Source organism: Parabacteroides sp. AF19-14 (assembly GCF_003635485.1).
Classification (GTDB): Bacteria; Bacteroidota; Bacteroidia; order Bacteroidales; family Tannerellaceae; genus Parabacteroides; species Parabacteroides distasonis.
This window is the reverse complement of record NZ_QTMJ01000003.1, coordinates 1-57,671: the sequence shown is the minus strand read 5'-3', so window position 1 is coordinate 57,671 and position 57,671 is coordinate 1. Positions and strand designations below refer to the sequence as shown.

The following is a 57,671-nucleotide window of genomic DNA, read 5'->3' as shown; positions in this document are numbered from 1 at the left end:
CTTGCAGCGCGCCAACTCCTCGTTGCACAAATCCACCGTTCGCGCAGCAAACCAATAGGCCACCACACTCTTCTCTTGCTCCAATTCAGCTATGCGCGTGTCTATCGCCATCAGTTCCTTTGCCAATGTATTGATAGGTTCCAGTTGGGCAATCTGCTCCTTCACCTTATCGATATTGGTTTTCGCCTCCATCAGATTTTGGAAGTTGTCCTTTAGTTCCTGGTACTTTTCCTCAGCCGGCATTTCCTCGAGCATATTCGTACGGATGAAACTGTCTAGATCGTCCAACACTTTCACGCCCACTATCTGATTGAAGAGTGTAAGCGCCTTGTCCGAACGCATTCCGAAGAGGGCTATCATCTTCTCGCCATACGCAACCGGGCCGTCAAAAAACTCTATCTTGCGTCTTGTGTCGTTCGTATTGTATTTCTTCGTCAGTCGCTTGCGCCAGTCGCCATGCAGGTCAAACTCCGAAAAGTCGCGCTTTATAGTCAGCGGTTCGCGAGCTATGCCAAACAACACCTTCAGTTCCTCGCCAGTGTAGTAGCGCACCTGAAACAGCGTCACCACACGTTTGTCCACATTGCAGAACGATGCAAGAAGTACCGAACGTGCCCCTTTGTCTCGCAATCTAAGCGTGGTAGTGCTCGCTGCACCCTCCTGCTGCTGATTGCCATAGTTGCCAAAGAAGTACGACTCCTCTGTACGGTTGCCCTTCTTCTCCACACCCGATGATTGGTTGTAGAATCGTTGGCGCTTCAGTGGCACTAGCAGCGTGAGCAGAGCATCTACCAGCGTACTCTTGCCCGATGCGTTGGCACCGGTCAGCAGCGAGTTATTGCCCTGCGTATTCATGCAGTACACCTTTTGGTCGAATGTACCCCAGTTCCACACTTCCAAATAGTCAAGCTTGAAGCCTGCCACTTCCGGACTGGTATTAAAGAGATTCATCTGCTGCATCATAGTCGTTCAGTTTGTTTTTGAATTCCAATAGATCGTCCAGTGTCACCTTCTCCTTGATGATGCGATGTATTTTATAGCGTTTCTCGCCCTCAGCATGCTTTGCTTCCACAAGGAAACCAAAGCTGACGATGCTGTCGATATAGCGGTCAAGGTCTTTCTCAAACTTGGCACGATTGAAGGTGGTGGGCAGGAACAGTTCCGCCTCTTCCTTTATTTCAGTGGCGGTTACATACTTGTACGAAGCCTGCGACTCTGTTGGATTGCTGTCGAAGTCTTCGAGTATCTGCCTCAACACGATGAGTATCACCGACACCTCAAAACCATACAACCTTCTCGACGTCATGTTCAACGTTTTGTCATCGTCCAATTTCAGTTGCTTGACAAAGGCAAAACCCTCATCCTTTTTCACGATGAGTTCCAGCCCCATCACGCTGATATAGTCCAGTATCTCGCTCTGGTAGTCGAGTACATCATTCCACACTACATCGTCTTTCTCTACGATGCCTTTCAGAAGTTTCACCACAGCCCTGCTGTATGGTTGTATATTTGTTGCGTTCATCGTGTTATTATGATTTCGGGAATTGATATCGTTTTGTTTTCTGCAAAAACAATATATTGCTGGCGCTCTTCGTTTACCACAGTCTTATATTCCTTCAGCACGCCAATGTATCCAAACACTTCCGACAGACCTTTCTCCACACCCTCGTTCCGTTCTATCACCTCTGCTAGTGTCGTCTGCTGCCTGTCGTACAGCACCTCGTTAATGCGGTCTCTCAGCACCTGACGATCGATGTGAAACGGATTGTAGAGTTTGCCTATGCGCTCCAAGTCGTCCAGACTCAGTTCAGCTATATCAGGCTTATCCTTATACACAGTCTCTTTTATAGGAGTCAGAGTCAGAGGGCGCTCGACTGGCAGATTGATATCGATAGTTTCATATTCAAGCGAAGCTTCTGGTTTCTCTTTCTGTTTGGTGGCTTCGATGAGCAGTTTCTTTATATCGTTAATCACCTGCTTTGTCACCTCTGCATTCATCTGTCCGTTCTGCCGAATGATGCGACTCAGTTTCTCGCTCATGCGATCGTTGGTTTTCGCCACCTTCTCGCCTGCGTCAAACAGATGCTTTTTCATTTCCCTAAGAAACATGTCATGCGCATCAATGCCTCTATTCTCCAGTGTTTCATAGAGTGCACCAGTCAACTCGTCCCATTCTTTCTGCAGATCGGCCGAGAGCAGGAATTCCCAGAATGCATAGAAACTCTTGCCTTGTTGCGATTGTTTCAGTTCGCCATACGCATCAAAGATGTAGTTCAGCAATACTTTCTTCTCCGCATTGTCTGTCTGGCGCTCGTATATCTCTTTGATAATCCCCTTGAAGTTGTCATCCACCTCCTTGAAATCGCTAAGCAGCTCCTTAGCCAGTTTATTCAAGCTATTGTATCGTGGTTCTATCTGGTAGTCCTCATACACATCGACCTCTTCGCCCATCTCCAGTCGCTGAATCTGATGCTCTATCTCCATCTTTTTGGCTCGGAGCAGTTCCAGTCGCTTCTCGCGGTCCTCGTTCGAGTATTCCACCAATTCCTTCAGTTGGGCAAACAGCGTCTTGAACTTCGATTCCGTACCGATGTAATCCTCTTTTTTCAAGCTCACCACCCAATCCATCAGTTTGCTTGTGTGCGACGAAATCTCGTATATCACCTCTCCCTCTTCGTTCTGATAGTTGGTCAAGAATCCCTTGTCTGTCCAGTCTTTGATGAGTCGTTTTGCTTTCTGTTCGTTCGACTCCCCTAGTCTTGTCATTTCAAGATTATCCTCCACCAACGCATTTTCCTGCTCATCCAGTCGGTTCTCCAGTAGCATGTGCAAGCGTTCCTGCATTATAGCCGACTGTCCCTCAAACGCCTCAATGACAAAAGACAAGAAGAAATCCACACTTCTTGATTTTATGAGTCGTATGCTTGGTGACTCTCGTAATATTTGTGTTATTTCTTCTACTTGCATAAATGTTATTCGAAGTTATTTTGTTTGAAATCCATCAGTATATTTCTTATATGTTATTGTCACATCTTTGAAGGATAAACGAGCACCTCTTCTTCCCCTACTTCTAGCACCTTTGCTATCTGAAGTAGAGTCTCGAGGCTGGATTATGCTGCATTCGTGCACCATTTTAATGCTGTAGCAGGATCCTTTCCTAATTGTTCTACAAGCCACTTGTTTGTGCGCTTCTTCTCTGCCAACATTACTTTGATACGATTTATGTCCTTATCCATGACTATACATTATATATTATTTAGGGCAAAAATATTAAGTGACTATATACTATCTTACAGCAAAACCCTCTATACACGATTATACGATTTATAGAAGGTTTATATTTTCTATATCCTACTGCTTAACAAGGATCACACTTTAAGGCAATATATAGTTAACATATTTTATATATTTCTCAATTGTGTGGCAAAATTACAGAATATTAATGAAAAACGATAAGTTCAGTGATAAAAAGAAAAGATCATACGCTAAATTCTATGACTTTATTCTTCAGCCTTCTCTATTTACAAGCTTTATTTATTATGTGTTTAACAGCAAGCCTTCCTCAACTACCGGAAAATCTGTATAGACATATTTGATTAGGAGGAAACGCCAGTATTAGGAAAACTTCTTCATAAACCTTACCACTTCCGATATCGTAAAAAAGTCAAACTTACCGGTTCTTATCATATAGAATTGCAGAAATATAAATATAGCGTGCCTTATTTAGTATGTAGACTAGTAAAGTACATACAAAGTACTACAAATATTGAGCATCTCATTGACGGATAAAACTCAACTGAGAGACTCCTTTGATAAAACTAAATTTCAAAATGACAAAGAACGATTCGGACCAAATGGGCCAAGTTTATTTAAATTTTAATTTGGACCAATTTTAATGGAACACTAGTGATCCTAAAACTTAATATATATACTAAACCCTTATTTTTCTAATTTTAATTGAGCCTCTTTCTCTTTAATAAGCAATAAAGAAATATCAAATAAGACTTTTATAGTACTATTTAATTCAAGCGAAAAATCTTTAATCAAAGTGGTCATCTTATCAACATCATCATAGTATGAAATAATTTTTCTATCTAATCGTTCCAGTTCCATGTTAACATCCTTAATCTCTTGCAGAAATAACTTTCTCTTTTCTATATCTACCGCTTGTTTACCTAATTCCAATAAGATATTTTTTCGATGCATATTATTCTCTTTTATTTGAATATCATATCTGTTTTGATTAACACGTTCTATAAAAGAGAGTTCTTGATCCAATAAATCCGATAGTCCAATACGTGCTTTAATCCAGCATTCTTCATAAGTCTTTTCTAAATTTGTTTTCTGGCGTTGTACATCAACTTCAAACACATATCTATACTGCAAATCTGTTGCATAGATTCAACCTTTCATTTGACATATTTCTGATTTAGATAATGATATATTCTGATGGTCAAGACCAACTGTAATTCCCATAACATCTACTATATTAAGTAAAGCCAAATTATTTTTTAGACAGTTATTATACTCATCCAACTTTTTAATATTTTGTTGATGAATTAACAGTTTATCTTGTTGCATATTACTATAAATAATAGCAAGATAACCTACTACAACAGCAAAAATTCCACTACTATAACTTCCCCAAAAATTTAACCAAGAATCATTCGAAAGGTTTGTTTTAATAACATTACCATATGTCAACATCGTATTAATGATAAATGCGATAGCAATTCCACTAATTATGATTCCCAAAACAACATATAAATCTTTTTTCATCAATTCATATTTATTGCAACGATTCACTAACTTTTTTAATCGCCTTATAAATCTCGCTATAAGAATCTCTACCTTTATATTTTTCGGCCAATTCACATGCTTTATCCATTTTTGAGCCTGCAAGCATTTCTTTAACCCATTTATCCTTCTCAAGGTATTTCCGAGTTTTATCATATGTTGGCAGATATTGCTTTAATGCTCTTTCTGTTGCTGCTGAATCTTGGAAATGTCGACATGTATCTTCAAAATGTAGTAAAAACCAATATTCTATTGACTGTAAGCTATCACAAAGAATCACATTAACATTATTTTCATATTTCTTTTTGAGCGATACCATTTTTTTATTCTCTGCATCAGAACGCCTGCTAACATCAGCATCAAAAACACATATTATAAAGACATCTTCATCCAGAAGTTCCTTTATTTTCTTTTCTATTTTCTCAATACTATTGTTTTCAAATAAACGAGGAGAAATAGAGTATCTATAACCAAGTATTTTTTTCAAATGACTGAAATAGAATAATTCAGTCAAACCCTCACCGACGATATGAATAACCTGTCTGGTCACTGTATTTTTTCTTGCTTTTCTCATAAAAGTACACGATTATAGATTAGGAACCGCACCGAATTTACCGAACTTATATGCCTTTTGGAGAGAACTGATCCTATTCAATCCCTTGAAATCTGTCAGAGGATACAGTACACTTGATCCATCCGGATTCTTTTCAGTAAACCAAACATTATCTTTTCTAAGCAAATCTTCCTCTCCTAACAGTCCATCATAATGCGTAGTGAGCAACAACTGTGCCTGTTCTGATTCTTTTAGAAAACGTTCAATGATGTATTCTATCAATTTCGGATGAAGAGAAGATTCAATCTCGTCAACTGCGAGAAAAGCATCTCTTTCAAGAATCTTTTGTACTTGAGCAGCCAAGCCAAATGTACGAATAGTACCGTCCGATTCAAACAGTTCCAAGAACTCATAATAATCATTGTTACCATAATCAGATGAAACTTTATGCTGATACATAGTATAATTAATCGGCCCCTTATGCGTTTCTTGTTCTTTGGAAGTAATATTTGAAATATTAAAATCTGCTTCCTGCAGATATCTCAAAATATAATCTTTTGCTGACTCATTCTTGATTGATTCTTCGGCATAACGACTTAAAGATGATGCAGGTACAATAGCCGGCATAACCTGATTGGTTAGATACTGAAGAACCGTCTCTAGTTCTACAATATGTGTATTCACCTGCATATAGGCAGCAAAAACTGACATATTATGCAAACACTTCAATGTTATTTCCTCTTTGACAGCTTGCGACATCTTGATTTTCTGTCCAAATTTAATAACAGATACGTTATTCTCAGTATTTCTTTCAAATATAGTAGCAGGCTGTTGACTTGGATAATAAATTAAACTTTCCTTTGCTACGTGCCATCTATCTAAAGCTACTGAATAGACATAACAAACAGCTTTCTCCTCATTCTTCAAATAGAACGAAATCGAATATTCAGATAACTGCCTTGAACTTGTTTTATTCAGGAGAAACGGGACTACTTGAATTTGTTCTGCCTTATTAAGTGGAGTATAAGTAATGAATGACTTGATAAAATCACAAACCTTAATAATATTACTCTTACCCGAAGCATTTGCTCCATAAATAACAGCCACTTTCAATAGTCTCACACCGCCACCCAATTCAACAACATGATATGATTCCATATCCTTACTTCTATCAGCTTCAAAACTTAATATAGCCTCGTCTCTAAATGAGAACATGTTCTTAAATCTAATTTCTGCTATCATACAATTTGTTTTTCCACAAATATATAACTAAATATCCATATCCACAAATAAGATTCATCTATTTGCATCATTTCTACAAATATCACAAACTAATATCTATTCTATTAAATTTATTATAACCTTAGGCAATATCAATCATTTAAAAATCTTGGATCACAACAAGGAAAAGGTAAGTATACCTACAGAAGAAACCATGAAGATGACTATCTATGTACAGAAGCAGAAATAAGACGTATGTTTGCTGATGCTAATCACTACAGGGATTCTAATGTAAGGTGGACACACCGTATCTATCCGGACAGAATGTGGGAAGCAAACCTCTATCATTTCTATATAAAAGTATATAATAGATTGATACAGGTTTTACCACGTCCTATTATGATAAAAGATGGTATACGACAAGAAGAAACACCTGCTCATGTGCTATACGAGAAGCACTAATAAATTGTATAATTCGGCACTATAGAATATTTTGTGTAAATGGAAAATACGGGATTCAAATTATGAACCAATTTATGCTTATATTTGAAAACAGAATCCAGATATAAGAGAACTTACAAGTGAATCCTGTTTCCATTTACACAAAATTCCAGACAGTGTTTATTTCCGTGATAAAAGTGGGTATCAGATGTAAAGAACACCTTGCTGCCATCAAATTTATAATTCATTTCTTCTCAATTTATGTGCATCACTGCACGTTAATAATCAAGTTATCAATCACCCATCAAACGGAAATGACAGAGAAGTATCACAAAAGTAACTGCCATAAATGGGTATAAAACAAAATAGTTGAAAAGTTTGCTAAAGACTCTCCAGCCATTCAGTCTCTATTCTAAATCAAAGTATAGTAAAATGTACTTTATTATGTTCGCTGGAAAGTATTTACAATACGAGGTTCAATACCGGAGACATGAACATTCAACACACATTCCGAGCGATTACCCTGAATTGTGGTGATTGATAGTATGTCCATCCAAATTCTCTGCATTGTTAGTTTTATGTTATTTCAAAATCAGTGCAAAATTAGTAAATAAATTCCATATACCGCATGACAGAACAAGAAACCGAGTCTATATGAATATAGATATTATATCAGTGAAGATATAATTTAGCAGGGTTCATTACTATAAACTATGTAACTCAAGAAGGATGTTCTTACTCTTCCTTTTCAAATTCTTCCGAAGCATTTGCTATCAACGCCTTTCCTATTTCCATCTGTATGAATTTAGGCAATCGAAACAATTTTGCCATAAGCTGGTTATAAGTAAACTCGACTTTGGTATACAGTATAGATTCTTCTTTAATGTGCACATCGATTTTCTCAACAACCTCAGAGTCTTCCATAAAGTCAGAAAAGTCCGGTTCTTCAAACCAATTTATCATGTCATCCTCATTGATTCTAAGACGAATATAATCGCCACAACCATCTACCTCTGGAATTAAACCATTAGGAACATAATCTGCAATTTTACATATTGTCTTTTTGTCTTTGTCAAGTAAGAAATAGGTCCCACTATCACATACCTTGGCTTGCAAATACAAACTACCATATTCGGGCTTCGAATTCAGAAGTTTATGAGTTTTCAAATTGATTATTCCTGATCATACCCCTTTAGAAACCAATGGATACTCGTTTTCATATAGTTCACCCATCCATGTATCAGTATAACTACACATTTCCTCATTATATGGAAAGTAGATCATAAGGCTCCGCTTATCTAAATCTTTTAATTAGGAGTGCTAAAAAATCAAATCCCTGTGATAATCACCAAATTATTGCAAGGATTTTTTATGTTTTTCAGCCTATTGTCGGAAATCTTTGTGGACGTAAAATCGACTTTTGCGGCCCTAGACAAACGATGGAAAATCCGGTGCTTTTACATAACGGGTATATTTGCCTGCACCATCTTTCTGTATAATCCCTGTATTTTCCATCTTTGAAATCAAGCCTCTAATTTATTTTTCGGACAACATGTCTTGAAATACCTTTTTGAGAAGAGAACGATTTATATAACCATTTTTATGAAAACAGTCTGAAACCAACTTGAGATAATTCATATTCATTCCTTTCAATCTTTCAGCAGACTCATTCCGATACTCCTCGGACAAGCGATGAGAGCCGTTTTCGTAACCGATAAGGTTTTCTTCCAACAATTTTCATAAAATCTTTTCATCAAGCCCCTCGTAATCCCTCATTGCCATTTTGTACAAAGCCAGCAATTCAAAGACATTCAGTTGCTCGGCGGCAGCTCTATTATCCTGTACCTTCCTGACAAAAATAACAAAGGCCGTATCAAGTATAGGAGCTTTGAACGTGAGACTTACCTGATACGAGTCTGTTCCCGAATAGTCAGGCAGTGCTTTCCCTTCCATAATACAGTTGTAGAACATTTTATCCACTCCCTGACCGGAACGCTCCACCAATCCTGCCTTCTGCAATATCTCGCTCATCAGTTTACTGCGCGGAACGCTGTTCACTGTCAAAATGTTGTTCATATCCACTCCGGACCGAAAACCACCAGCATTGGTAATGGTTATACTATCGGGATATTGCTTGATGACGACATCGCTCTGAATCAACATTGAGCGGTGGCAGCAAGCATTCAATATCGCCTCTCTGATTGCCTCCTTGTTGAAAGATGGTATATCGAATATATAAGAGCCGTCATTGTAATGCAGAAGCGGATTGCTGGCAGGCTGGTTGATGTAATCCCATACCTTGTCAATCGCTATGAATAACGGCAACTGAAATTCTTTGCAAGCGGTATATTGTATCATCGAGTGATACATCCTGAACCCTACAACGATATTGTTCTGAGGGAGATATTTCCGTATGGCTTCGGATTTCCCAAGCAAAATAAGTGCCGCATAATTCAATTTCCCGTCCTTCAACAAATCCAAATCAGATAGCACTTGTTCGTCGGGATAGTTTTGAAACAACGGATTTTCCTGCTTTCGCGCATATTGGGTTTTCATTTCTGCTATGGCCTCCTTATCCAAATCCTCTATAGTAAGCCCCTCGCATATCTTGGCTGAAAAATCCGGTTCCTATTCAGACAATATCCTGAAAATCTCGGCATCGGACATTGCCCGCAGGCTTTCCCCTGTACGCATAAGAGGTACGCCCTCAAATCTCAACAACCTACCTACGGGACGAGATGGAACAGATAGTACAAGTACAAGCACACGCTTACCGTCTTCGTAAAGTTCGGTAGCTTCTATCCTTATTCCTAATCTTTCGTAGATTTCATCTGTGAGTTCTCCCACTTCTTTTTCTGCAAAATCCGAACCGACAACCGCATGGGGCATATGATCTACCATTCCTAATACCAATCGTCCACCCTTTTCATTCGCCAAGGCAACAATACACCCCAATACACACCGCCGCCTGTCTTTTAGATCAACGCGTTTTCCTCCGGCAAACGGGTAATTATGCTTTGCCTCTTTAAATTCTATATGGTCTTCGCTTTCGCGTAGCTTCTGTAATTCTGCAATCGTAATCTCCAACAAGGTAAATCCAACCCCAAAAGATACAAATGGCTATTCCGATAGAAACGAAAATTGTGCAACACAATTTTATGTCAGTAACACATGACAATGTAAAATAAAAAGGGAATCCGCGCTAATAAAAAGGGATCTGCACGGAAGAGAACCCGACCGAAGCCGGCTCCTACACTCCTACGCTTAATCCGTTACATCAAAGAAATAACTTAGCTCTTCATCTTTCAGATTCTCCATCGCATATTGGTCGGCCTGTTCCCAAAGGGTATTGTAGAGTTCCGCAAACTCCGATCTTTTTTCGTGGTATTGCCATATCTTATGGTTAAGCACCAATACCAGTTCGGTTAGAAATTCGTAATCTTCTTTCCACTCTTTGAAAGCACGATTGAACGTGTCCTGAATAGCTGAAAGGCCAAATCGCTCTGCTATCGAAAAATCTTCCCAAAACGTTGTTTTTACTTCGTAACCGTTTTCTTTCATAAATTCTCTGAATGTCATAATGCTTAAATTTTAAGATTGTTTTTTTGTTTTTCCCTCTTGTAGCATCTACTACTTTCGGGCTTGATTTAATTATGTCGTCTCAAAAGGTGTCATGGCTCCTTATGCAAGGTTTCACGGCTAAATACGACCTCTGTGAAGCAGAAGGTGGAGATTTGGCTGTGAACCCAAGGCTATGACCTTGCAGACAAGAGAGACATGACAAGCACCTTTGCGACACAATTCACATCAGGTAGCCCGAAAGGGATATGCGGAATAATGGAGGAAGTAAGAAGAAGGCTAAAACAGGGAAAGGTAAAACCGAGGATATGCCGCCAAAGCACATAGCCCAAACAACGACTGGTGAAAAGAGACAGAGCTGAAAGGACAAAGTAATGTCTCCTTTAACAATTTTGCTGGCCAAAAGAAAAATAGGTATGGCTTTGGGAGCTTATAAAAGCCGTTTAGTTTAGAATTTGAAGAGATATACAAAAAACAGACTAAACTTTATTATATTTGCAGTGTGCTTCGAATATCATCGTATGATGAGAACGGGATTGTTTTTCTTTCCGAGGGACAAAAAAATTGGCCTAAAAAACATCAAGGGATAGACCTTATATTTGCTCTTTTTATCTTTTAGACAGCAAATTTTTGTCCCCTGTTTGTCCCCCGAAGCATTTCATAAAAACATAATATATTAAATATCAATTTATTACAAGTCAAAAATGATACAAAACATTTTCTGCATCGGCAAATAGTATCACACAATTAACTGATTATCAATATATTACAAAACAAATAATAGAAAACAAAAGAAGAAACAATCCAACTTCAATAATATTGATAATCAACATTTTAAACATTCAGGAATAACAAAGTATTGTATCAATTCTTCATGATTTTGTCCCCCGTTTGTCCCCTAAACGGATACAAGGGACAAAATTCTGTCCCCCGATGTATTTGGAACACTTATACCTACCAAATCAGGTAAAAACATAAATAATTATCATTTCGCAGAGTTCTTTGGATCTCTTATTAGCAATGTGCATAAACATGTTACAAAATTGATATACAATCAAATACAAGTCAGACACATTGTAGCAGAAGTTACAACAAAAGATATTCAGTTTGAAATATTCAGGAAATATTCTCGTCATTATCTCTGCATTTCCAGAAGTTAAGTCTATCGAAATTATGCTCATGTACTAATGAAGACTTGTACCATTATCCAATAACTTATTGTTTCGTTGTGGAGCATATCCTGCCTTTTATTGATGAAACTGATTGAAGAACATTTAATTCAATCCCTTAATTAGAAAGGATCTTTCCTTTTATATATCGTGGATAATTCTATTGTATCAAAAATGTATGCCGCTTAGAATTTGATTAAGCCATATGAAATATCAGAATTGAGCAAATTATCAGCACTATTTCGAATCAGTGCCGATAATTTGCATATTATCGATTTCCAATTTCCAAATGGATTGCCGAATAAACGTCAACCGATGAAGAATAAGAATTAGGGAACCTTAACCTTCTCCACTTCCTGCCATTCTGCAAGAGAGACAATCTCCTTGTATTGCCCGGCAGTCAGAGAGGATTTACCATTATCGCTGCATTCATATTCCCAGGGCAGTTCGTAGACGGTACCCTCTTCCTGATAACCCATATAGTTATGGTATGAATCAGGAACCAACCTTACATAATCTTCTTCCCGAATAATCTTCAGGAACTTGTCTGCATCGTTGATTATTAACGGGGTACCAGACTTATACAGGGCAGTAGCGACTTCAATGGCAAGGCCGGCATTGGCTGAATAACTGTTGAAAACGGCAATTAGCCATCCGAGACGTTCTGCATCTTCCGCTACAACATTCAGACGTGAAAGACCCAGTTCACCATAATGATCCTTTGCAAACCGCATGAAATCCGCCGGGCTGTCAATGTCGTACAATTTTTCCACATCCAAGAATTTCACCTGATTGTAATAAACCACATCCCGTAACTCTTCCGGGACATCCTGCAGGTCTTCATAGATACAGTCTCTGACACCCCGTTTCCGATAATACGCCGAATATACCTCGTGCGCAATACGGAAATATTTGCAATATTGTCGTATGGTCATAGTCCCTAAAGGAGGCACAGAACATCCGCACAGGGAATCTTCCAAAGCCTTTAAGGAAGTTTCCCTGTCGTTCAACTCAATCCTGAGTCTCGGCACGATCCTGTTAAAATCCTTCCGTGCGATTCTTCCAGTCCGCTGCTGATACGGAAGATTGCCGGCCACGTATTCATTGAAGCCACCAACATTCGCAATCATGGCATCCACCAGTCTGTACAGATAGGCAAAAATACGGGCAATGGTTTCCCGGAACCATTCATCATCATAGTATTCATCATTATCTAAAACATACGAAGAATAGTTTGAAATACTGAAACGTATATATTTCCGGTCAGTAAACAGAATTGTCCTCCGTTCCATATACTTGGTGGATGCGACATGCAGCCAGAGCGTTTCCATCGGATTGGATGATTGCCAGTCCTGAAGGAATTCTTCTTTACTTCTGTACTCTTCGGAAGCAATCAGATCGTCGGAATCTCCCCATTCTTCAGGCGTAGGGCGTGGAACTTCAATATAGAAGCCCCGGTATTCGTCATCGCCCATCACATGCAATCTTTCAAGCCGGGACTGGAATTTAACCAGCCTGTCCAGCAAAACATTGTCGACAACAATCTCTGAATGGCGTACTTGTCCCAACCATTTGAAATGGGATGCATTCAGGAAATGCTCTTTGGCTAAATCAGTGAAGAATTTTCTGTCCATAATATGATTCTTGATCTTTTTTTATTCTCATTAAATCTCAATATACTTACCCGGATCAAACCCGTTCATCAGATGCTCATTTTCAAAAACATATCCCATCTGATTGCAGATTACCCGGGTATTTCCTATTTCTGCGTCGATATTGGTATGTGAGTGGCCATATATCCAGGCATCAATCCTACTGTCAGCAATCAGGTCCCCGTATTCGCTGGCAAATGCACTGTTCAACACTGAGCCTCTATGATGCGGAGCCACTACCTAGAGTGTCGGCAGATGGTGGGTAACCACAACTATATGGAGTGCCGTACTTTCCTCTGTGCTTCTCCGGATAAAGTTAATACAGGTCTCATGCATCCGATTGAACTCCTCCACCTGCAACAGCTTTCCGTCGAACTTGATCTGACGGAAATCGTTCATACCTTTCCATACAAAATATTCGTCATTCGGGTTGATCCGCGACCATAGCGTACTCAGAACGAAGTCGGTGTCATCGATGCGGACAACCTGATTCTGATAATATCCCACATTCTCACGGAACATCCACCTCCATTGCAGGCCCTACTCCATCACGTCCGAATAGTTATAATATTCGTGGTTGCCGGGGACAATAAGCACCTGGCAGTAGGCCTCCGAAGCCCATTTCCAAAACTTCGTCAGTGGAACTATCTTGTCTTTCAGGTAGAATATGTCTCCGGCCAACACCAGCACATCGCCTGTTACGGGTAATTCATTATGTTTCAAATACCTGCTGTTTTCCTAGAACTCCAGGTGCAGATCGCTCATGTATTGTATCCTCATCTTATTCTCCTTTCTTTGATTGCTCTATCTGTTTCTCTATGATTACCTTTACCCGTGCGAATGAAACCGGAGTAAAATCGTTGTTGTCAACTCCCACATCATATTGTGTAGGGAAAAGCATTTGAAGGCGTGGTTTATCCTTTTCAGTGCTGCTCCTGCTTGTATGCACATGTCCGAAAAGCTGCCACGTATCATCGTATGAACCACCATAGCAAAGGAACGGACAATGATTCAGATAAATCTTCTGTTTATCCACCTCAATATACATCTGCATCGTTATCTGTTCGAAGTATTTCGTATAATTCTGCCTCAGATTCTTTATGTCATGATTGCCAGCAATAAGATAGATTTTTCCGTTCAGTCTGCTTAGTATATTCATCCATTCGGCAGAACCGCCTAGACAGAAATCGCCCAAGTGAAATACGATATCATTTGGACCGACCACACGGTTCCAGTTGGAAATAATCGTTTCATTCATGTGGGCCACATCCTTGAAGGGCCGGCTGCAGAAACTAATGATATTTCCGTGATAAAAGTGAGTATCAGATGTAAAGAACACCTTGCTGCCATCAAATTTATAATTCATTTCTTCTCAATTTATGTGCATCACTGTACGTTAATAATCAAGTTATCAATCACCCATCAGACGGAAATGACAGAGAAGCATCATAAAAGTAACTGCCACAAATGGGTATAAAACAAAATAGTTGAAAAGTTTGGTAAAGACTCTCCAACTATTCAGTTTCTATTCTAAATCAAAGTACAGTAAAATGTACTTTATTATGTTCGTTGGAAAGTATTTACAATACGAGGTTCAATGCCGAAGACATGAACATTCGACACACATTCCGGGCGTTTATTACCCTGAATTGTGGTGATTGATAATATGTCCATCCAAATTCTCTGCATTGTTAGTTTTTATATTATTTCAAAATCAGTGCAAAATTAGCAAATAAATTCCATATACCACATGACAGAACAAGAAACAGAGTCTATATGAACATAGATATTATATCAGTGAAGGTATAATCTTTTGTTTTATTACTAAATTATACTCTATCAGGTATAATCATTACTATAAACTACGCAACTCGAAAAGGATGTTCTCACTCTTCCTTTTCAAATTCTTCCGAAGCATTCGCTATCAACGCCTTTCCTATTTCCATCTGTATGAATTTAGGCAATCGAAACAATTTTGCCATAAGCTGGCTATAAGTAAACTCGACTTTGGTATCCAATATAGGTTCTTCTTCAACGCTCGTATCAATTTTCTCAACAACCTCAGAGTCTTCCATAAAATCAGAAAAGTCCGGTTCTTCAAACCAATTCTCTATCGTGCCATCCTCATTGATTCTTAGACGGATATAATCGCCACAATCATCTACCTCCGGAATTAAACCGTTAGGAACATTATCTGCAATTTTGCATATTGTCTTTTTGTCTTTGTCAAGCAAGAAATAGGTCCCACTATCACATACCTTGGCTTGCAAATACAAACTGCCATATTCAGGCTTCCAATTCAGGAGTTTGTGAGTTTTCAAATTGATTATTCCTGACCATATCCCTTTAGAAACTAATGGATACTCGTTTTCGTATAGTTCATCCATCCATGTATCAGTATAACTACACATTTCCTCATTGTATGGAAAGTAGATCATAAGGTAGTGAGCCACCTCATTCAAATTCTGTTCCTCGATACCAATCAATATCTGTTTTGCCATAATGATTAATTTATAGATTCAAATTTTAATTTTCACTTCATTCAGCTATTCTTAAGTCGTAGTCAATAAACTTAGATCAATATCGGGAATGATAACGTCTGCAAGCTTGTCTTCGACAAGGAATCCCATGTAAAGAGGAATTGTAAGTACCTCTCCCTCGCGTCCTACATTGTATTGGCCGAGCTTGATTGCGTTGTTGACATGATATACATCCTTATTCTTAAGAACCGTAGTCATGCTTTTTGCCTTACCGGTCTTTGCCTTAACTTCAAGTATAACACATTCACCCTTGAATCTTACCAAGAAGTCCAACTCAAGGCCGCTATCCTTATGGAAATAATATAGCTTTTGCCCGGACTTACATAAAAAATCAGCCATGAGATTCTCGAAGATAGCTCCCTTGTATCCAAGAAGATTACCCTTTAAGATATCTGCCTGAGTACCATAATCCAACATTGCCATAAGGATACCAATATCAGTAGTATACACCTTGAAGCAGTCTTTAATAGAATTACCCTCTAACGGCAGTTCTGTTATCTGTGTGTTATAGCATCTCCGTACTATCCCTGCATCCTCCAACCATTGGATACTACCAATGTATTGTGAAGCCCGTCCTCCCTTCTTAACTATGGAGTACTGAAATTTCTTATTCTCCTTAGCCAATTGTTTCGGGATGGACTCAAAACACTCACGAATATTAGGTTTGTCTGCATCATCCGCATATTTAACCATATCCTCTTCGTATTCAACTATAAGGTTGCGTTGCACCTTATATATAAGCTCGATATTCTTAGTTTCAAGGAAACAGTTCACTACTTCCGGGAGACCTCCGACAATGACATATCTGTACAACAGTTCCATCATTGCCTTATGAATCCCATCAGGAACAGCACTTTCGTTCTCAAAACATGATTTAACGGAATCAATAACCATATCACTAATTCCGTTTGCCCATAAAAATTCCTCAAAGTCCAATGGATACATATCAATCACGGTCTCATACCCTACGGGAACAGAATCTTGTCCTTCCTCCCCTTCCTTTTTCTTCTTACTTTTACCGTATCCTTTCACGCCTAAAAGAGAGCCTGTGGCACAAAAAACATAATGATACCAAAGAAATTCCAAGAAAGCCACAATCTTTGGATTCAACAAACATTCTGTAACATCCATGCGGAAACGCCCTATCACTCAGTGCGTTGTATCTGATAGCAGATATTTTGCAAAAAGGCTGGAAAGATGCAGTACAACACGTATATGCAAAACAATGAGATACAACAACTTGCATTTATCCCTACATTCTGTGTACTTGTAAAAACAGAGGTTGTACATAAGCATCTACGCGATTCTATATTACCAGCTGTTTTATTTGCATAGCAGAAGGTGAAGATTTGGTTGTGAACTCAAAGGCTATGACTTTGCAGGCAAAAAAGGCGTGACAAATACCTTTGCCACACAATTCACATCAGGTAGCCCGAAAGGGATATGCGGAATAATGGAGGAAGTAAGAAGAAGGCCAAAACAGGAAAAGGCAAAACAAAGGATATGCCGCCAAAGCACATAGCTCAAACAACGACTGGCAAAAAGAGATAGAGCTAGAAAGACAAAGTGATGTCCCCCTTTAACAATTTTACTGGCCAAAAGAAAAATAGGTATGGCTTTGGGAGCTTATAAAAGCCGTTTAGTTTAGAATTTGAAGAGATATACAAAAAACAGACTAAACTTTATTATATTTGCAGTGTGCTTCGAATATCATCGTATGATGAGAACGGGATTGTTTTTCTTTCCGAGGGACAAAAAAATTGGCCTAAAAAACATCAAGGGATAGACCTTATATTTGCTCTTTTTATCTTTTGGACAGCAAATTTTTGTCCCCACTTTGTCCCCGAAGTATTTCATAAAAACATAATATATTAAATATTAATTTATTACAAGTCAAAAATGATACAAAACATTTCCCCGCATAGACAAATAACGCAATCGCATGATTATCAATTAGTTATATTAATAATAAAACTAAAATGCTGACGAAAAACCACTTAAATAGGGATAAAATAGGATGTTCTAGAAGTCATATTTTCTCTTGTTTGCTTATTATTACCGTATTTTTGTCCCCCAGTTGTTCCCAAGTGAGGCTTCGAGGGACAAAATTCTGTCCCCTGACATATTTTGGACACATACAACTTAAAAAACTGGTAAAAAGTTAATTATTCGAAACAATTGGGATTTCATATTGGCAAAATACATAAACACATTACAGCATTGATATATAATACACTACAATTCAAACATATTGTAGCAGAAGTTACAGCAAATGGTATTCAGTTGGGAATGTCCAAGAAATATTATCATCACTATCTACTCAGGTAACGCCATGGACAATTATAATTCTCTAAAACTATCCAACATATAGATATACAAGCATATATTATAATATTGACATACAAATGTGATGCATCATAAATGAAGTTATAACAAATGATATTCTGATTGGAATATTATAAAAACATCCTCATCACTTAAACGTCTGCCGTCTGTCACTACATGTATATTCACATGATAGCCCATTAACAGCTTCTTCCTCCTGATAAACCATATGGTTGTGGACAATTCTGTCGAATAGGATAATGCCTGGCTGTTGAAAGTTATCAAGAATCATATTATCAAATATCAGAATCAAGCAAATTATCAGCACTATTTCGAATCAGTGCCGATAATTTGCATACTACCGATTTTCAAATAGATTGCCGATGTACGTCAGCCGATGAAAAATAAGAGTTAAGTAGCCCTAATCTTCTCCACTTCCTGCCATTCTGCAAGAGAGACAATCGCTTGGTATTGCTCCTTAGTCAAAACCGAATTAGTATCGTCCGAGCATTCATATTCCCACAGCAGTTCATAGACAGTGCCCTCTTCCTGGTAACCCATATAGTTGTGAAAGGAGTCGGGAACCAGCCGCACATAATCTTCTTCAAGCAGAATTCTTAGGAGCTTTTTTGCATCGTATATCAGCAGCGGTGCCCCGGCCTTATACAGAGCCGTAGCCACCTCAATGGCCAGCCCGACATTGGACGAGTAACTGTTGGAAACAACAATTTTCCATCCCTGCTGCCGGTCATTCGAGGCGAAGATATTCAGGCGTGAAAGGCCCAGTTCTCCGTAATGGTCAGTTGCAAATCGCATGAAATCCTCCGGATTGTCAATGTCGTATATTTCCGTCACATCCACGAACTTCTTCCGCTTGTAGTAGACCACATCACGCAGTTCTTCAGGAACATCCTGCGGATTTGTATAGATGTGTCCTCTGAATCCCCGCTTCCGGTGATAAGCCTCATATACCTCATTGGCAATGCGGAAATAGGTGCAATACTTTCGTATAGTCATGGTTTCCAAAAGAGGGGAAGAATGCCCGTGCACCGAGTTCTCCAATGCCTTGATGGCCGTTTCCCGATCTTCCACCTCAATTTTGAATTTCGGCACAATGCGGTTAAACTCCCTTTGTGCAATCCGTCCTGTACGCTGCTGGTACGGCAGGTGGTGCGCCACATAGTCGTTGAACCCGTCTGGATTCGCGACAACGACATCAATCACCCGTTGCAGATAGTCGAAGAGGCGGGTCAAGTTCTCTCTGCACCACGTATCATCTGGCTCTACATCCGCACACTTGGAGTCATTCGTAATGATAAAGCGGGTCCGCTTCCGGTCCGTAACACGGATTGACCGGGAATCCCCGTATCGGCTCGAAGCAACATGGAACCACCTGGTCTTCATCGGGTTGAATGCAAGCCAGTCAGCTAAGAATGCTTCCTGACAGTCATATTCTCCAGATGCAATCAATTCCTCTGCATCGCCCCACTCTTCCGGCGTAGATCGTGGTACCTCGATATAGAAACCCCGATACTCATCGTCACCCATTGCGGCCAACCGCTCGAACCGATGTTGAATCTCAACCAGCCGTTCCAACATATCGCCATCAATAACAATCTCCCAATGGCGACTTTCGCCCAACGCCTCCAAATGCGAGGCGTTCAGGCCAACCTCCTTCGCCAAATCGGTAAGGAGCTTTCTATCTATGATTTTTATTTCGTTCATTTCTGTATGTCCATTAAATTTCAATAAACTTGGTCGGATCAAATCCATTCATCAGGTGTTCATCTTCAAAAACATATCCCATCTGGTTACAGATTATGCGGGTACCGCTAATCACAGTGTCGATGTTAGTATGCGAATGCCCATAAATCCAGGCATCAATCCGGCTACCGGCAATCAGGTCTCCGTATTCACTGGCAAAGGCGCTATTCAGCACGGAACCCTTATGATGCAAAGCCACTACCTGAAGTGTCGGCAAATGGTGTGTAACCACAACAATATGGGCCGCCGTACTTTCCTTGATACTTTTCCGAATAAAGTCAATACAGGTCTCGTGCATCCAGTTGAATTCCTCCACCTGCAGCAGTTTCCCTTCGAACTTGATCTGGCGGAAGTCATTCATGCCTTTCCATACGAAATACTCATCGTTCGGATTGATCCGTGACCACAGCGTGCTCAGAACAAAGTCGATGTCATCGATACGGACAACTTGATTTTGATAGTAGCCGACATTTGCCCGGAACATCCACCGCCATTGCAGACCTCGTTCCACCACGTCCGAATAGTTGTAATATTCATGGTTGCCGGGGACAATCAGCACCTGTCGGTAGTTCTCTGAAGCCCATTTCCAGAACTTCGTCAACGGAGCAACCTTATCCCTGAGATAGAAAATATCCCCGGCCAGCACCAGTACATCGCCGGTAATAGGCAGTTCATTATGTTTCAAATATCTGCTGTTTTCCTGGAACTCCAGGTGCAAATCGCTCATGTATTGTATCCTCATCTTATTGCTCTCCTCTCTCTGATTGTTCTATCTGCTTCTCTATGATTGCCTTTACCCGTGCAAATGAGACAGGGGTGAAATCGTTGTTATCTACTCCAACATCATACTGCGTGGGAAAAAGCATCTTCAGCCTCGGAGCGTCCTTTCCGGTGTTGTGCCTGCTGGTATGTACATGTCCGAAAAGCTGCCAGGTGCCATTGTATGACCCGCCATAGCAAAGGAACGGACAGTGATTCAGATAGATCTTCTGCTTATCTACCTCAATATACATCTGCATCACAACCTGTTCAAAGTATTTCCTATAGTCTTGTCTCAGGTTCTTTATGTCATGATTGCCAGTAATAAGATAGATTTTTCCGTTCAGCCAGCTCAGTACATTTATCCATTCGGCAGAACCGCCCAGACAAAAATCGCCCAGGTGAAACACGATATCATCCGGAGCAACTACTCTGTTCCAGTTGGAAATAATCGTTTCATTCATATGGGCCACATCTTTGAAAGGCCTGTTGCAAAACCTGATGATGTTGGTATGGTTGAAGTGGGTGTCGGATGTAAAGAACACCCTGCTCCCGTCAAATTTATAATTCATAATCTCCTTTAGTTTTGTGCGCATCACTGCGCGGTTCATATAAAATCTAATGCCCATGGACGGAAATGACGGAGAAGGTCGTCGCATGATGCGAACGTCACCAGTGGGCAAAATAAAACCGTTGAAAAGTTTGGTAAGGACTTTCCAACGGCTTCAATTAATTCTGGAGGGATATCTGCATCTAATATATCCCAGCCTGTTTATAATATGTTCGTCGGAAAGTTCTCTTGAACTTATCGAAGGATTCAATGCTTGAAGTTTGAACATATAGCGTACGCTCAAAGCATGATGTGCTTCGATATGATATATTTGATAATATGTTCATTCTATTTTGTTGCATCGTGTCTTTATAAATTTCCAATTACGTGGCAAAATTAAGGAATATTTCAGGAAATGCACCTAACTAGAGTCAGAAAATTGTTCTTTTCCTTAGGTCCAATATTGATTTTCCTCCGAACCTTGGTAAGATTTCCCTCCGTGATGGTCTGCCATCGGTTCATTTTGGGATATATGGCAAAATCTGTTTGTTCCCGTTTTCTATGACCTCTTTCTGTCATGCACAAAGCCTATAAGAAATATTCTCACCTGATTCTATACCGAATTTTGTAAAAAAAACGATATTAAAATAGGAATATATTAGAAATAAGCTACTTATGAACTTCTCTCAAAGGATGAGGTAATGACTTGGAAACAATCGCAAATTCTGCGATATGCAATGTATTTCTGTCAAACAACTCTTATTCTATTTGCAAAATTAGAAAATAAATAAGAATGAGCAATATTATAGCCATTTTATGTTTGCTAAAAATAAAATCAAGTTCATTTGTAATGAAATTTGTTTTTGATAAACTTCAATGATAATAGCGAATGAAAATAGAGCAAATATCAGCCATCTATAAAATGGCAAAAGCAATATACAACAAAGAGGAGCGTTTAGTCCATGGAAAGGAAAAACTGTTTCTTAGCCATGGCATTAATAAAAATTCTTTTGCGGATTTTTATAGAGCATTTCAAAAAATGCTTGATGGCGAATTGCATACGAGAGGAATAAGCACAAACCTGAGAGATTATTATTTATCTCAAATTTATAAAGATTATGGTGCAGACAAATTAAGAGTCGCCTTAAAAGCGTATATGAACTTTATCATTTATTATGAATCGAGTCATAATAACACGACAAGGAAAATTGAACGAGATATTCACCAAAAGTATTGTAATGTTCTAAATGAAGCCTACTCAAATAAAACTATTAAGGATGAAATAAATACATATTGGGAAGGTGAATTAGGACAAGTGGCTATAACCACTCATGAGAGAAATGTTGATGCACGCAATAAATATATTCAAAGTAAGGGAATTAAATGTTTTGTCTGCGGTTTTGATTTTGAAAAGACATATGGAGAATTAGGGAAAGGATTCATACATGTACATCATGTAAATCCTATTTCAAACAAGGATGGGCGATACGAAATAAACATTGAAAAAGACCTGTTTCCAGTGTGTCCTAATTGTCATGCAATGCTACACAGAAGAAAAGAATCAATATTATCCATTGAAGAACTTAAACAAATAATACAACAGAATCGTGATAAAGAAAAAAACTTATCGTTGTGATGATAACTTAAGAAGTCATTTTCTGCACTTTGACTTATATCAAGCTAAATTGTCTTTAGATTTACCCATGTATATATACATGTATTTTTAAACTCAATTGACTTGATTGATTCAAGCATACAACAGGATAAGCCTTGATAATGCCCTATAAGCAAACTTAATGTGGGCTGTCAAATAACCTTCAAAACTCAATCGCCTCCATATCATGCAAGTAATGAATGTCAATAATTGATTTCACATACTCTTGGGCATCTGGTTTAAACATTCTCACCAACCGACCATCATCATAATTAAAATACAGCGTTACAGGTAGCTTCGAAGAAGCAGAAATAATTCTTGCTATAGTTCCTTTGTTTGGTAGACAATGGCGATTTATTCCATCAGCGCTAATAATATACTTTCCACATTGTATCATCTTAAATAGAGCTAAGCTATTATTTGCTACACTTCCATGATGCGAAAGCAAAACAGCATCGCAATGCAGTTTGTTCGCTTCACTATATCCTAGTTTAAACAATGAGTGCATTATAACTGATGGTACTGAGTCTGAAAGCCATAAAACTCTTTTCCCCACATACTCAAACAATGCGGCTATACTACTGGCGTTCTCAACACTCGTATCTTCTTGAAAACATTCTATATTAAAATCATTAAGTAATGTTGCATAATCATCAACAACATTACCCGCTTCAACACTAACCTCATTTGTTTCAGACTTACACAGTGGACGATTGTTTGAATATTTTTCCCTAAGCAGGTTCAGTTTGCCCTCATCAGGAGAAAGGATTGTTATCCTCATTCCATCAATACTGAAAGACATCCCTTCTATAACATCACCCAAATCTAATGGGCTATGTAACTGGATGTATTCATAGACCTTATCCCCTGAGACTATGCCACATAGCACTCCGTTCTTATTATCAGAGGCTTGTTCAACATCATACTTTCTTGGCGGATTATATATCCACCGACAAACAACATTCCCCAAAGCACAATCTTTTTGAATATCTTTTATGAATCTACTAGCTCCGCCAATGTGGTCATCATGAATGTGGGACAAGAACAAAGCATCTATCTGTTCTGAACTCCTAATAAGATTTGAAATAACACCTTTCAACACTTGGGTATAAGTCTTAGGGTATCCCATGTCAAGAAATATGTTACGACACCTACCGCTTTCACCCTCATACTGTAGATGAAACGCATCTCCACACTTTGCCTTGTAACAGAATAGTCTCACATCACACTCTCTTATATGTTCTGAGAACACCTTCCGGAACATTGTTATTATCCAAATAATATACTCCACATGGGGCATATACGCACTGACATCCCATTCCTCCACTTATATATACCCGCTTTTCCCCTCGCACAATCCACAAAATAGCCAGCCCACTTTGCTTCAGGAATCGTAAAAGAGGCTCTTTTTTAACCAAAATCTGGTTGTACCCGTATGTTAACGCCACAAGGTTGCCATCTTTATCCAGATATTGACCGTCATGTGAATCATACTCCATGCCCATACCCTCGAATAATAACCTACACGGAATGCTATATTTGTTGATAGTGCCTGACTGATCATCTTCAATATGCCCGCAGGCCTGCTCACAAGAATAATAATAGGGTACATCTAGCCCATCTATTGAATTTGCCCAACCTTGTCGGTCCCTATAAACGTCTTTATATGCTGGTGACCAGTATTTTTCCCTGTTCACCAGATATTGCCAGTCGTTGGTAGGTAATTCCACACCATCCCATAAATTCCTACCATCTAAAGACTGTATTGCCTTCTCTTTGTCTTGTTGCTTTACGAGGATGGCATCTGTAGCCCAATACACATCATGCTTTAAGAGTTTATACTCATATTTTTCCTTACCAATGTCTTTGGGTTCATCCCAACTCTTGGAGTTATTCAGGGTCAACCATTCTATGCCGTCATCGTCCAACTTTTGGATTAATGAAACTGGATCTGGCAAATCCCTAGTCATGGATGCCCATGATTCATTTGTACCAGAGTACTGCCAGTTATCAAACTGTTCTTCCTTATACCATTCGTGTTCTTCTGCCACCCTGCTATCATCCGCATCCTCACTTTCGACGCTTTTTACTCTTGCAATCATTGATGGATTGATATTCCTCAGAAAAGATTGCCACGTTCCGTGAAACAGCTCATATCCCCCAGAGCCCTCGTTTGCATAATCATCCTCATATTTGTAATTGTCAGCCAATATCCCCATAATCTCATAGAAGGCTATCCACTGATATTTCTTTCCTATGCGGTCTATTCTATTATCGGAATTATGGAATGTCCAGTCCTTTGCAAAACGATCGTAAACACCATGCAAATTCACATCAAATCCTAATTCATAGGCTCTCTTAACAACCCAATTTCTAACCCCTTCAGTTGGGAATCTGCCATAATGATGTTGCTTCAAAGGTAATTCCCTTACTTTAAAAGGAATCATGACATCGTATAAAGCCTTTTTTTGCTCTTCCGACATTAACTTTTCAGTCTCATTACAAACAAATTCAAATATAGTATCGTTTATGCTAGCATCCTTTGGCTCTTTTTGCCTATTTAAGATTAGAACAGCTTTCCCTTCACATATATATTTGGCCAGTTTTTTCATAGTTCCCTTAAACAGACGTAATGCTTTATCAAATTCTTTTTCATCAGAAATTAGTATTGGATAAAAGTGTTCGATTGTTGGCATAGCAATCTTATTCCAAAAATCCGCTAACAGACCTTTCACCGATTCCCAAATCAGGTTTTGCTCCGAACCTTTTCTTTCCTTGAAGTTTGGTGCATCATAATCAATATGAAGGTGATTAACCTCATCATCTGTAGGCCATGTGGGGAGTGTGCTCGTATATGGTGGACGAACCTTTTTCATATCAACAGCAGTTATAACCCCCTTATATTTAGCGTATTCAACAATATTTCTTGCATGGTCTCGCAGTAAAATATTTTTTGGTGGATCATTACGTTTGAAGATGGTCTCATATACATATCTTACAAGTTTCATTAGCCCATCGCGTGATGAAGTCCGCAATGCGACCCCGTAAGCCACAGCATACAACCGTTCATAGATATACATATCATCCACATTCTCAAACTGGCGTAGTGTTTCAATCAATACTTCTACCTGCTCAGAAAGAAGGTTGACAAGAGCTTTTGTAGCCTCATCTCTGTGTTTGATATATGTTGATGACAGCAGCCAACAAAGCATAACGGCTGCTAATCTGGTCGATTCGGGATCTGCTTTTACAGATACATTTTCAGACCATGCCCAGTCTATCAAACGCCGCAGAGGATTGGCACATCTGTTATCATCATATCCTGCGCAACCATTGAAAAAGAATTGGAATCTGCCATCACGCTTTGGCATGGTAAACCTCATCATTAGTGCATGAAAATAATCAGCATTAAAAGGGTGATTAGGGATAGTTGAAAGCTCTACCAGTTTATTATACCAATAATCAGGATCTATATTACAATATTTGGAGCCTAGAAACTGCCTTATAGTTTTCTTGTCAATGGATTCTATCGCGCGCCAACACAAACTATTTATCTCGGCCTCAGAAATTGTGTCAAGACAAGTACAATATCCTCTTTCATACTCATCTTCTGGAATGAGACGAATGACATCTGTCATCTCATGAGCAAATCTCTCGGGGATTAAGATAGCTATGGCTTCAAGAATTCCTTTGAACGACCAATGCTTGTCTACAAAAATGGAATGTAAAGTTTTGTCTGTATTTATGTTTTCTGCAAACGATTTCCAGTCTTGAAACTTATTGACAATTTCACGTGCAATTATAAAATCACTGATTCTCTGATAAGAGAAAACAACACTGTCGATATTTTCTTCATCAAAAGAATACTTCGTTTTAAGCAGCAAATTGTTGTCTATTAGATCTGCAAGCAAATTGTGACAAGAAGGAAATTGTTGTTGCAATAATGAATCTGCATCTTTTATCTTCAGAAGATTATATTTAGCCTCAAATATAGGGAATGCCAGCAGCTTAACCGCTGCACTGACAACATCCCTATATTTATATTCGGGTTTCTTTTCAGCAAACTTCTTATCCAAATTCTTGAAGTACTGATTAAACAGTGATGAAACGCCATTGAATCCTTTAGGAAAATCTTTCTCTCCAGAGGCTTCAAGTGTATCGCAAATTATCTTCAAGAATAAAGGGTTACAAAACTCAGGTGTCAGGATGGGAACATTGGGTAAGTTCAACTCATACGCCAAACAGAACTGTCTTACCGCCTCATATTCCAGACCTTTAAATCCTTTATGCTCAATAACTGTAGCTTTCGAATTATTTTCTATCCCATCGGGAATAACATCATCAAAGTATGTATCACGCACTGATACCACTAAACCTATCGCAGGGTAGTCTTTAAGAGACTTGATAAGTCCAGAAAGTCTGTCTTTCCATAATAAGGCCTGAGGTCCTTCATTCAGCGCATCAATCATCAGAAGTGCCCTCGAACCTACTTGGGTTCCTATCTGATTGAAACTGGATAGGAATTCCGGGAAAGTTCCAACAAAACCTATTTTTGAAGTAATATTTTTTTCATAAGTTCCCTCAGCAAAGTCTGTTCCTAAGAACAACAAAGTGGGCAGACCATCATCGATTCTCTTACTGGCAATATCACCCAACAAATGCGACTTTCCACAACCTGCTTCACCCTTAATTATCAAATAGGCATTGTTTGCTAGATTAATCTTTAAATCTTCAAAGTTTTCAGTGAATGAATACAAATCTTGAGATATTTCTAATAATCTGGATTCATCAGCCTCGAACTCTTTCCTTACATTATCATCTTTGTTTGTCAAGGAATAATCAGAATAAAATCTATGTCTAACTTCCTCTAATTCATTTTGGAGAGATTCAACGCGCTTCATCAAACCAGAAAAATCAATGATAGCATCTACACGTTGATCCAAATTTGACAATGCCACAATAAAATCGTCTCGAATCACTTTTAGATGAGATTCCAACTGACCTATTCTATTGGAATCTTTTCTTGTTCTATAGCTTTTCTCGGTTAACCAGGAATCTATATTCCTGTACAACTGTTCAAAAAATGCCGGTGTTTTTGCCACGCAGTCAAAATACTTAGCGGTTCCTGTCTTCACATTGACTTTCTGACAATATCTGGGACCCAAGTTTGCTACGGAATCTTCAACATTGTTTTTTAATGTCTTATGTCCTAAACCGTGATGTCCGAGGAATGCCAATGACATTTTCTTTTTATACTCTTTTTCCAGCAGTTTATTGAAGGAAATCAATCTCTGAGCACTTATTACTTTTCCACGTTCCTCGTCAGTGTACCTAATGAAGACCCCATTAATATACAACTCTTCACAAGCTTCTATAAAAATACCGGAACCTGACATTCCGACAATTGTATCTTCACTATAGTCGTCATTTGTAGAAAGCTGGAATACATTCTCAGTTGTATCTTCATGAAGGTAAGTCATTCTGATCATTGCCAAGAATGACTCTCCATTTTCGTTGGTCTGATCAAGAGTTGCCACAGGGAATCCTTTACTCACTGCTTCGTCAGCCCCCAAATTCTTATCTATCACGTACACCGATGGAAGATCAGAGACAACCGGTATAAGCTCTCGTTTATTAATAATGATTATACCTGCATCATCTACGGGATGAAGCAAAATTCTTTGCTTAACGGGGGTAACGTATTCGTATGTGCTGGTATCGGGTCTATAAATTCTTAACGACACCCTATCTTTATCTCCTAACTTCTCAAGGCAATGCTTGGCCGTCAAAACATATATTACCCCAGACAATTTCCTATTGGTATAAAGAACGCCAGTCCCTAACTTTTCTTTTGAGGTGTCATCTTTATGTAATTCAACCGTTAACTGCGTTATTATATTAAGACATGTATCCGTCATAAGCATTTATGTCTATTTTTTCCACATTATCTCTTGAAAATCATCTATGGACTTTTCAATGGGTCTAGCCCCAATCATTACTCCAAACTCCTTCAATTCTTCGTTGCTACTATAAAATGGATCCACGATATATGAAGGCTTATTGTGGTAATCAAAGTACTCAAAAATATATTTATTTATACCAGCATCACGTCCACCATAACCTATAACAATTAAACATTCCGCCCTACCAAGATTATGTCTAAAGTGTTTGAACAGTTTCTTGTAGAAACTATCATGATAATGGTGAGTCTTAGACACAGTTCCTGAAAGGAAATCATGATTATACTCAATCCAATCCATTATATAGCCAAGACGTTTCTTGTTCTGTTTCTTCGTTTTATCAACACTTATTCCATATGGTACCTTAATCATTTTGTCATTCCTGAAACATCCATTACTGTCACACCTTTTGAACATAAGATAATCCAGACTACCGTGTAATTTATATAACCTAATTGCCGTATTATAAAAGGCTTTATATTCTTCAAGTCTACAATCATATTTATTGCCATTACATTCCAGTTCTCCATAATAGGGCGACCTATAGCTATGAAAACCATCTGATATACCTTCATGTTGTAGCCAGTTTGTTCTTGGAAGATTTTCAATAAGTAAATCGTGATTCAAAGAAAAGATGTCAACGACATAGTCTGTCGAAAGTTTATCAAGATACTTCACAAAGTTTTCGTATCTCGAAAATTTATCAGACGCAATCTCACGCTCAAGTATTTCTGTTTTTCTTCCTTTCCTTAGTTCATGTTCTATCATCTGAGTATAAATGGTTTTCATATTAGAAACCAACTGATGGTAGTCAGAGAACATATAAAGAAATGGTTTTGCGAGTTTCTCATATGAGGAGTCATATATTCCTTCATTACTTATAAAATCAAAGAACTGTTCATAATCAAACTCATGGTTTTTATTATACTCCTTCATTGCTTCTGAACAGAACATCAAACAACTCTCATATGGACTGCCAGTTTGATATTTTTTCCCATCAACTGAAATTGCAAGTTTCCCTGTAAAGTCAACAGTAATAGGCTCATTATTAATATTGAGCACAAAATCATTCAATTGCTTTCCTGTTGGCATTCCACAAGGTACAGAAAATCCGGAACCAATAAGAAAGACAACATGTTTTCTTTCACCATAGGGAATCTTATAAGGAACCATGTCTCCCAAATCTATATTTTTATTTCCTTGTTTCATAATTTCGTTATTATTTACTACATAATAAAATTCACTAAAAAGCATCTCTTAAATACTCTACCTCCTCACGCAACTTCAGTGAATAATACAATCGGGATAAGACGGAGCAACGACTCAACCTTATGAGCGTAAACACCCGATTTTATATCATTCATATTATACTTGTTGATGTATTTTCCGGTAGGCTGATTATAAGTTCATAATGATTTCGAGCATTTTTGCCTGATGCCGAACCATATCATCAACATTCCATTCTAATCCAAATGGACGTTTTAAGGTATCGTCTTTAATACCAGCATCGTAATTATCTTGGCATATTTGTAACATGATTCTGAATTTTAATGAAGCAACGCTTACTTGGTTGGACTTTGTATCAAGATAGCGATTCTTTTTATCAATAGGATTCCAGTTGGAGCCAGAACTATTTGCATCAGAACCTATCATAGCAAAATTACCAAAGCAATTTATATCTTGCAAGTTAATTAGCATATTATCCCCAGCCTTGGCTTGTGGATAATAATGCTCCAAACTTTTTCGTGTTCGAGAGAAATAGAAATTTTTAAAAGGTTCCAACTCAAAGTCACTACAACCTAATGCTCTAAAAAACTCTATTCTATTACGAGAACCTTTCTTTTCTTTGTTACCTCGAAGTTCTTCCGCATATTTCTTCCAAAGCTTATAATCTGTATAGTTAAAAACATACAGAGGTATATTGCATGATCCAGTAGGATAAACACTATTGAAATCTCGATTCACTCCTTCTAATTCGATGTTCAATTCATAACAATTAAGAATAGTTTCGTCAAAACTATTAGGCTTAGGCTGATTTATTTCGTTGAGTTTACCCGTATCAAGATATACATCAAAGAAATACTTATCAGCTAGTTTTCTTAAAAAATCCACATAATCATTTAGATCACAATCCTCAAACAAGTGATATAAACAATAGAACAGATAGTTTTTTCTTTGCTTAGGCGTGAAAGCAACTTCAAACATAGACAGTAATTGAATCACTTTATTTTGTTGTACTTTATTATCATCATACAAATCCTTAAGATAGGCAGCCTTATTACCCTTCTTATAATAATATTGCAATTTCCATGGATTTTCAATGGCTCTATCTTCACCATTTGCATGGTGTATAACATAGTTATCGAGAAAATATTTAGCCAAAAGGAGATTGTAGGCGAAGTCCTCAACGAACTTTGGAGTAAGATTTACCTTCTCGAACTCCTTAATTAGTTCTTTATCGTCAAGTGTAAAACTCAAAGGATTAAAATCATCTTCACTCAGCAACCTTGTAATTTTCAGTACAATCAATAAGAAATTCGGAAAGTCAATAATTGGCTGGAAATTATCATTCTTGTCTACTTCATCATCTTTATCTATCGTTTTTATAGACGAATTTAAAAGTTCTGAAATAGTTTTCATTCCTAATGACGAAAATAAGCCTTCATTAGAACTTGGAAACTCGTCGAAAGACTCTATAACAAAATCTTCCATAGTTTTACCGAAGACAGTTGTCATCTCTGGAAGTTTCTGCTGAATGTAGAAACTCATGTCGCTACAAGCCTCCCATATACGACTAAACTTCTCCATAGCGTCCTCATCACCTATCAACTGTTCGCTGAGTTTAGCTTTTACTATCTCATGCTTTTCTAACTGCTCACCACGAGAATTCATAACCTCAAAATAGTGATTTAAATCCACATCTTTTGGCACACGATAATGGATAATATGCACTTTGTTCAAAAAAAAATCCTTGAATGCATCTATGTCAGCCTTCTTTTCGCCAACAATGTCTTTAATTGCTTCCTTTGCATAATTGAATCCATCGACAATACCCTTATCTTTTTCTTCACCAAACTTAGGCATCTTTTCTATTGTCATAGCTGAAACCTTTCTTGCAGAATAAGTAAGACAATTTGCAATAGTTTCTATGCCCAAAGCCTTCAAGATGATGTAGATTGTTGTAAGTCGTTGCTGACCATCGATAACCTCAAAAATATTTTCATCTCTTTTGTATGTGACAAGAGTGCCAATATAGTAAACGGACTTCTCCAACGAATCATGTACATCCTTTATTAAGGCGTATATCTCTTCACGCCCCCAAGCATAATTACGCTGATAGATAGGTATCTTGTATAATATAGATACCCCGCTGTTTGAGAAATATATGTCATTAATCGAACATTCTTCAAGAATATTTTTCAAATCTTTCATTGTAATCAATTTTTATAAAAACCGTTTATTTGAAAAAAATACAGATAGTTTTCATACACGCCATCTATCTCATCCTTTAGATTCTTTAATGTATCTCCTTTACCACTATACTCATAGCATTCCTGCGCCCAACCATCTTTAATATCATCATTCGAAAGAGGATTGATTTTGTCAGCCAAAGCACTCAATAATGAAGATGGAGTATCTTGCTTGGCAATCAATTTATACATATTGAATGCATTGATTTTATCACTCAACCCCATAATATAATTCTGTGCAGAAAGCCAACCAAGATTAGTGTATTGGGCTCTTAATGAATAAGCCCAAATGAATGCGTATACAACAAATTGTTCAAATAGTTCCATGTCTTCTTTTGTAGGATATGTTTCTGGGCAGAATCTATCAACGTAAAGCAGAACCGAAGTATCAAACAAAAGGCGTGCTATGCCATTACCTATTCCTTTTTTTAAATGTCTATCCAATGTTTTAACTATAATGTTGTCATTAATATAGAAGCCCTCATATTTGTTGTTGTTCTGAATATCCTTTAGTATATTATAATAGTGCTTTGTATATTCAAAAAACGGTTTACCAGCAATTATTGGAGTGTCTAATTGGAACGCATTTACATTTCGAGTACCAGAGACAAAAGGCATAGCAGAAGAGTTGACCATATCTGCATAACAATAGGCACTCTTGTAGAATTGGGCATAAGGTGTTCTTGAAAAACGCGTAATACCTTTGAACATATGGATGTTGTGTTCATTTAAAACATTTGCCTTATTGCCACTTACCCATTCTTTGATACGATATAGGTAATTACCAAAGAAATCTGCTAAACCACTTTGTGAAACCTGTTCCCAATCCTTTACTATCTTTTCTGTTTCATCCTCACTAATGGTATTCATTTCGCGAAGATGGTATGCTTTCAACAAATCATGAGGATAAAGAGCTTTACCTCGTGCATTTTGAGAATCAAAGAACTGGAATGCTTCCGACACATCGGGAGTTATTACAACAATCAATTCACACATATTCTCAATATAGTCCCTAAGACGCTCCATCTCTCTTTGGTGTTCAGTAGCCGAGTCGCTGTCTTGCAACTTTAATCCGACCCTACGGTTAAGTGCATTATAGTTGTTAGCAATATTATGGTTATTGTGCACATTATTATATATTTTCTGCTGCAAGAACTCAATGCCATCTTCGCCTAATGCAGTCAAAAGTAATGAGAAAGTTATGGTACGTTGCAGACCATCAACAATATCATATTGTTCCTTATCCTTTGCCTTGTGAAGGATAAGTGTACCCACCCTGTATCTTTCTTTGTTGCTATTCTTCGCTTCAATAATGTCATCAAGCAATTGTATGGCATTACGAGCCGTCCACTTGTATGGACGCTGATAAATAGGCACACATAGACTTACATCATTAATTGGCTCTCCACTATTAGTAATAGTAATGGTTTTGCGAAGGAGCAAATCACCTATAGTAGTTATTGATAATGTTAGATTATTATTCATATTCTGCAAGTTCCTTTGAAATTGTCATATTATACTTATTGATATACTTTCCCGTTGGCGTGATCATAAACCTAGATGTACCAAGATTAATATTATCCAGTTTTAACGCCCTATACCAGGAATGACCTGCTTTTTCAGCCATATAAAGAAAAAGACGTTTCACTTTCTGAGACGTGCAGGCCTCCAACAATGTCTGAACCAAATTGGAACGAAGGGTTGTCATACTTTCAATGATATAATAAATGTCGAGCAAAGAAGATGAAGAATCAGGTAGGTTCAAGCACTCCAATATAGCTCGTTCTGGAGATGACACAAGAAAATTGCACTGATTGATAGTCATCGTTTCTACACCCAAAAGTTCATCGCCAAGAAAAGAGGTAGTCATGTATTTTATATTCATATCCCACTCCTCTTTTAGCAACCACGAAGGCAACTTATTGCTTTTGTCAGTAAAGAGAAAAGCCACAGGTTTTCCTATAAATAGGTAATGGGAGTACCCTCGGAGCTCCAAAGCTGTATATGCACCTACAACACAACTCTTACCAAGTTGTGTGTTATATGATGAAACAGTAGTCAATAGACTTGGTTCTGTTCCATGTAGCTTATAAACCCCTTTCGAAATACGGTCAAGCCATCCACTTTTCATATAAGCATACTGACCACGTGCATCCAATCCCTGACTTGAAAGCCATGAACCGAACAAAACTGAATCTCGTGGGATAAACTTTAATATTTGCTGTATTTTTGTAGCCATCTTCGTTTATTTTATGAATTCCAGCCTAAATTTATAGCAAATTTACTCTTTTAATTTTGTCCACCCAAACATTTCCCTCAAATATTGGTGAAATTTTTATAGAAATTTATCCACCAATTCATTTATTTAGCGAATTCAGACACAAAAAGTATGCATGTAACTACATATAATGAGACGTTTGTCATCCAAAAGAGAAAAATGAGAAGCTCAGTCTGACCTTCACTAAATTTGGTTGACACTTTTAGAGCGGTTAAACTAATATAATTTACAATATCACTGTTTTGATTTACAGTGCTGTTCTTAGAGTGATTGTGTCTGTTCAGGAACTGCGGCACAGCACTTGAACACGCCAGCAAATATATGCCTAATTTTTCATTTTACCCCAAAGTGTAACTGTTCTTCCAACATCGCCGCTGCTCTCTGTTCTGCAAATGCACTGCCTCCGGTGTCTGCATGCCAATGCTCATATGTGGACGTTGCGTGTTGTAAAAGCCTATTATTCTATCCAAAACGGCTTTGCACTCGTCCCTTGTGGATATTTTCATCTTGTACAGCCACTCGACCTTCAATATGCCGTTGGCGCGTTCGGCAATGGCGTTCTCAAGTGGGTCGCCGCTTTGCGTCATGCTAATCTCAACCCCATGTTTCTTCAGTTCTGTCACATACTCGTTGCAACAGTACTGACAGCCTCTGTCCGAGTGATGTATAAGACCTCTGGCAGTTACATCATCTATACCATCAATTGCCATCTTCAGAGCCTGTAGAGGATATATTACCTCAAGTGTCGGCCCAACGGCCCAACCAACTATTTTGTGAGAATATGCATCCGTTATCAGGGATAAATAGCATACTCTCTCCTCTGTCTCAATATAGGTTATGTCAGCCACCCATATTTCATTGGGTCTTGAAGGGACTATATTCAGTATCAGATTGGGATTTATGATAATGATGTCCGGAATCTGTAGTCCTATAGTGCCTGCGGTGCTTAAGACGAACCATAAGACCGTTTCTGCGAAGCAACTCTATGAAGGCATCCCTGCCTGGCATGCTGCCGGTTTCTTCAAATGACTTCTTGACTATCAGATATAACTTCGCACAGCCAAGACCGGGATTGGCTTCTCTGTATTCCCGGACTTTTTCTATCAACAGGAGTTCTATGGCATTATCTGAAAACTCCTTATTTTCCCATTTGTAGTAGGTTTGTCTACTGTAACCAAACAGCCCGCAGAGAAGTCCAATGGAGCAGCCCTTGGACTTCCTGCGTAGCAGATCTATTGTTTGGTGCCAGTTTTTTTTTCGCACCGGGATGTTGAAGGTTTTTCTGCAAGGTCTATCATTGTACTATAGGCCTCGGAACGTAATTTCTCCAATTCAAGGGCTTTGCGAAGCCGTTTGTTCTCGGCCTCCAACTCCTGCATGCGCTCTTCGGAAGTCTTCTTTGCCATATCTCCTTCGTTTTCCGGCAAAGATACGATTTCTCTTTCGTTTACATACTTATCCATCCAGCTGAAGAGAACCTGACGACTGCTTAAATGATACTTCTCAACTATCTCCTGTGCCGGACGACCTCCCAGCACATACTCTGACACTACGGCCACCTTGCCCTCTTCCGTGAACTTGTACTTTCCGGTTGCAACCTCTCGTTCTTCATACCAACCAAGGTCCTCGTTCCAGAACCTTCGCTTAACTGTTTTTTGTTCCATTGACTCTTTGTTTTTACTCCTCTCAAAGTGTCAACTTTTTCTAGTTCAAGTCATTGAGACCAAGAACTGCCATACTTATTGAAAGAATTACCTTCTCATGATATATCTCTATTCATAAATAGCTTTATAATATTTTTCCATTTGTATAACAAGAACAATCAATACTGCTGCTGGCGAAAAGAGAAAAGGAAATACCCTATTCACCAATATTCGTCATTATGAAGCTGAACGAAGTTTGGTTTAGAACCTTTTTAAATATACAAGATACCAAACTAAACCTTAAAATTCTTGTCTCAGATAAAGTAGATACCATAATTTCAGAATTGAGTGCTATATCCAAATATTAAGTTATCAAGGCTAGAGGACGTAGAGAAAATGCTTCTTTTTTCTTTTGGCCAGCAAGCTATTTGACAATCACTGAACTCAAGATCAGAATTATATTTTCTTTTGTTAGTGTTATTGTTGTCAAAATTTTGTCCCCTGTTTGTCCCTGAATATAAATTTCACAGGAGAAAATGAATTTAATACCAAATAGTTAAGTTAAAGTTGCATTTTCTGCATCGGCAAATAAAATACAGAAGAAATCTATTAATTATAATATAAACTTCTCCACATCACATCTAAAACTATTTAAGATTTCCTTTTTTATTATTTCAATAGTTTTTCTAACTTTGTCATTATTGAACCCAAAAGGATAAAGTATGCAAAGCAAAGAATCTGACATAAACGAGATCATGGAACAAATCGTTCAATTCTCAGAAGATAGAGATTGGGATCAGTTCCATAATGGCAAAGATTTAGCTCTTGCTCTTTCTATTGAAGCCTCTGAGCTAAACGAAGCATTTTTATGGAAAAGCGCAGAAGATGTTAAAATAGATAAAATAAAAGAGGAACTAGCAGACATCATTAACTATGCTTTCTTAATTGCTTATAAATATAATTTAGACATTAAAGACATCGTCTTAACTAAACTAAAAAGAAACGCAGAAAAGTATCCTATAGACAAAGCAAAAGGCTGTGCAAAGAAATATAGCGAATTATGATTAGAAATTATCACACAACAATAACAGATTACATTTTTAATAAAAAGACTTTTTCCGAATTGAAAGAATCAACATTCGGAGACAAATGGCCTGTTGTATATATAATTGAAGATAAAGGAAAAAGGTTGGCATATATTGGAGAAACAACTAATATATGTAATCGCATAAATCAGCATTGGAATAATCCAAAACGAAAAAAACTTAAAAGCATTCATATTATCCACAATCCTGCTTTTAATAAATCCGTAATTTTAGATCTTGAAGCTTTTCTTATCAAATATATTGCCTCTGATGGTAAATATCAGTTACAAAATGGAAATGGAGGTCAACATTTTCACCATTACTATCAACGAGAGGAATACCAAAAAGAATTCAAGTACATTTGGCAAATTTTAAAAAAACACAATATAGTTACTCAAGATATTAGAATCATTGAAAATAGTGATTTGTTTAAATATTCTCCATATAAGACATTAACAGAAGAACAATATAAGATAACATACCAAATAATCGAAAGATTGAAAACAGACCTATCCAATGGTATTCCCCGAATATCCATTATTGATGGTGGAGCAGGAACAGGAAAGTCCATTTTAGGTATCTTTTTATTAAAACTTTTAGTAGATGCTCAAAATGAGACTAATTGGGCTATAGAGGAAAATAATTTGGAAGAAGACCTTAACTTAATCGCAAATGGGCTCAATTATAATTTAAAAATGGGATATGTTGTCCCTATGCAAAATTTTCGTAAGACATTAAAAAAGGTATTCAAAGGTATTAAAGGATTAAGTCCCAATATGGTTCTTAGTCCCGCAGATGTCGCTAATTCACAAGACAAATATGATATTCTGATTATTGATGAATCTCATAGATTAAGACAACGATATGGTTTAGCTAGCCCCGGAGACTATAAAGCTTTTGATCATAAGAATGAGATTTTAGGATTAGGGAAGAAAGGGACGGAGCTTGATTGGATCTTAAAAAAGAGCAAATATCAATTTTTCTTCTATGATTCAGGACAATCCATCAAACCAACAGATGTTGATCCTGAAAGATTTTTTCTTCTACTTCAAAATAAACATAATTACAAGTATAAACTGACTTCTCAACTTCGTTGTAAAGGAGGAAATGATTATATTCAATATATCCAGAATATTTTAAATTGCAAACAAAAGTCAAAAATTACTTTTAAAGAATATGATCTGAAATTATATGAAGATGTTGACGACATGATATCTGAGATAAAAAAGAAAAATAAGGAAGTCGGACTTTGCAGAAATATAGCAGGATATGCTTGGGATTGGAAAACAAAAGGAAAATCATTAAGCTCAATAATAAAAGAGAATCTATTTGACATAGAGATTAATGGTTATAAATATATATGGAACAGAACAGATACAGATTGGATCAATTCCCCAAACTCAATCAATGAAATTGGATGTATCCATACAACTCAAGGATTCGATCTTAATTATGCAGGTATTATTCTAGGACCAGAAATTGATTATGACAATGAAAAGAATCGTATTTTTATTTATAAAAAGAGATATAAAGACAACAAGGGAAAAATGGGAATAGAGAATGATTCCATTCTACTTGCTTACATAAAGAACATCTATACAACTATCTTAGAAAGAGGTATGGAAGGTACATATATTTACGTATGTAATGACTCCTTAAGGAATTATTTAAAACAGTTTTTTCCTGTTATTAAGCATAATACAGAGAAGCTACTATTTACAGAAAAAGTTAAAACAATCGAGATCTGTGAAGATATTATACCAGAAGACCAATTTTCCGAATATCTTCCATTATATACAATTCAAGCAGCATGTGGCTATTTTGGAGAGGGTGATGAAGTAAATAAATTAGGATGGATAAAAGTATCAAATCTGGGCAAATTAGACAAAAATATGTTTGTTGTACAAGCCAAAGGTAATTCAATGGAACCAACAATTCATGATGGAGATTATTGCGTGTTCAGAGCAAACCCTGTTGGTAGTAGACAAGGAAAAATAGTTTTAACCCAGCACATAAACTTCTATGATGGCGATAACGTAGGTAATTATTCTATTAAAACTTATACCAGCCTAAAGAAATATTCTGAAACTGGAGAATGGGAACACGAAAAAATAGTTCTTGAGCCCAAAAACAAGGACTATAAATCTATTTCAATCGATAATGTGGACTGTAATGAATTTAAAGTTATCGGAGAGTTCATTGGAATAATTAAACCCTAAATAGAGAATTATAGTCTCTCCATCTGACATTCAATCCCGTTGATAAAATAGTTGAGCTTTACGAGCGATTGTTAAAGGCCGAGCAAGAAAAGGTGGCTATACTCCATGAGATCGTAAAGGATAAATAAGTATCGATCGCAAATCTCTTTCGCCTGACGAGCAAAACGAGATTAGAAAGAAGTATAACTTCGATAAATACAATAAATAATGAAAAAAGAAATTCTATTCGTCTTGTTAAAAGACTTTGCCGATTGGGAAGGGGCTTATATCGCTCCCAACCTCAATTTAGGTGTTGAGCCCGGAAGTGAAAGCAAATATATAGTTAAAACCGTATCTGTCAGGAAAGAGCCGGTTGTATCGATCGGAGGGTTCAAGGTGCTGCCCGACTATGGGATCCATGACATTCCGGCCGATTATGCAGGAATCGTATTAATAGGTGGCATGAGCTGGTTCACCCCGGAAGCCGAAGCCATTGTTCCTCTGGTAAAAGAGGCCATCGAGAAGAAGAGGCTGGTGGCCGGTATTTGTAACGCCTCCGTTTTTCTTGGTATACACGGTTTCTTGAACCATGTAAATCATACCAGCAATGGATTGGATTACCTCAAACAATTCGCTGGGGTTAATTATACAGGTGAAAATCTTTATATGGATGAACCGGCTGTCAGAGCCGGAAACATTATTACCGCCAACGGATTTGCAACTCTGGAGTTCTGTCGTGAAATACTCTATGCGCTGGAGGCAGACTCTTCCCAAAAGATAGAGAGAAGCTATCGAATGAACAAAACAGGTGTTTGGGAAGATCCAGAAGTGGGATAAATTATTATCGCGGTTTATAGCTGAAAGCCGGGGATGTATCCCATAAGATGTGTATGAATTTAAATAATACGAAATCATCTACCACATCTACCATTACCCTTAAAAGTCCCTAGCTATAAATCACTTATCTAATGGTGGTAGATAATAAAACATCTACCACCAACAACTTACATCTACCACCATTTACTACTTTTCGACCACTAAATACAACCGTCCCCTACTCGCTAACTGCGTCTTAAGCCCTATCTTTTTCAAGAAGCGACCAAAGACGGAGACATTGCTCATCGGAAGTTTTACGCCGCTCTTTTTTTGCAGCGATAGGTAGATCTCTCCGGCAGAGATCTTCAAACCTTCCTCCTTATGCGAAGCGGGACGATAATATTGAAAAAACAGATCCTCGAACAAAGGACGTTGTTGAAACGCCTCGTTCGCTTGCATCTGCGAGACCTCTTCCTCATGCGTCAGCCAATAACGCTCGTTATTATTCAAGGCGGCAACCGCTTGCGCATAGAGCTGGAGATAATCGATAGGCTGGGCATTGTCTATCATCCCTTTCACCTCGATACAAATGAAACGGCGGCTGCCGGAAGGATCGCCCAGCAAATCCGTATGGTTGCTCGTAGCGATAAAGGAAGCGTAACGTTTCACCGATTCCACCTGCGTAGCATGAGGCTTGCGCACATTTACGACCGGCTTCTGCAACAGATGCTTCAAGAAGCCTTGATGCCTCGCGCTCACTTGGTCGAACTCATCAATATTGATCAATCCGAAACGAGTAAGATACAGCTCGGCATCCCGCTTCTTGCTGAAATCGATGCTGTCCGTGTAATACGTATTCAAGTCCGGTGGCAACAGGTTGAAGCAGAACGTGGACTTCCCGCATCCCTGCCCGCCCACCAAGAGCGGGGAAAGGCTGTTGCCATGCTGTTTGTCACGTCCCTGCCAGTGCGCTACCATCGACAGGAACCAAGTGTAAAACAACTGTTCCCACCGTACGTTGTCGCAAGGGATGCGTGCGGCCAGCGGACGGATACGATCCTTGCCATCCCACACGGGCAAGCGGGTCAAATAGTCCTCGATAGGCGCATAGTCCGGGATGCGATCTGAAAAGACAAAACGCCGTACATCCCTGTCCCATAGCTGCAATCCTTCTTTCTGGGCATTCAAGGCGATACTGTTCAACACACGATCCGTCACGGGGCGATAGTCGAAACAGAAGGTGTTTTTCTCCCGATATTCCGGTCCGCCGGACATCAGATTGTACCGGAAATCGTAACGACGGTTCATAAACTCCTCCATTTTCAAGCTCTGTAGCTGCTCCGGCTTGTAAAGGGACGTACTGCCAAAATCAGAATCGGAGGCTAAGCGGTAAGACTGCCTCGAGGTCTCCCGGATCTCCACTTCCGAGATCAGATTCCCCAAATAAAGCATCGTCCACTTCACACAATCCTCCTCTTCTACCCCAGCCGCGAAACAAAGTCTTCCAAGAGTGACCAACAAAGGTTTGAAATCCACCTTTATGCTCAAACTTCCATGTTCCTCCAAAGCCCGCTGCAAAGCGAATTCATATTGGATGGCAACGTAACGGTATTGGTCATAAAGCGTCTGCCCGGCACTCTCTACCGGTACCGGCACCCGTTTTTCGAACCGTTCCTGGTAGGCGCTTTCGTCGGGCATAGCCACAGGCTGCTCCAGATGAATGGAAAGAGCGTCCGGATTGTAATACACATCGGCATCATAACTGAGGCGGCAGCCCATCTCCAGCACCGGACGTTTCAGCTCGATGGGATAAGAAAGGCGAGGCTCATACGTCTTGAGCGCATGTCGGTAAGCGTGCGCATGAAAAACCTCGGCATCCGTACGCGAACGGGGAAGCGACCCGTCGGGATAGGTATAAGCCACCACGAACTTCACGCTCCGTCCGCTAGAGCCGATCATAGCGAACAGTGTCTGCGGATATTCCACTATTTTTTGTTTCAAGGACAAAGCCTCTTCTATGCTCTTCAATCGATTGATCTCCAGCAAAATCCAGCCATTATACTCCTTCAACTCGCCTTTTCGAAAAGTTCCGGCAAAGAGCAACTGAGGTAATTTCCGGGTAAACGGATACCGTTTGTCGGGATAAGCCCGCCTTAATTTCTCTCGAAAGAGCGCAAGCTTATCCCTCGTCCGCTCATCCTTTACCCATGCCACGATCTCCTCCATACGCATCGCCCGTTGCGCGACGGTATGTCGATAGGCTGTTTGCTTGGTTATTTTCATGTCTAATATATTATTTAAGAAGTTGAATAACTTATGCTTACAGTTTTTCCTATAGAAAAACAAAAGTTTTCCCCTAATAAAACTTTTGTTTCTTCCTAAAGAAACTTTTGTTTCCTCTAGGAGAAACTTTTGTTTTCCCTAAGAGAAACTATTTGTTCTCCTAAGGGAAACTCTTATCAGCTCTTATCCCTTCGTCCATCGGTAGCCACTCTGCCAAGCATCAAAGACTGGTTCATCCTCTACTCCGTACGCCCGAAAGACCTGACGGATATACTGTTGGTCTTCGGGCGAGAAGGTTCTTTCCTTGCGCTTAAACTGATAAAACTTATTCTTACCGTATGTCATCAACAGACGTTGCTTGATGCGTTTCGCCTCCAGATAAGGTATCTGGTCTAATAGGTGATCCATGCCGACAGCGTATTGCACGGGAGTATCCGCCATGAAAGCCGCACACTTTCCGGTAGGACTGGTACGTGCGGGATTCACGATGCTCACCGCCCAAAGCGTATCGGGGATAAAACGGACAATTTGATGCCGCAAGCAGCGGTTGGCGTTCTTACAATTTTCATTAAAACAATGTACAAAGCCTGTCGGCACCATAGCGTAATCGAGTTTTTCTATCATATCTTTTAGATTTTCAGTATTCTTCAAATATAACACTTTTTCTCTTTACCCGCAAAGAAAAACACATGAAAATCAATAATAAGTGGTAGATATTGAATAATAATTGTAGATGTTTGGAGATCTACAACCTATAGGTAATATTCTTATTTACAGAGAGTACACAATAGAGTGGTAGATATTGTAGATATTTTTATAAATTCAATGTTACAGGAAACTCATAATACGTAAAAGACCGAGCCAATACAACTTCTTCATCTTTTCACTATCACATAGCAGGATATTTTATATCTTTATTGCCTATTTATAATCATGATTGGATACATATGGACATAGATTTCGAATCATACATCCGTGGTAGTGAGGGTAACATTCATCATCAATACCCCACAACAGCCAACCGAACAAGTCGACCGAACAAGTACCGAACAAGCTAACCGAACAGTTCAGCGCACCGCTTTTAGCTATCGTAAAGGCTATCGGGACAGAACAATGTTCATTGAAAGTAAAAAGTGATTACAAACAATTTGCATAGATAAACGAAGAATGAAAACATCCATCAATTACCTTCCCGAACAGAAACGGGATGACCTCAGAAGAATTGTAGAGTGCGTACTGGAAGTACTTCCCGATTGTGAGATGATCATTCTCTACGGAAGTTATGCCCGGAATACATACGTTGACTACGACCAACGCATCGAATACGGTATCCGCACCTGTTTTATGAGCGATTATGATATTTTGGTAGTTACCAGTACCCGTTTCCAAAGATATATTATCAATCACATCTTGAGCAAGGCCACCGATAATTACTACAAAGGGAAGAACAGATACGCATCCACCACCGTACAATTTATAGACGAAAGCATCGACGACTTGAATAAAGCCATCGATAAAAACCGATATTTCTATACCGATATCAAGCGAGAAGGTATCATGCTTTACAACAGCGGCCGTTATAAGTTGGCCCGCCGTCGTAAACTGAACTATCGGGAGATAAAAGAGTTGGCGGAGGAGTATTACAACGACAGGTTTGAACGTGCGAATGATTTTTTACGAAATGCAATGTATGACAAAAACGACGAGAGATATAAAATATGTTCTTTTCATTTGCATCAAGCTTGTGAGAATTATTACAACAGCATAATCTTGACTTTTACATTGTATAGTCCCAAAGAGCATAGCCTAATAACGTTATCCGGCAGAGCCAAAACGCATTCCCTAGAGTCATCCGAAGCCTTTCCCCGGGATACGGAAGAAGAAAAACGACTTTTCGATTTGCTGCAGGACGCATACGTTCAAGCTCGTTATAATTTACACTTCCGCGTCACTAAAGAAGATATCGAGGCGCTTATACCCAAAGTAGAACGGCTCCGGGATATCACGCGACAATGTTGCGAGGAGAGAATCAAGGTGTATGCGGCAAAACAAAGACAGGTTTGATGAGATTCCCCTCAATCGCCACCTTTATAACCCCATCCAACCTGTTTTCGAAGATACGGTAAGCCTCCTCAATCTCGTTCAATGGAAACTTATGGGTAATAAGAGGCGTCGTGTCTATCTTACCTTCTTCTATTAGGTTAAGAATCTCGGCGCAATCGCAGCCATCCACCCCACCAGTCTTGAAAGTCAAGTTCTTGCCATACATGTCTGGCAAAGGAAGAAGCTGAGGTTTATCATAGAGGGCTACGATGGTGACAATGGCGTTCGGACGGGCACAATCCCATGCCAAGCGAAAGGTATCCTCACTCCCCGCGACCTCCAATACGACATCCGCACCGCCATGATCGCTGTTACGAAGAACAAATTCCTTACAGTTTTCGGGATCTGTCACCAAGACTTCCGGATAACGCTGGCGAACGAACCGGGCCCTTTCCGGAGACTTCTCGCAAACAATAATACGTCGTGGCTTCTTCAACAACACGCACAACAAAGTACAGATCCCCGTAGGACCAGCGCCAATAATGAGAACCGTATCCTCCTCTGAGATCTCCGAGATACGAGCGGCCCAAAAACCTGTCGCTAACACATCACCGACCAGCAAAGCCTGCTCATCACTGACCGTATCTGGGATATGATTCAAGCCTCGATCCGCATAAGGAACCCGGACATACTCCGCCTGCCCCCCATCGATACGACAGCCCAACGCCCAACCGCCATTGGGATCGGTACAATTATTGACATATCCACGCCGGCAGAAGAAACACTCTCCGCAAAAGGTCTCGACATTCACGGTCACCCTGTCACCCGGCTTGACTACAGTAACATCGGCACCCACCTTTTCCACCACACCAACCATCTCATGCCCAACGGTTATTCCGGGTACCGCACGTGGTACGCTACCGTGTTTAATATGAAGATCGCTAGAACAAATGCTACCCAAAGTCACACGTACGATAGCGTCCCATGAATCCTGTATTTCCGGTATCGGTTTCTCCCGCAATTCAAATTTCCCTTGTTCAATATAAGTGTACGCAAGCATGATATTTTCTTCTTTTAGTTAATCGCCTTACAAAGATAAGGATCGTATCGCCAAAAATATCAGATATATCAGTAATTTGGGTACAAACTGTTTCATTTTTCTCTCCTATCTTTATCGCCATAAACACATAGCATTCTCGTAATGAATATAAAAACAACAAAAATTCAAGAAGTATGAAACGAATCTTATTATTCATGGTCATGATCTCAATGGTATGTATCGCCTCTTATGCGCAAAAGGCTGCCGAAGGGACAAAAGTTTTAGTGGCTTACTTCTCGGCAACGGGAAATACTGAAAAAGCGGCCCAACAAGTCGCGTCTATTGTCAGTGGTGATCTTCACAAGATCCAACCTGAGAAAAGCTATACCTCCGCCGATCTGAACTGGCGGGATAAATCCTCACGCAGCAGCGTAGAGATGGACGATCCTACATCACGACCGGCCATTATCGATGATTTGAAGAACCTAGCGGAGTATGACACCGTTTACCTAGGATTTCCCATCTGGTGGAATCAAGCCCCAAGACTCATCAACACCTTTTTGGAGAAATACGATCTCTCGGGCAAAACCGTTATCCCATTCGCCACATCAGGCAGCAGCAATATCTCGAACGCAGAGAGTGAATTGCGGAAAGCCTATCCGGATGTGAACTGGCAAAAAGGGAAGTTGATGAACGGAGCGACAGAAGAAGATATCAAGAATTGGACTAAAAAATAAATGATTATGAGAAAGAATTTTGGAGCGAAGCCTTTGAGCTATCCGCAACCCGTATTTATTATCGCCACGTATGGAGAAGATGGAACTCCCGACGCGATGAACGCCGCTTGGGGCGGTATCAGTGAGATGAATGAGATCAGCATGTGTCTTAGCGCCGGTCACAAGACAGTTAAGAATATCCTGAAGCGTAGAGCTTTCACGGTAAGCATGGCAGATGCCGATCATGTCGTAGCTTGTGATTATGTAGGTATCGTGTCAGGCAATAAAGTTACCGACAAGTTTGCCAAAGCAGGATTTCACGCTACAAAATCAGACTTCGTAGATGCTCCGTTGATCGACGAATTGGCCGTGGCTATCGAATGTAAATTGAAAGATTACGATCCAGATACTTGCATACTCCGTGGCGAGATCGTAAATGTCAGTGTTGACGAGCGTGTACTTGATGAGAACGGCAAGGTGAATGTAGCTAAAGCCGCTCCCATCATCTTTGATCCATTCAACAACGACTATTTGAGAGTGGGCGAAAAGGTAGGAAATGCCTTTTCCGATGGAAAACAATTGAAATAAATGACAGGGTAATAGCAATTAGTATCTATAGAAAACGCAATTAGTATTGATAGTAACCTAGATTACCATCAATACTAATTTTGGAAACTATGTAATCAAATTCTGTTATAAACCAATTTAGAGATATCATATCCTCGTTTCAGTATCTTGCCGAGCAAATCTTCCATAACCGCTTCCGGCAAGGATTTCTCACGACTCAAAATCCAGAGATACTTGTCAGAACTGCTTCCTACCACAACATATTGATAATGTTCGTCGAGTTCGAAGATATAATAATCTGAATAGAACCATAAAAAGAAAGCGACTTTCAATTTACCCGGACTATTTTCTGGTTCCGGCTGTTTCGCCCGGCCTACTGCTTTTTTATGGATTCCATCTTTAAACCCCTCGTTTTCCACACGGATTCTTCCATCCGATCGCAATGTATAAGTAGCCGTAACATCCGTTATACCTTTCTCGAAATGATTCTCGTAACGGGCGATCTCATACCACCTTCCCATATACCGGCGGACATCCAGTGCCTGCACGGTACGATGATCTGTTATATTCATAAGCTTTTCTATTGTCGGATAATCATACGTAAAACCAGACTCCAATAATTTCGTGGGATGAACTGTTTGCCCCTTCGTTACAAACGAAGCCCCTTCACCGAACATCAGTCGGAAAATGAATGTAGGCAAAGGCATAACCCAACGGATTCCATCTGCTCTCGCCAGCGCATATGCCAGTTGCTTTTGGGTAATACATTGCGGAGAGACAAGATTGACCACTCCTCTCAACGTACTATTTTGTATCATAAAATCAAAAGAGCGGCACAAATCATGCACGCTGATCCACGGAAAACTCTGTTGGCCATCGCCTATCACCACACCTATCCGGGAGAGACGTTGCAAATGAAGCATCTGTCTCAATGCCCCGCCATCCTCCGAGAGTACGACCCCGAACCGGGCAATCACAAGCCGCACATCCGGCAAACACGCCCGCGCTTCCTTTTCCCATGCGCCACATAACCGGGCCAAGAAATCCTCACCTTGCCGATTGTTATATTCGTCATATTCTCCGGATGTGGGATAATAGCCTACGGCAGAAGTTGATATAAACAACTTTGGGAGAATATCCCGGGTATTTATGGCATTTACCAACTGATGGGTTGTCCGGATTCTACTATCATATAATTCTTGCTTATACGCTTTTGTCCAGCGCTTATTAATGGAAGCACCCGCCAGATTAATGACCACATCACACGATTCCACACGATGGCATAGCTCATCGAAATTCTCCTCCTTGAACAGGTTCCTTCCTAAAGGAACCACCTCATCACCCTTTTCCGTGAAAAAAAGAGTAAGATGCTGTCCTATGTATCCACTCGCACCGCTAATCGCTATTTTCATGATTCTAAATGATCTTTACCTTATAAACAAGCGCACAACCTATTTAGTTAAACACTATATTTGTTCTTTCAACTAATAATGGATCATGGCAGACAACTATTTGGAAAAAAAATACGAGCAATATCAAGTCCGGAAAACCTCCGGGACAAGAACCAGTCACAATACGAAGACACTCCATAAAACAAGAAGAGTCTTCATTACCGGTGGGGCCGAGGGGATCGGAAAAGCCATCGTGAGAACGTTCAGGGGAGCCGGCCATCGAGTAGCGTTCTGTGATAAAAACGAAGCATCAGGAAAAGAGACCGCATTACAAACCGGAACTCAATTCTTTCCCGTGGACGTTAGCGATAAAACCGCACTAGAAGATTGCCTGCGAAAGATCATCGAGGAGTGGGGAGATATTGATATCATTATCAACAACGCAGGTGTCAGTCAGTTCTCTCCCATCACGGAAACAAGCGTAGAGGATTTCGACAAGATACTATCCATAAACTTACGCCCGGCGTTTATCACCTCCCGCCAATTAGCGCTCCATCGGCAATCTCTCGATACCCCCAATCCATACGGCAGGATTATCAACATCTGCTCTACCCGTTACTTGATGAGTGAACCCGGTAGCGAGGGTTACGCCGCCTCTAAAGGAGGTATCTATTCTTTGACACATGCGTTGGCCTTATCGCTCTCGGAATGGCATATCACGGTAAACTCTATCGCTCCCGGTTGGATACAGAATAACAAATACGACCAGCTTCGCCCGGAGGATCATGCTCAACATCCGTCCGGAAGGGTGGGAAAGCCGGAGGATATCGCCCGTATGTGCTTATTTCTTTGTCAAGAGGAAAACGATTTCATTAATGGCGAGAATATTACGATTGACGGTGGGATGACCAAGAAAATGATCTATCTCGACTAAATAAACATCCGTATATGACACAAACATCGAACATAGAAACCAACCGTCTTGTGCTCCGTCCTTTCAGCGAAAGCGATGCTCCTGATGTTTTTGAGAGCTGTAAGAATCCAAACCTAGGCAATAACGCCGGATGGAAACCTCTCGAAACGATCGAGGAAACGATCGATGTTCTAAATGCCATTTTTATCGGGAAAGAAGGGGTTTGGGCAATCGTATCAAAAGAGACAAAACAAGTCATTGGCTCCATTGGCATCATCCCTGATCCCAAAAGAGAAAACCCACATGCTCGCATGCTGGGTTATTGGCTAAAAGAAGAGTGTTGGGGACAAGGCTTCATGACAGAAGCAGTGCAATCCGTATTGAATTATGGGTTCACTCAAATGAATTTACATTTGATCACGGCGAATTGTTATCCTCACAATCAACGCTCACAACGTGTATTAGAGAAGAATGGATTCGTATACGAAGGACGGCTTCATCAAGCAGAACTAATGCATACTGGACAAATAGAGGATCATTTGTGCTATTATCTTGACCATCATTCCTTTTCAAACAAAAACAATAGTTTATGATAGTAGTAACAAAAGATTTATATACGCTCAGGAGTTGGGAAGGTCAAGATACGGAATCCTTAACCTTGCACCTTAATAACAAGAAGATCTGGGATAACTGTCGGGATGGATTGCCTCATCCTTATACAAAAGAAAATGCCCGCTGCTTCATCAGCCAAGCACGAGAAAAAGCTGAAATATCGGATTTCTGCATTGTGGTTCATGGTGAGGCAGTCGGCAATATAGGTTTTGTGAGAGGAACGGATGTGGAACGTTTCAATGCGGAAGTTGGTTATTGGATCAGTGAGAGATATTGGAACCAAGGGATTACCTCTGAAGCGTTAGCCGATGCGATCCAGTATTATTTTGAGCATACGGAGGTTATTCGTATATTCGCCACGGTGTATGAATATAATCTGGCATCCATGCGGGTATTAGAGAAAGTGGGATTCAAGAAGACTGGCATCTTCCGAAAAGCTTGTTACAAAAACGGGCGATTCATCGATGCGCATCATTTTGAGATCGTAGCGGATGAGAAATTAGTTGGGAACAAAGACTTATAATCCATTTATGCAAATAAGACAATTACAGGTAAACGAATACGATAAGGCATTAACCTTGTCTTTGGACGTGTTCATCCAATGTGGCAAGAATGACTTCGACGAAGAGGGATTGGAAACCTTCAAGAGTTTCATTTACAATAAGGATCTGGTAAATGAGCTAACCATTTACGGAGCATTCGAGGGTGAGTCATTAATAGGTCTAATCGCTACAAAAAATGAAGGAAAGCATATTTCCTTATTCTTCATCACGCCTATGTATCATGGAAAAGGTATCGGCAAACGATTATTCGAGGCCGCTATCCAAGATAAGCCAGTCTCGGAAATGACAGTCAACTCCTCTTCCTATGCAATCCCAATCTACCGGAAATTCGGGTTCGAACCAATCTGCGAAGAACAAACTACACATGGGATGAAGTACACCCCGATGAAGAGAGCGATAACCCGTCCCTCTTTTGAGGACTTCAATGAGCTTCTTCTGCTTTGGGAAGCGTCCGTACGTAGTACCCATCATTTCCTAAAAGAAGAGGATATCTTATTTTATAAAGAACTTGTTCCCGGATATTTCCCATTGGTAGAACTTTATATCATCCGAAATGAGCGAGGAAAGATCGCCGCCTTCATGGGCTTAAGCGATGAGCTTATCGAGATGCTTTTCGTACATCCGGAAGAGCAAGGCAAAGGATTAGGTAAACGACTTATCCAATTCGCCTTGCAAGAGACACCCATCCGAAAAGTCGACGTAAATGAGCAAAACACAACCGCACTTCATTTCTATCAGCATCTGGGATTCCAAGTGATAGGAAGAGACGAGACGGATTCTTCCCACAAGCCATTCCCGATACTTCATCTTCAAGTTACACTTCCTTAAAAATTTAAGGTAATCGTGTAGGCTATCATGACTATATGTGTAGCCTAACGAGGGCATTCTTATCAAAAAATAGGACTAGTTACACATAAAAAAAGCCCACCGATAAAGGACGATGGGCTAGAACCTAAATGTTTTCACAACGGAATAATCCTTATTGTGATTTGCTTCAAATTAGTATAGCAAAGAAATAAAGAATATATTTATAAAGCAAGTATTTCTCGATAATTTATTTTATCTTTGAAAAAATCGTTAACACAATACTAGTCATGAAAAAAATAGTAGGATTAGATTTAGGTACAAATAGTATAGGATGGGCATTAATCAATGCTTATATAGATGAATATAATAAAGAACACTTATATGGTATAGAAGCTTGTGGCAGTCGTATTATACCTATGGACGCAGCCATCTTAGGAAATTTCGATAAGGGAAATTCTATCTCACAAACTGCGGATCGAACAAGCTATCGTGGTATACGTAGATTGCGTGAACGCCATCTATTAAGACGTGAGCGCCTGCATAGAATTCTCGATTTACTCGGCTTTTTACCAAAGCATTATTCTGATTCTCTCAATCGCTATGGCAAATTCTTAAATGACATAGAATGTAAATTGCCTTGGGTAAAAGACGAAACAGGTTCTTACAAATTTATCTTTCAGGAATCGTTCAAAGAGATGTTGGCCGATTTCACCGAACATCACCCCAAACTTATCGCAAACAACAAAAAAGTACCCTACGATTGGACGATCTATTACCTTAGAAAGAAAGCTTTAACACAAAAAATATCAAAAGAGGAACTCGCTTGGATTCTTTTGAACTTTAATCAGAAACGAGGATACTATCAACTTCGAGGTGAAGAGGAGGAAACTCCAAATAAACTAGTAGAATATTATTCATTGAAAGTAGAAAAAGTCGAAGACTCGGGAGAGAAAAAAGGCAAGGACACCTGGTATAACGTACATTTGGAGAATGGGATGATTTACCGGCGCACAAGTAATATACCATTGGATTGGGAAGGTAAAACTAAAGAATTTATAGTCACCACTGATCTAGAGGCTGATGGTAGTCCTAAGAAAGATAAGGAAGGAAATATAAAGCGTTCTTTCCGTGCGCCAAAAGATGATGATTGGACATTAATTAAAAAGAAGACGGAAGCAGATATCGACAAGATCAAGATGACTGTCGGCGCTTATATTTATGATACACTTCTGCAAAAACCAGACCAGAAAATACGTGGGAAGCTAGTACGTACTATCGAACGTAAATACTATAAAAACGAACTCTATCAAATACTAAAGACCCAAAGTGAATTTCATGAGGAATTACGAGATAAACAGTTATATATTGCTTGCCTTAATGAGCTTTATCCCAATAACGAACCACGTAGGAATAGTATTTCCACACGAGATTTCTGTCATTTATTTATAGAAGATATCATTTTCTATCAACGTCCACTGAAGAGCAAGAAATCATTGATCGACAATTGTCCCTATGAGGAAAATAGGTATATTGATAAAGAGAGTGGAGAAATCAAACATGCATCCATTAAATGTATAGCCAAGTCTCATCCTCTCTATCAAGAATTTCGCCTTTGGCAATTTATTGTAAACCTACGTATCTACAGGAAGGAAACGGATGTTGACGTAACACAAGAATTACTCCCTACCGAGGCTGATTATGTCACTTTATTTGAGTGGCTGAATGAAAAGAAAGAAATCGATCAAAAAGCCTTTTTTAAATACCCGCCATTCGGCTTTAAGAAAACAACTTCAAACTATCGTTGGAATTATGTGGAAGATAAACCTTATCCCTGTAATGAAACCCATGCACAAATAATAACTCGTTTAGGAAAAGCGCATATCCCAAAAGCTTTTCTTTCTAAGGAAAAGGAAGAGACATTATGGCATATATTATATTCCATAGAAGATAAACAAGAAATAGAAAAAGCCTTACACTCTTTTGCCAATAAGAATAACCTAAGCGAAGAGTTTATTGAACAATTCAAGAATTTCCCTCCTTTCAAGAAGGAATATGGCTCTTACTCGGCTAAGGCGATAAAGAAATTGCTTCCATTGATGCGAATGGGTAAATATTGGAGTATCGAAAACATAGATAATGGGACAAGAATACGAATTAATAAAATTATAGATGGAGAGTATGACGAGAACATTCGTGAGAGAGTTAGACAAAAAGCTATTAACCTAACTGATATTACCCATTTTCGAGCTTTGCCTTTATGGTTAGCTTGTTATCTAGTTTACGATCGTCACTCCGAAGTCAAGGATATAGTTAAATGGAAGACTCCCATGGATATCGATCTCTATTTAAAATCGTTTAAACAACATTCGTTACGCAACCCAATCGTGGAGCAAGTGATAACGGAAACCTTGCGTACCGTACGAGATATTTGGCAACAAGTAGGCCATATCGATGAGATACATATTGAATTAGGACGGGAAATGAAAAATCCGGCGGACAAGCGTGCCCGGATGTCACAACAAATGATAAAGAACGAGAATACCAATTTACGCATAAAAGCACTATTGACTGAATTTTTGAATCCGGAATTTGGAATAGAGAATGTACGTCCATATTCCCCCAGCCAGCAGGATTTATTGCGTATTTATGAAGAAGGCGTACTAAATAGTATATTAGAATTACCGGAAGATATAGGAATTATATTAGGAAAATTCAACCAAACAGATACTCTAAAACGTCCAACACGCTCGGAAATACTACGTTACAAACTATGGTTGGAGCAAAAATATCGTTCACCTTATACAGGCGAAATGATACCATTAAGTAAATTATTCACTCCTGCTTATGAAATAGAACATATTATTCCTCAATCACGTTATTTCGATGATTCACTTAGCAACAAGGTGATCTGTGAATCTGAGATAAATAAATTGAAGGATAGGAGCCTCGGCTATGAGTTTATTAAAAACCATCATGGAGAAAAGGTGGAATTAGCTTTTAACAAGCCTGTTGAGGTACTTTCCGTGGAAGCCTATGAAAAACTTGTGCATGAATCTTATTCACATAACAGAAGTAAAATGAAAAAGTTACTCATGGAAGATATTCCAGATCAATTTATAGAACGGCAACTCAACGACAGCCGCTATATTAGTAAAGTAGTAAAATCTCTGCTTTCTAATATAGTGCGTGAAGAAAACGAGCAAGAGGCTATCTCCAAGAATGTCATTCCTTGTACAGGAGGTATTACCGATCGATTAAAAAAGGATTGGGGCATCAACGATGTTTGGAATAAGATTGTACTTCCTCGTTTCATTCGGTTGAATGAACTGACTGAAAGTACCCGTTTCACTTCTATCAATACCAATAATACAATGATCCCCTCCATGCCCTTAGAGTTACAAAAGGGATTCAATAAAAAACGTATTGATCACCGCCATCATGCGATGGATGCCATTATCATTGCATGCGCAAATCGTAACATCGTGAACTATCTCAATAATGTGTCGGCTAGTAAAAACACAAAGATAACACGGCGAGATTTGCAAACCCTATTATGTCACAAGGACAAGACTGATAATAACGGTAATTACAAATGGGTTATTGACAAGCCTTGGGAAACATTCACTCAAGATACATTGACAGCTTTGCAGAAAATAACGGTTAGCTTTAAGCAAAATTTGCGTGTGATCAACAAGACAACAAACCACTATCAGCATTATGAAAATGGAAAGAAGATAGTCTCCAACCAATCAAAAGGGGATAGTTGGGCTATCCGTAAATCAATGCATAAGGAAACGGTTCACGGAGAAGTAAATTTGCGTATGATAAAAACTGTATCACTTAATGAGGCCTTAAAGAAACCACAGGCAATAGTAGAAATGGACTTGAAGAAGAAAATACTCGCTATGCTCGAGTTAGGCTATGACACTAAAAGAATAAAGAACTATTTCGAGGAAAATAAAGATACTTGGCAAGATATTAATCCATCAAAAATCAAAGTCTATTACTTTACAAAAGAGACGAAAGACCGCTATTTTGCGGTGCGGAAGCCTATAGATACTAGTTTCGACAAAAAGAAGATAAAGGAAAGCATTACAGATACAGGTATCCAACAAATTATGCTTCGACATTTGGAAACTAAAGACAATGATCCCACATTGGCATTCTCTCCAGATGGTATTGATGAAATGAACCGTAATATTCTTATATTGAATAAAGGAAAAAAGCATCAGCCCATTTATAAAGTGCGTGTCTACGAAAAAGCTGAAAAGTTTACTGTAGGACAAAAAGGGAATAAGCGAACTAAATTTGTAGAGGCAGCAAAAGGAACCAACCTGTTCTTTGCTATCTATGAAACAGAAGAGATTGATAAGGATACGAAAAAAGTAATCCGTAAAAGAAGTTATAGCACGATTCCCTTAAATGTAGTGATCGAACGCCAAAAGCAGGGACTTTCCTCGGCTCCTGAAGATGAGAATGGTAATCTACCTAAATATATACTCTCTCCTAATGATCTGGTATATGTACCGACACAGGAGGAGATTAATAAGGGGGAAGTCGTAATGCCGATAGATAGGGATCGAATATACAAAATGGTTGACTCAAGTGGCATTACCGCTAATTTCATCCCAGCTTCAACAGCCAATTTGATTTTTGCTTTACCTAAAGCTACTGCAGAAATCTATTGTAATGGTGAAAATTGCATTCAGAATGAATATGGTATTGGTAGTCCTCAATCTAAAAATCAAAAAGCTATAACAGGTGAAATGGTTAAAGAAATATGTTTTCCCATTAAAGTTGATAGATTAGGAAATATAATTCAAGTAGGTTTATGTATACTAACTAATTAGATTTTATCCTATGATTAAGAAAACATTTTATTTTGGTAATCCTGCTTACCTGTCACTTCGTAACCAGCAATTAGTTATTAAGTTACCGGAGATAGTAAAGAATGATACTGTGCCCGAAAGCTTCAAACGACAATCAGAAATTACTAAACCAATTGAAGATATTGCAGTGATAGTTCTTGACAACAAACAAATTACTATTACCCAGGGTGTATTGGAAGCATTACTAGAGAATAATTGCGCAGTTATTACATGTGATGGACGAAGTATGCCAGTAGGCCTCATGCTTCCGCTTTATGGAAACACGACACAAAATGAGCGCTTTCGAGATCAATTAGACGCTTCCTTACCTTTAAAGAAACAACTTTGGCAACAGACTATTCAAGCGAAAATCAACAATCAAGCATCAGTATTATGCTCTTGTAAAAACGAAGAAATAAAATGTATGCGGATATGGGCCAATGATGTACGTAGTGGAGATCCTGACAATTTGGAAGGACGTGCAGCTGCTTATTATTGGAAGTATCTGTTCGGACACATAGAAGGTTTTACAAGAGATCGGGAAGGTATACCTCCTAATAATTTATTAAATTATGGTTATGCTATCCTTCGTGCTATTGTTGCACGTGGACTAGTCACAAGTGGTATGTTACCCACATTGGGTATTCATCACCATAACCGATATAATGCTTATTGTTTAGCCGATGACATCATGGAACCTTATAGACCTTATGTTGATGAACTTGTATTTGGTTTGATAAGAACAAGAGGCATATCACCCGAAATATTAACAAAAGAATGGAAAGCATCACTTCTTTCCATTCCTACATTAGAAGTTAAGATTGGAGGTAAACGAAGTCCGTTAATGATCGCTGTAGCTCAAACAACAGCCTCTCTTTACAAATGTTTCAGTGGAGAGCAACGAAGAATCGTGTATCCAGAACGGTAATAATAATGGATCGATTTAGCGAATATCGTATTATGTGGGTGTTGGTATTATTTGATTTGCCTACGGAAACAAAAAAAGAAAAGAAAGCTTATAGTGATTTCCGTAAGAATCTGCAGCGTGATGGCTTTACCATGTTTCAGTTCTCTATTTATGTGCGACATTGCGCCAGCCAAGAAAATGCAGAAGTACACATAAAACGAGTAAAATCATTTTTACCAGAACACGGGCAAGTAGGAATAATGTGCATTACAGACAAACAATTTGGGAATATTGAGTTGTTCTATGGGAAAAAAGTACAACCTCCTAATACGCCCGGCCAACAATTAGAGCTTTTCTAGAAATAATAAATCCCGTCATAAAACGGGATTTATTACATTGGAAACTTTTCTTTTTTATTTTCTAACCATTCTATCATCTAGTTGATATACAGCATATAATACAGATTGAGATGTTTCCAATGGATCAAAGATACTAATTTGAAAGCAAA

44 protein-coding genes and 6 pseudogenes (1 of these 50 running past the window's edge) are annotated in these 57,671 nt (G+C 38.9%); 17 read left to right on the top strand and 33 right to left on the bottom strand.

Annotation, left to right across the window (positions count from 1 at the left end):
* The 4 genes and pseudogenes from DWX33_RS03530 to DWX33_RS22740 all read right to left on the bottom strand — a co-directional run.
* Positions 1-963, bottom strand: the 5' end (the start) of a protein-coding gene (locus tag DWX33_RS03530; protein ID WP_122379859.1) for an ATP-binding protein. 2,433 nt of this gene lie to the left of the window's left edge; only the first 963 of its 3,396 coding nucleotides appear in the window; its start codon is at positions 961-963; its stop codon lies beyond the left edge, outside the window.
* Positions 938-1,522, bottom strand: coding sequence for a DUF4194 domain-containing protein (locus DWX33_RS03525; RefSeq protein WP_007855929.1), 585 nt, complete (start codon positions 1,520-1,522; stop codon positions 938-940). The genes DWX33_RS03530 and DWX33_RS03525 overlap by 26 nt, the downstream gene beginning before the upstream one ends.
* Positions 1,519-2,967 carry a DUF3375 domain-containing protein gene (locus DWX33_RS03520; protein WP_122379858.1) on the bottom strand — a complete coding sequence of 483 codons (1,449 nt, stop codon included), beginning with the start codon at positions 2,965-2,967 and terminating at the stop codon, positions 1,519-1,521. The genes DWX33_RS03525 and DWX33_RS03520 overlap by 4 nt, the downstream gene beginning before the upstream one ends.
* Before the next feature lie 59 nt (positions 2,968-3,026).
* Positions 3,027-3,236: pseudogene (locus DWX33_RS22740) on the bottom strand (helix-turn-helix domain-containing protein).
* A gap of 506 nt (positions 3,237-3,742) precedes the next feature.
* Between DWX33_RS22740 and DWX33_RS03510 the strand changes: the two are divergent.
* Positions 3,743-3,880, top strand: a pseudogene (locus DWX33_RS03510) (IS4 family transposase); the annotation flags it as partial.
* A gap of 59 nt (positions 3,881-3,939) precedes the next feature.
* On the opposite strand, the gene DWX33_RS22735 reads toward DWX33_RS03510, so the two are convergent.
* The 17 genes and pseudogenes from DWX33_RS22735 to DWX33_RS03420 form a co-directional block, all read right to left on the bottom strand.
* Entirely contained in the window at positions 3,940-4,371 is a 432-nt protein-coding gene (locus DWX33_RS22735; RefSeq protein WP_233570115.1) for a hypothetical protein, read from the bottom strand.
* Positions 4,372-4,401: 30 nt separating this feature from the next.
* Positions 4,402-4,779, bottom strand: coding sequence for a hypothetical protein (locus tag DWX33_RS22730; RefSeq protein ID WP_233570114.1), 378 nt, complete (start codon positions 4,777-4,779; stop codon positions 4,402-4,404).
* 10 nt (positions 4,780-4,789) lie between these two features.
* Positions 4,790-5,371 (bottom strand): RloB family protein, encoded by a 582-nt coding sequence (locus tag DWX33_RS03500; RefSeq protein ID WP_122379857.1) that lies wholly within the window; start codon positions 5,369-5,371, stop codon positions 4,790-4,792.
* Between the two features lie 12 nt (positions 5,372-5,383).
* On the bottom strand, positions 5,384-6,592 hold the full coding sequence (locus DWX33_RS03495) for an ATP/GTP-binding protein (RefSeq protein WP_122143112.1): 1,209 nt from the start codon (positions 6,590-6,592) through the stop codon (positions 5,384-5,386).
* A gap of 581 nt (positions 6,593-7,173) precedes the next feature.
* Positions 7,174-7,260: pseudogene (locus tag DWX33_RS22725) on the bottom strand (metallophosphatase); the annotation flags it as partial.
* Positions 7,261-7,747: 487 nt separating this feature from the next.
* Positions 7,748-8,179 carry a hypothetical protein gene (locus DWX33_RS22475; protein WP_233570113.1) on the bottom strand — a complete coding sequence of 144 codons (432 nt, stop codon included), beginning with the start codon at positions 8,177-8,179 and terminating at the stop codon, positions 7,748-7,750.
* A gap of 570 nt (positions 8,180-8,749) precedes the next feature.
* Positions 8,750-9,568 (bottom strand): ATP-binding protein, encoded by an 819-nt coding sequence (locus tag DWX33_RS22720; protein WP_233570112.1) that lies wholly within the window; start codon positions 9,566-9,568, stop codon positions 8,750-8,752.
* 72 nt (positions 9,569-9,640) lie between these two features.
* A complete protein-coding gene (locus DWX33_RS22715) occupies positions 9,641-10,099 on the bottom strand; it encodes a helix-turn-helix domain-containing protein (protein WP_233570111.1) in 459 nt (152 codons plus the stop codon).
* Between the two features lie 177 nt (positions 10,100-10,276).
* Entirely contained in the window at positions 10,277-10,591 is a 315-nt protein-coding gene (locus DWX33_RS03465) for a hypothetical protein (protein ID WP_122143114.1), read from the bottom strand.
* Between the two features lie 1,498 nt (positions 10,592-12,089).
* A complete protein-coding gene (locus DWX33_RS03460; protein WP_122379856.1) occupies positions 12,090-13,394 on the bottom strand; it encodes a hypothetical protein in 1,305 nt (434 codons plus the stop codon).
* A gap of 30 nt (positions 13,395-13,424) precedes the next feature.
* Positions 13,425-14,135, bottom strand: a pseudogene (locus DWX33_RS03455) (metallophosphoesterase).
* A gap of 58 nt (positions 14,136-14,193) precedes the next feature.
* Positions 14,194-14,778, bottom strand: coding sequence for a metallophosphoesterase (locus DWX33_RS03450; protein WP_122379855.1), 585 nt, complete (start codon positions 14,776-14,778; stop codon positions 14,194-14,196).
* Between the two features lie 520 nt (positions 14,779-15,298).
* Positions 15,299-15,913: a hypothetical protein gene (locus DWX33_RS03445; protein ID WP_122379854.1), complete on the bottom strand. Its 615-nt coding sequence runs from the start codon at positions 15,911-15,913 to the stop codon at positions 15,299-15,301.
* Positions 15,914-15,964: 51 nt separating this feature from the next.
* On the bottom strand, positions 15,965-17,083 hold the full coding sequence (locus tag DWX33_RS03440) for an ATP-binding protein (RefSeq protein WP_233570110.1): 1,119 nt from the start codon (positions 17,081-17,083) through the stop codon (positions 15,965-15,967).
* 1,605 nt (positions 17,084-18,688) lie between these two features.
* The gene (locus DWX33_RS03430) at positions 18,689-20,002 is read right to left on the bottom strand and encodes a hypothetical protein (RefSeq protein ID WP_122379938.1); all 1,314 of its coding nucleotides are present in this window, start codon (positions 20,000-20,002) and stop codon (positions 18,689-18,691) included.
* 13 nt (positions 20,003-20,015) lie between these two features.
* Entirely contained in the window at positions 20,016-20,783 is a 768-nt protein-coding gene (locus DWX33_RS03425) for a metallophosphoesterase (protein ID WP_122379853.1), read from the bottom strand.
* Position 20,784: 1 nt separating this feature from the next.
* Positions 20,785-21,372, bottom strand: coding sequence for a metallophosphoesterase (locus tag DWX33_RS03420; RefSeq protein WP_121962675.1), 588 nt, complete (start codon positions 21,370-21,372; stop codon positions 20,785-20,787).
* Positions 21,373-22,239: 867 nt separating this feature from the next.
* Here DWX33_RS03420 and DWX33_RS22470 point away from each other — a divergent pair.
* Positions 22,240-22,986: an HNH endonuclease gene (locus DWX33_RS22470; RefSeq protein WP_199713253.1), complete on the top strand. Its 747-nt coding sequence runs from the start codon at positions 22,240-22,242 to the stop codon at positions 22,984-22,986.
* Positions 22,987-23,167: 181 nt separating this feature from the next.
* Here DWX33_RS22470 and DWX33_RS03410 read toward each other — a convergent pair whose 3' ends face one another.
* From DWX33_RS03410 to DWX33_RS03370, 8 genes are all read right to left on the bottom strand, one after another.
* The gene (locus tag DWX33_RS03410) at positions 23,168-24,133 is read right to left on the bottom strand and encodes an MBL fold metallo-hydrolase (protein WP_158563038.1); all 966 of its coding nucleotides are present in this window, start codon (positions 24,131-24,133) and stop codon (positions 23,168-23,170) included.
* 94 nt (positions 24,134-24,227) lie between these two features.
* The gene (avs2, locus tag DWX33_RS03405; protein ID WP_122379852.1) at positions 24,228-28,928 is read right to left on the bottom strand and encodes an AVAST type 2 anti-phage system protein Avs2; all 4,701 of its coding nucleotides are present in this window, start codon (positions 28,926-28,928) and stop codon (positions 24,228-24,230) included.
* A gap of 6 nt (positions 28,929-28,934) precedes the next feature.
* A complete protein-coding gene (locus tag DWX33_RS03400) occupies positions 28,935-30,173 on the bottom strand; it encodes a hypothetical protein (RefSeq protein WP_121962657.1) in 1,239 nt (412 codons plus the stop codon).
* A gap of 189 nt (positions 30,174-30,362) precedes the next feature.
* Positions 30,363-32,396: a DUF262 domain-containing protein gene (locus DWX33_RS03395; RefSeq protein WP_121962658.1), complete on the bottom strand. Its 2,034-nt coding sequence runs from the start codon at positions 32,394-32,396 to the stop codon at positions 30,363-30,365.
* A 5-nt stretch (positions 32,397-32,401) separates the two neighbouring features.
* Positions 32,402-33,919 (bottom strand): DUF262 domain-containing protein, encoded by a 1,518-nt coding sequence (locus tag DWX33_RS03390; protein ID WP_121962659.1) that lies wholly within the window; start codon positions 33,917-33,919, stop codon positions 32,402-32,404.
* Positions 33,912-34,673: a type IV toxin-antitoxin system AbiEi family antitoxin gene (locus tag DWX33_RS03385; RefSeq protein ID WP_121962660.1), complete on the bottom strand. Its 762-nt coding sequence runs from the start codon at positions 34,671-34,673 to the stop codon at positions 33,912-33,914. Before DWX33_RS03385 ends, DWX33_RS03390 begins: the two co-directional genes overlap by 8 nt.
* A 377-nt stretch (positions 34,674-35,050) precedes the next feature.
* A complete protein-coding gene (locus DWX33_RS03380) occupies positions 35,051-35,590 on the bottom strand; it encodes an IS3 family transposase (protein ID WP_255417927.1) in 540 nt (179 codons plus the stop codon).
* Positions 35,591-35,944: 354 nt separating this feature from the next.
* Positions 35,945-36,376, bottom strand: coding sequence for a transposase (locus DWX33_RS03370; protein WP_121962663.1), 432 nt, complete (start codon positions 36,374-36,376; stop codon positions 35,945-35,947).
* Between the two features lie 701 nt (positions 36,377-37,077).
* On the opposite strand from DWX33_RS03370, the gene DWX33_RS03365 reads away from it, so the two are divergent.
* From DWX33_RS03365 to DWX33_RS03350, 4 genes and pseudogenes are all read left to right on the top strand, one after another.
* A complete protein-coding gene (locus DWX33_RS03365; protein WP_005854323.1) occupies positions 37,078-37,419 on the top strand; it encodes a nucleotide pyrophosphohydrolase in 342 nt (113 codons plus the stop codon).
* The gene (locus DWX33_RS03360; protein ID WP_122379850.1) at positions 37,416-39,659 is read left to right on the top strand and encodes a DNA/RNA helicase domain-containing protein; all 2,244 of its coding nucleotides are present in this window, start codon (positions 37,416-37,418) and stop codon (positions 39,657-39,659) included. Before DWX33_RS03365 ends, DWX33_RS03360 begins: the two co-directional genes overlap by 4 nt.
* Positions 39,660-39,685: 26 nt before the next feature.
* Positions 39,686-39,787, top strand: a pseudogene (locus tag DWX33_RS22710) (XRE family transcriptional regulator); the annotation flags it as partial.
* A gap of 79 nt (positions 39,788-39,866) precedes the next feature.
* Positions 39,867-40,475 carry a type 1 glutamine amidotransferase family protein gene (locus tag DWX33_RS03350; protein WP_005864290.1) on the top strand — a complete coding sequence of 203 codons (609 nt, stop codon included), beginning with the start codon at positions 39,867-39,869 and terminating at the stop codon, positions 40,473-40,475.
* A 186-nt stretch (positions 40,476-40,661) separates the two neighbouring features.
* Here the strand turns inward: DWX33_RS03350 and DWX33_RS03345 are convergent, their stop codons facing one another.
* Entirely contained in the window at positions 40,662-42,737 is a 2,076-nt protein-coding gene (locus tag DWX33_RS03345) for a BT4734/BF3469 family protein (protein WP_122379849.1), read from the bottom strand.
* A 183-nt stretch (positions 42,738-42,920) separates the two neighbouring features.
* Entirely contained in the window at positions 42,921-43,361 is a 441-nt protein-coding gene (locus tag DWX33_RS03340; protein WP_008773634.1) for a DUF6078 family protein, read from the bottom strand.
* Positions 43,362-43,904: 543 nt separating this feature from the next.
* Between DWX33_RS03340 and DWX33_RS03330 the strand changes: the two genes are divergently transcribed.
* The gene (locus DWX33_RS03330; protein WP_005864283.1) at positions 43,905-44,801 is read left to right on the top strand and encodes a HEPN domain-containing protein; all 897 of its coding nucleotides are present in this window, start codon (positions 43,905-43,907) and stop codon (positions 44,799-44,801) included.
* On the opposite strand, the gene DWX33_RS03325 is transcribed toward DWX33_RS03330, so the two are convergent.
* Positions 44,767-45,840, bottom strand: a complete 1,074-nt coding sequence (locus DWX33_RS03325; protein WP_122379848.1) for an alcohol dehydrogenase — start codon at positions 45,838-45,840, stop codon at positions 44,767-44,769. The genes DWX33_RS03330 and DWX33_RS03325 overlap by 35 nt on opposite strands.
* Positions 45,841-46,013: 173 nt before the next feature.
* Between DWX33_RS03325 and DWX33_RS03315 the strand changes: the two genes are divergently transcribed.
* Together DWX33_RS03315 and DWX33_RS03310 are read left to right on the top strand one after the other, a co-directional pair.
* A complete protein-coding gene (locus tag DWX33_RS03315) occupies positions 46,014-46,556 on the top strand; it encodes a flavodoxin (RefSeq protein ID WP_122379847.1) in 543 nt (180 codons plus the stop codon).
* 6 nt (positions 46,557-46,562) lie between these two features.
* The gene (locus DWX33_RS03310; RefSeq protein ID WP_005854312.1) at positions 46,563-47,123 is read left to right on the top strand and encodes a flavin reductase family protein; all 561 of its coding nucleotides are present in this window, start codon (positions 46,563-46,565) and stop codon (positions 47,121-47,123) included.
* Positions 47,124-47,218: 95 nt separating this feature from the next.
* On the opposite strand, the gene DWX33_RS03305 is transcribed toward DWX33_RS03310, so the two are convergent.
* The gene (locus tag DWX33_RS03305) at positions 47,219-48,514 is read right to left on the bottom strand and encodes a TIGR01777 family oxidoreductase (protein ID WP_122379846.1); all 1,296 of its coding nucleotides are present in this window, start codon (positions 48,512-48,514) and stop codon (positions 47,219-47,221) included.
* An 85-nt stretch (positions 48,515-48,599) separates the two neighbouring features.
* On the opposite strand from DWX33_RS03305, the gene DWX33_RS03300 reads away from it, so the two are divergent.
* The 8 genes and pseudogenes from DWX33_RS03300 (at position 48,600) to cas2 (ending at position 57,522) form a co-directional block, all read left to right on the top strand.
* Positions 48,600-49,427: an SDR family NAD(P)-dependent oxidoreductase gene (locus tag DWX33_RS03300; RefSeq protein ID WP_122379845.1), complete on the top strand. Its 828-nt coding sequence runs from the start codon at positions 48,600-48,602 to the stop codon at positions 49,425-49,427.
* A gap of 14 nt (positions 49,428-49,441) precedes the next feature.
* Positions 49,442-49,999, top strand: coding sequence for a GNAT family N-acetyltransferase (locus DWX33_RS03295; protein ID WP_122379844.1), 558 nt, complete (start codon positions 49,442-49,444; stop codon positions 49,997-49,999).
* Positions 49,996-50,541: a GNAT family N-acetyltransferase gene (locus tag DWX33_RS03290; protein ID WP_122379843.1), complete on the top strand. Its 546-nt coding sequence runs from the start codon at positions 49,996-49,998 to the stop codon at positions 50,539-50,541. The genes DWX33_RS03295 and DWX33_RS03290 overlap by 4 nt, the downstream gene beginning before the upstream one ends.
* A gap of 7 nt (positions 50,542-50,548) precedes the next feature.
* Positions 50,549-50,986 (top strand): annotated as a pseudogene (locus DWX33_RS23130) (GNAT family N-acetyltransferase); the annotation flags it as partial.
* Positions 50,966-51,409 (top strand): GNAT family N-acetyltransferase, encoded by a 444-nt coding sequence (locus DWX33_RS23125; RefSeq protein WP_370450811.1) that lies wholly within the window; start codon positions 50,966-50,968, stop codon positions 51,407-51,409. The pseudogene DWX33_RS23130 and the gene DWX33_RS23125, both read left to right, overlap by 21 nt.
* A 266-nt stretch (positions 51,410-51,675) precedes the next feature.
* Positions 51,676-56,238 (top strand): type II CRISPR RNA-guided endonuclease Cas9, encoded by a 4,563-nt coding sequence (cas9, locus tag DWX33_RS03280; RefSeq protein WP_122379841.1) that lies wholly within the window; start codon positions 51,676-51,678, stop codon positions 56,236-56,238.
* 10 nt (positions 56,239-56,248) lie between these two features.
* Positions 56,249-57,184, top strand: a complete 936-nt coding sequence (gene cas1, locus DWX33_RS03275; protein ID WP_122379840.1) for a type II CRISPR-associated endonuclease Cas1 — start codon at positions 56,249-56,251, stop codon at positions 57,182-57,184.
* Between the two features lie 5 nt (positions 57,185-57,189).
* The gene (cas2, locus tag DWX33_RS03270; RefSeq protein WP_122379839.1) at positions 57,190-57,522 is read left to right on the top strand and encodes a CRISPR-associated endonuclease Cas2; all 333 of its coding nucleotides are present in this window, start codon (positions 57,190-57,192) and stop codon (positions 57,520-57,522) included.
* Positions 57,523-57,671 lie beyond the last annotated feature (149 nt).

Excerpts from the sequence above, each read along its gene's own strand:
- DWX33_RS03525 (WP_007855929.1), bottom strand. The coding sequence starts at position 1,522 with ATGAACGCAACAAATATACAACCATACAGCAGGGCTGTGGTGAAACTT.
- DWX33_RS03520 (WP_122379858.1), bottom strand. The coding sequence starts at position 2,967 with ATGCAAGTAGAAGAAATAACACAAATATTACGAGAGTCACCAAGCATA.
- DWX33_RS22730 (WP_233570114.1), bottom strand. The coding sequence starts at position 4,779 with ATGAAAAAAGATTTATATGTTGTTTTGGGAATCATAATTAGTGGAATT.
- DWX33_RS03500 (WP_122379857.1), bottom strand. The coding sequence starts at position 5,371 with ATGAGAAAAGCAAGAAAAAATACAGTGACCAGACAGGTTATTCATATC.
- DWX33_RS03495 (WP_122143112.1), bottom strand. The coding sequence starts at position 6,592 with ATGATAGCAGAAATTAGATTTAAGAACATGTTCTCATTTAGAGACGAG.
- DWX33_RS22720 (WP_233570112.1), bottom strand. The coding sequence starts at position 9,568 with ATGAAAACCCAATATGCGCGAAAGCAGGAAAATCCGTTGTTTCAAAAC.
- DWX33_RS03465 (WP_122143114.1), bottom strand. The coding sequence starts at position 10,591 with ATGACATTCAGAGAATTTATGAAAGAAAACGGTTACGAAGTAAAAACA.
- DWX33_RS03460 (WP_122379856.1), bottom strand. The coding sequence starts at position 13,394 with ATGGACAGAAAATTCTTCACTGATTTAGCCAAAGAGCATTTCCTGAAT.
- DWX33_RS03450 (WP_122379855.1), bottom strand. The coding sequence starts at position 14,778 with ATGAATTATAAATTTGATGGCAGCAAGGTGTTCTTTACATCTGATACT.
- DWX33_RS03445 (WP_122379854.1), bottom strand. The coding sequence starts at position 15,913 with ATGGCAAAACAGATATTGATTGGTATCGAGGAACAGAATTTGAATGAG.
- DWX33_RS03440 (WP_233570110.1), bottom strand. The coding sequence starts at position 17,083 with ATGGATGTTACAGAATGTTTGTTGAATCCAAAGATTGTGGCTTTCTTG.
- DWX33_RS03430 (WP_122379938.1), bottom strand. The coding sequence starts at position 20,002 with ATGAACGAAATAAAAATCATAGATAGAAAGCTCCTTACCGATTTGGCG.
- DWX33_RS03425 (WP_122379853.1), bottom strand. The coding sequence starts at position 20,783 with ATGAGGATACAATACATGAGCGATTTGCACCTGGAGTTCCAGGAAAAC.
- DWX33_RS03420 (WP_121962675.1), bottom strand. The coding sequence starts at position 21,372 with ATGAATTATAAATTTGACGGGAGCAGGGTGTTCTTTACATCCGACACC.
- DWX33_RS22470 (WP_199713253.1), top strand. The coding sequence starts at position 22,240 with ATGAAAATAGAGCAAATATCAGCCATCTATAAAATGGCAAAAGCAATA.
- DWX33_RS03410 (WP_158563038.1), bottom strand. The coding sequence starts at position 24,133 with ATGGGATACCCTAAGACTTATACCCAAGTGTTGAAAGGTGTTATTTCA.
- avs2 (WP_122379852.1), bottom strand. The coding sequence starts at position 28,928 with ATGCTTATGACGGATACATGTCTTAATATAATAACGCAGTTAACGGTT.
- DWX33_RS03400 (WP_121962657.1), bottom strand. The coding sequence starts at position 30,173 with ATGAAACAAGGAAATAAAAATATAGATTTGGGAGACATGGTTCCTTAT.
- DWX33_RS03395 (WP_121962658.1), bottom strand. The coding sequence starts at position 32,396 with ATGAAAGATTTGAAAAATATTCTTGAAGAATGTTCGATTAATGACATA.
- DWX33_RS03390 (WP_121962659.1), bottom strand. The coding sequence starts at position 33,919 with ATGAATAATAATCTAACATTATCAATAACTACTATAGGTGATTTGCTC.
- DWX33_RS03385 (WP_121962660.1), bottom strand. The coding sequence starts at position 34,673 with ATGGCTACAAAAATACAGCAAATATTAAAGTTTATCCCACGAGATTCA.
- DWX33_RS03370 (WP_121962663.1), bottom strand. The coding sequence starts at position 36,376 with ATGGAACAAAAAACAGTTAAGCGAAGGTTCTGGAACGAGGACCTTGGT.
- DWX33_RS03365 (WP_005854323.1), top strand. The coding sequence starts at position 37,078 with ATGCAAAGCAAAGAATCTGACATAAACGAGATCATGGAACAAATCGTT.
- DWX33_RS03360 (WP_122379850.1), top strand. The coding sequence starts at position 37,416 with ATGATTAGAAATTATCACACAACAATAACAGATTACATTTTTAATAAA.
- DWX33_RS03350 (WP_005864290.1), top strand. The coding sequence starts at position 39,867 with ATGAAAAAAGAAATTCTATTCGTCTTGTTAAAAGACTTTGCCGATTGG.
- DWX33_RS03345 (WP_122379849.1), bottom strand. The coding sequence starts at position 42,737 with ATGAAAATAACCAAGCAAACAGCCTATCGACATACCGTCGCGCAACGG.
- DWX33_RS03340 (WP_008773634.1), bottom strand. The coding sequence starts at position 43,361 with ATGATAGAAAAACTCGATTACGCTATGGTGCCGACAGGCTTTGTACAT.
- DWX33_RS03330 (WP_005864283.1), top strand. The coding sequence starts at position 43,905 with ATGAAAACATCCATCAATTACCTTCCCGAACAGAAACGGGATGACCTC.
- DWX33_RS03325 (WP_122379848.1), bottom strand. The coding sequence starts at position 45,840 with ATGCTTGCGTACACTTATATTGAACAAGGGAAATTTGAATTGCGGGAG.
- DWX33_RS03315 (WP_122379847.1), top strand. The coding sequence starts at position 46,014 with ATGAAACGAATCTTATTATTCATGGTCATGATCTCAATGGTATGTATC.
- DWX33_RS03310 (WP_005854312.1), top strand. The coding sequence starts at position 46,563 with ATGAGAAAGAATTTTGGAGCGAAGCCTTTGAGCTATCCGCAACCCGTA.
- DWX33_RS03305 (WP_122379846.1), bottom strand. The coding sequence starts at position 48,514 with ATGAAAATAGCGATTAGCGGTGCGAGTGGATACATAGGACAGCATCTT.
- DWX33_RS03300 (WP_122379845.1), top strand. The coding sequence starts at position 48,600 with ATGGCAGACAACTATTTGGAAAAAAAATACGAGCAATATCAAGTCCGG.
- DWX33_RS03295 (WP_122379844.1), top strand. The coding sequence starts at position 49,442 with ATGACACAAACATCGAACATAGAAACCAACCGTCTTGTGCTCCGTCCT.
- DWX33_RS03290 (WP_122379843.1), top strand. The coding sequence starts at position 49,996 with ATGATAGTAGTAACAAAAGATTTATATACGCTCAGGAGTTGGGAAGGT.
- DWX33_RS23125 (WP_370450811.1), top strand. The coding sequence starts at position 50,966 with ATGAAGAGAGCGATAACCCGTCCCTCTTTTGAGGACTTCAATGAGCTT.
- cas9 (WP_122379841.1), top strand. The coding sequence starts at position 51,676 with ATGAAAAAAATAGTAGGATTAGATTTAGGTACAAATAGTATAGGATGG.
- cas1 (WP_122379840.1), top strand. The coding sequence starts at position 56,249 with ATGATTAAGAAAACATTTTATTTTGGTAATCCTGCTTACCTGTCACTT.
- cas2 (WP_122379839.1), top strand. The coding sequence starts at position 57,190 with ATGGATCGATTTAGCGAATATCGTATTATGTGGGTGTTGGTATTATTT.